Here is a 57,671-nt window from a genome sequence, read left to right as displayed (position 1 = left end):
AATTAACATGTGGAAAACTTTTGTTTCAGGAACATATGTTTATACACAGGCATAAAAAAAGCACCCGGTTAATACCCGGTGCTCTCTTCAATTAGTCTTGAACGGTAAATGGTAGTAATGCCATTACACGTGAACGTTTGATAGCTGTTGCTAAAGCACGTTGGTGTTTTGCACAAGTACCAGTTACACGGCGAGGTAAGATTTTACCTTTTTCAGAAATATAACGTTGTAATAAATCTGTATCTTTAAAATCAATATGATCTACATGGTTAGCGCAGAAGAAACATACTTTTCTACGTCTACGGCCACCACGACGACGATTTTGTGCCATGTTCATTATCCTCCTTTATTCCATTTTTAGAATGGCAGGTCATCATCGGCAATATTAATAGACGATCCATCGTTGGATGATGACTTCTGATCATTGCCAGAAGCAAATGGGTTGTCATTGCCAAATCCGCCTGCACTAAACGGAGAAGAATTATCATTAGAGGCAAAAGGATCTTGATTTGCTTGAGCAGCAAATGGATCTTGGTTTTGGTTGCCTGAACCAAAACTATTGCCCTGGTAAGCATTGTTACCATATGAATTACTATTATTAGATTGTGGACGACTTTCAGTTACTGATTTGGGTTCAAGTAAGCTAAAATTATTAGCTAAAACTTCTGTAACGTAAACACGTTGACCTTGTTGGTTTTCGTAGTTACGCGTCTGAATACTCCCTTCGATTCCGACGAGGGAACCTTTCCGGGTAAATTTAGCAAAATTTTCGGCTGACTTACGCCACATCACACAGGAAATGAAGTCTGTTTCAGTTTCACCCTGTGAATTACGAAAGTTGCGATCACAAGCTACTGTAAAGTTAGCAACAGCGATGCCGCTTTGCGTATAACGTAAATCGACTTCTCGAGTTAATCGGCCAACTAATACGACATTGTTAATCATATGATAATCCCTCTCTCGTAATCTTAGTCTTCATTAAGCTTCAATTTTAGTGATCATGTGACGTAAAATGCCGTCATTGATCTTAGCGAGACGGTCAAATTCGTTGATACCTTCAGCATCTTCAGCTTCACATTCTACGAGATGGTAGATTCCTTCGCGGAAATCTTCAATTTCGTATGCGAAACGACGTTTTTGCCAGTCTTTTGATTCAATGATTGAAGTCCCGTTTGAAGTTAAGATATTGTCAAAGTTTTCAACTAAGGCTGATTTTGACGCATCATCTAAATCTGGACGGATAATGTATAAAACTTCATATTTAGTCATTGGCTTTCGCACCTCCTTTTGGTCTTGTGGCTCTCCTCAGTTAGAAAAGAGCAAGGAGAGTATATTCATACTCACAATACTATATTTTAACAGATAGGGAAAGATGGTGCAAGTCATTAGTCAGTAAATTTTCTGCTTTTGACTTGACCGTCTTTAGTCTTCTAGCTTTTTAGGGGCATTTGGCCAAGTGATAGGCTATAATGAAGATAAGAGCTTTTATTGAAAGGGGTATTTCCATGCAATTCTTTAACTATCTCCATCAGGGCCAGCCAGCACTTGGTGGTCATCTGGATGGTAGGCACTATGCCTTGAGCCAATGGATCTTTGAACATGACAATCTATTGCTTCGTTCAACTGATGACCTTATCCAGGCTGACCAGTCCAAGGACTTAATCGACCGACTCCAGCGCTTAACTAGCCAAGACCTGCCTGTCTTAGGAACAGACATTGATTTTCTTCCTGCGGTCTTAGCGCCAGAAAAGATTCTCTGTGTCGGGCTCAACTACCAAGACCATATTGATGAGGTAGACCGGTCCGATGCTCGTGAAGAACCGACTATTTTTTCTAAGTTTAATAATGCCCTAGCGGCTTGCGGGCAGGGGATTCCTTTCCCAAGCTACGGTAAGCAGCTGGATTATGAGGCTGAATTAGTGGCCATCGTAGGAGAAGAGATTAAAGACATTCAGCCTGAAGACTTTCGACCGGACATGATCTTTGCCTATACAGCAGGCAATGACCTCTCCTTGAGGGACCGGCAGTTTGCGAGCAGCCAGTGGTTGGTTGGGAAGACAGGCGACGCTTTTGCTCCCTTGGGTCCCTATATCACATTATCCGACCAGCTGGATCCTCAAGGGATCAAGATTAGCTGCCAGGTAAATGGCCAAACGGTCCAAGAAGCTTCAACCCAACAGATGATTTTCTCTATTCCTGAAATTGTCAGCTACCTCTCCCGGCACATGACCCTTAAGCCAGGTGACCTTATCTTTACGGGGACTCCGGACGGCGTTATTGCAGGTAAAACGAGTGAGGACCAAGTTTGGTTGCAAGTTGGCGACCAAGTCTGCGTTAGTATCGAGGGAATTGGTCAATTGGAAAATCGGATTATTTAAGCGAGCCTTTCATCTGAACGAGTTTGACGAGCACCGTAAGATAGATGAAGCCGGCAACAATCACTAATAAATAGGCAGGTAAATGAAATAAGTAAACCATAACCAGGATAAAGGCCAGGACGGTGCCGGCAAATAAGAGGCTGACTCCCAATCCTTGAGCGAGTAGGTGGTTATGCTTGGCCTGGTCTTGGTCGAAGCTGTAGAAAGCGATACGGTCCTGCTTCAAGGCCCAAAAGCCCATGCCCAGGCTCAACAAGGCCAGGATTAAAATGATGAGATAAAGCATCCGAAATCCTCCTTTTTATTATTAATTGTATTCTACCGGATTTATTCTAACTGCTGCAAATTAGAAGAGCTAAGTTCTTTTACTCGCTTGCTGGCTTGGCCTGTGCTAAAGTGGAGGGTACGCATTATGGATTATCAGCGATACTTTAATTAGATTGGAGGCACACAATTGTGCAAGTATTTGCTTACCTGAGAGCTTACCGTTGGCGGATCTTACTTGTGATTTTACTGACTTTCGGGAATGCTCTGGGTGAACTTTTTCTACCTAAATTAATGTCTACTGTAGTTGACCAGGGGGTGGCTAACGGGGATACCCAGCTGATTCTAAGGATAGGGGGCGTCATGCTCCTTGTCGTTCTCATTACCGTCCTCTGCCGGGGATCTGCAGCCTATCACTCAGCCAAGGCGGCCATGGGCTTCTCCCGGGATGTCCGCCACCAGATGTACACCAAGGTCAACCATATGACCTTCGATGAAACGGAAGACTTTGGGATTTCTTCCTTGATTACACGGACAACCGATGATGTCAACCAGATCGAACAGATGGCCTTGATGGGGATGCGGCCCTGGGTCCGTGGCCTCTTAATGTTCGTGGGCGGGCTGATTATGGCTTTGACCACCAATCTTCGTTTGTCCTTTGTCATTTTTCTCAGTCTGCCCCTGATCCTTATCGGGACTTACATTGTTTTCCGCGTGGCCCTGCCTTACTTCCCTAAGTTGCAGGCCTATCTGGACCGAATCAACCTGCTTTTTCGCCAACGTTTGACGGGATTGCGGGTTATTCGCGCCTTCTCGCGTAACCATTACGAGGAGGAAATCTTCAGTCAAGCCAATGAGGACTACTACCAAACCGCCCTCAGAGTTAACCGCATTATGATTACCGTCATGCCCTTACTGACCATTATTTTGAATTTTTCCTTAGTGGGTGTGGCTTACTTCGGTTCTCACTTGATTGACCAAGGTGACCTACAGATTGGGGATATGATGGCCTATCTTCAATACATTACCCAGGTTCTCTCTGCTCTCATTATGATTTCCCACCTCTTAACCATGCTGCCGCGGACCTTTACTTCTGCCCAACGGGTTAATGAACTCTTGACCTATCCAACCCGTGAAATCGGCGGCCAGGTCAGTCTAAAAGAGCCGATTCAGCGGATTGAGGCGCGCGATTTGACCTTCTACTATCCAGGGGCTAATCTGCCTGCCTTGAAAGCCATTAATTTCAGTGTTGAGCGCGGTCAAACCCTGGGGATTATTGGAGGGACAGGGTCCGGTAAATCCACCCTGCTCAAGCTCTTACTCCAGTTCTATGACCCAAGTTCAGGACACCTACTGATCAATAACCAAGAGATTGAAGACCTGGAAGCCGCCTCTGTGCGGGACCAAATGAGCTATGTGCCCCAGCAGAATTTCTTCTTTACCAAGTCTATCCGCGACAACTTGTCCTATAGTAATGAGGCGGTTAGCGATGACCAATTGCTTAATAACCTCAGCATTGCCCAGGCCCGTGACTTCCTGCCCGAAGAAAGCCCACTCGACGAAGCTATGATTCGCGGGGGCAATAACTTCTCGGGCGGCCAACGCCAGCGCCTAGCCATTGCCCGGGCCTTGAGTCGTCAAGTTCCTGTCTATATCTTCGACGACTCCTTCTCTGCTCTCGACTATCAAACAGATTATGAGCTCCGCCAGGCCCTGCAGGAAGCCCTCGACCAGGCCATTCTAATTATTGTCGCCCAGCGTGTGGCCACTATCCGCCATGCTGATAAGATCCTAGTCCTTGATAATGGTCAGGTCAAAGGCTTCGGCAGCCATGAGGACCTGCTGATCAATAATCAAATTTACCGTGAAATTGCCCTAAGCCAAGGAGAGGAGGCGGTTGACCATGCCTAAAAAAACACAAAAAACCTTACCCCGGCTCCTTGCCTATCTCGGCCAGTACAAACTCTTCTTGGGCCTCAGTGTTCTAGCGACCTTAGTCATCGCTGCTTGCGATATCATTGCCCCACGCATGATGGGGGACCTCACCAGCCAGCTCTTCTCCGATGTCCAATCTGGCCAGGCCATTAACTTCCAAGCTGTGGGCAGACTCTGTGTGATTTTATTGGGGCTTTACTTGGCCCTCGCTGTCTTTAATTTCATCCAAGGCCAGCTGCTCACTTATATCTCCCAGAACTTTATCCTCAGGCTGAGAGAAGAGGTCTCACATAAGGTCAAACATATCCCTCTAGCCTACTTCGACCAATCCCGTACAGGAGACCTCTTGAGTCGGATGACAAGCGATGTGGAAATCCTAGGCAAAAATATCCAACAAACCATCAGCCAGGTCTTCTATGGGATTATTCTCCTCCTAGGTATTATCGTAATGATGCTCCGAATTTCTGGTATCATGACAGTTATTTTCTTCATCACGATCCCCATGAGCTTCTTTGCCACTCGGTTCATCACCAACCGGTCTCAGAAATATTTCCGGGCCAAAGCAAAAGGTCTGGGCGCCATGGTAGCTTACGTTGAAGAAAGCTTTACCGGTACCGATCTCATCAAGGCCTATAATTATGAAGACCGGTCGGACAAAGAATTCCGTAGCTATAATGACAGACTCTATAATGTCTCCTATCGGGCGAGCTTCATGGCTGGGGTCCTCTTACCCGTGATGACCTTCGTCAGCAATATGGGTTACGTTGCCATTGCCATTGTCGGTGGACTCCTCGTCCTCGGTCAGAAGATCTTAGTCGGGGACGTCCTTGCCTTTATCCAGTATAGTCAAAAGATGACCCGTCCGATCAATACTATGGCTGAAATGGCCAATCTCCTCCAAGAGACCATGGCCTCAGCCGACCGGGTCTTCGAATTCCTGGATGCTCCGGAAGAAATCGACCGCGATGACGCAAGGATTGAAGCCCCTATCGAAAGTATCAGCTTCGACCATGTGGGCTTTGCTTATGAAGCCGGCCATCCCATTATCAAAGACCTCAGTTTAGAAGTCGACCAGGGCCAAACCATTGCTATTGTTGGTCCAACAGGTGCCGGAAAGACTACCTTAATTAACCTCCTCCTGCGCTTCTATGATGTCAGCAAGGGAGCTATCCGGATCAACGGGAAGGACATCCGTCAGGTTCCAAGGGATAACCTGCGCAAACATTTTGGCATGGTCCTCCAAGATACCTGGCTGCTTCAAGCCAGTATCGAAGAGAATATCCGCTATGGTAAGGCTGGAGCAAGCCAGGAAGAAGTTATCCAGGCCGCCAAACAAGCCCACTGCTACCACTTCATTGAGAGCCTCCCTGAAGGCTTCGACACCGTGCTCAACGAAGAAGCCTCCAACATCTCCCAAGGCCAACGCCAGCTCCTCACCATCGCCCGGGCCTTCATCTCGGACCCCGACATCCTCATCCTGGACGAAGCCACCTCCTCCGTCGACACACGGACAGAAGGCCTCATCCAAGAAGCCATGGCCAATCTCATGACTGGGCGCACCAACTTCGTCATCGCCCACCGCCTCTCCACCATCGTCGACGCCGACCGCATCCTCGTCCTCGACCAAGGCGACATCGTCGAACAAGGCAGCCACCAAGAACTCCTCGCCCTCAACGGCACCTACGCCCAACTCTACCAAAGCCAATTCGCTGAGTAAGGAAAGGGTGTGAGCAAAGGCGGTTGGAAAGGGATGACTGGAGGCAAAAGGGATAAGAGCGGCTAGCAGCCGATCGTTCCCTTTTGCTGAAGTCACTCCCTTTCTGCCTTGGCGAACCCGACTAGAAAGGGTGTGAGCAGTTGCGTTCAGGCTGGAATGACTGGAGCCCAAACGGAAAAGAGCGGCTGTAAGCCGATCGTTCCGATTGGGTGAAGTCACTTCAAGCCTGCAACTGCGAACCCGACTGAGGGTGTGAGACTTGGCGGTTAGGCTCGGATGATTGGAGCAAGTCAGAAAAAGAGCGAAGCATTCGCTCTTTTTCTGACTTGTGAAATCACTCCGAGTCTGCCAAGTCGAACCCAACTAAGAAAGGGTGTGAGCAAGAGCGGTTAGACTTGAATGATTGGAGGCTCATCGAAAAAGACTGACGCCAGTCAGACGTTTCGATGAGCTGAAATCACTTCAAGTCTGCTCTTGCGAACCCGACTAAGGAAAGGGTGTGAGAGGATGCGGGAGAAAGTGACCTCTGGAGTAAAGAGCCAGAGAAGACTGAAAGTCTTCGGCGGATCTTTGCGAAGAGGAGCCCTTTCTGCATCCTCGAACCCGACTAAACAGGGTGTGAGTCAAGGCGGTTAGAAGCTTACCACTGGAGCACGAACGAAAAAGAGCAAGCTCTGCTTGCACGTTTCGATCGTGTGAAGTGGAGAAGCTTCTGCCTTGGCGAACCCAACTCGGTCACAAGCCGCCCCATTCAAATACAACTAATAACCAAGCAACAAGCTAGCCAGGCCCCGAACAGCCTGGCTAGCTTGTTTTCATTATCGGAGCTGCTAACAGCTCAGAGCCGTAGATAAAAACACATAAGAATTATTGAAAGCTTAAACCATTCTCAACACCTATAGGTCACCTGGAAAAGTTTTTATCAAAAAGTAAGCGTTTTATTTTTGAAATGAAGGCTTTTATGTTAATTTAGAAGTGTAAAGAAAGTGTTTTCATTAAGCTTTCATTATTCACAGAAAAGGAGAAAAAATTATGTCAGCCGAATACAAAGCACCTTCTGAGGTGAAAGATTTAACCATTTACAACACGATTGAATTAGAGGACTTAGCTAAAGAAGTTATGCCTAAGGGAGGGTTTGACTACCTAGCCGGCGGTTCTGGGGAAGAATTTACCTTAAAACGCAATGTCCAATGCTTTAAATCGCAAGGGATCCTTCCCCGTGTCTTGGCCAATGTAGAGTTTCCAGAGACAGAGACTGAAATTTTTGGTGAAAAATTGAAAGTACCTTTCATCATGGCACCTATTGCTGCCCACGGCCTAGCCCACGAAACCAAGGAAGCTGGGACAGCCAAGGGGATTTCTGAATTTGGCGGAACGATTATGTCCATTTCTGCTTATTCCGGCGCAACCTTCCAAGAGATTGATGAAGGCCTCCAAGGTAACCCGCGCTGGTTCCAAATTTACATGGCTAAAGATGACGAATTAAATATCAATATCCTCAACGAGGCTAAGGCAGATGGCGCCTCCGCTATTATTCTGACAGCTGATGCGACGATCTCTGGTAACCGGGACCGCGATGATAAGAATGAATTTGTCTACCCCTTCGGCATGCCCATTGTTTCCCGCTATCTGACCGGAACTGGGGAGAACATGTCCCTCAACAACATCTATGCCCAATCTAAGCAAAAAATTACCCCACGTGATGTGGAATTTATCAAGAAACATACAGACCTTCCTGTCTTCGTTAAAGGCCTGCAAACGGCTGAAGATGCCAACGTAGCTATCGGTGCAGGGGCTGATGGTGTTTGGGTATCGACGCACGGTGGCCGGCAATTAGACGAGGCACCCGGCTCCTTTGAATGCTTGGCTGAAGTAGCTGACGCAGTCGCTGGCCGTGTTCCCATTGTCTTCGACTCCGGTATCCGCCGTGGCGAACATATCTTCAAGGCCCTGGCCCAAGGTGCCGACCTGGTCGCTCTAGGCCGTCCGGTTCTCTTCGGCTTGGCTCTAGGCGGTTGGAAGGGTGTCCGCTCCGTCTTCGAATACTTCGAAACCGACCTCAAACGGGTTATGCAATTGGCTGGTACCCAAAATATTGACCAAGTCAAGGCAGCCCGCTTGAAACCCTTAGATAACTGGAACTAAGACACATTTACCTGGCTCTCTCTCTTGGGGGAGCCAGTTTTTTTTCATTATTTTGCCTGGATGCCTTAAACTTCAATTTATCTCTCTTATCCCACATGCTATACTAGGGATAAATTAATTTTAAGAAAAAATAAATGAGTGACTACCATGCTTGAAGCTAAGCACCTGACCAAGACTTTCGGCCAGAATGTCGCGGTTGATGATGTCTCCTTCCAGTTGGAGAACGGTAAAATTCTCGGCATGATTGGCCGTAACGGGTCAGGTAAGACCACCATCTTCCGGATGATCTTGGACTTTTTGACCCCTGAAAATGGAGGCAGTGTGACCTGGAATGGCCAGGCCATGAGTACCCAGATTTATAATATTATCGGCTACCTACCGGAGGAGCGGGGGCTCTATGAGAAGATGTCTATCGAAGAGCAGATTGTCTACTTCGCTGAACTACGGGGGATGCAACGGAAAGATGTTCTCGCCCGGATTGATGAGTGGATGGACCGCTTCCAGGTTAAGGGCAAGCGCCAGGACAAGATTAAGACCCTGTCTAAGGGGAACCAGCAGAAGGTCCAACTGATTGCCACCCTCATCCATGAACCTGAATTTGTGATCCTGGACGAGCCCTTCTCTGGCTTAGACCCGGTCAATGCCGACCTGCTCAAGGCAGGGATTCTCTACTTGAGAGACCAAGGCAGCTCGATCATCTTCTCCAGCCATAATATGGACAATGTTGAGCGACTTTGCGATGAATTAATTATGATTCACGACGGCAAGCGCGTGCTCTACGGGCCCATCCACCAAGTCCGTGAAAGCTTCGGCAATACCCGGCTCTACCTGGAGACCGACCAATGGACGACTGAACAATTGGCTGGACTGGAAGGGGTGGACAAGGTTGAAGTCGACCGGCCCGGCGTCTACCAGCTAGAACTTCAAGATGAAAGCTACGGTCCGAAAATCTTCGACCAAGTGACTCAAGGCCACTATATTAAGACTTTCAGCCAACAACCGCCCACACTCGAAGCAATCTTCAAGATGAAAGCAGGTGGCTCCAATGAATAAATTATGGACTGTTGCTAAGAGTGTTTACCGCAAGAATGTTTTTTCCTGGTCCTTTGTCTGGATGGTCGCTTCGCCTCTCATCATGGTTGGTGTCTTTGGCCTGATCGGTTACTTTATCGGTCAAAGTGAAGCGACAAAGTCAGGAGATATCGCTCTAATCCAAGCTTCCCCTGAGATCCAACACATCGTAGAGGAAAATAAAGGCCACAACCAGATCATCCTAGATCTCAACCAGGAGGAGGCCCAGGCTGCCTTACGCGATGATAAGATTGATGGCTACCTTGAAGTTGGCGAAGAGGAGGGGCAAATCAAGGCCAACTTCTTCCACAAAACGACCTCTAGTGATGTGAATTTAGATACGATTGAAAAAGGCCTCCAAGATTTACAAGTCTTACAATTGGCAGAAAGTCTAGGGCTCAGTCAGGATGACCTGGCCAAGCTCCAAAACCAATCTGTCGCAATCAATGTCAATAACTTGAATTTCGGGGAGGACGGCAAGCTCTCCCAAGAAGAGGGGAATTCGGTCAAGTATATCATTCGTTCAGGCATGGCCTATTTTACTTGCTTTATTGTTTTCTTCTTTATCATCTCCTATGTCAATATCATTGCCCAAGAGATTGCGGCAGAGAAGGGCTCGCGGATTATGGAAATTATCCTCTCCAGTATCCCTGCCCGTACCCATTTCTTCGGCAAAATGATTGGAGTGGGGCTCATGATCCTGACCCAAATTGCCTGCTATCTCGTCCTCTACCTCCTAGGGGCAGCTGCCTTCACCACTTCCCTCGTCAGCCTGCCGATTCCAGAAGAGCTCTTAGAAAACCTGCATCTGGGAAGCCTGATCCAAGAAGCTATACCGATCTTTGCCCTGGGCCTGGTTTTTGCCCTCATTGGTATCCTAATCTATACCAGCTTTGCGGGCTTCCTCGGCTCTCTGGTTTCCAAAACGGAAGACGTCCAAAAAACCATCATGCCTGTCGTCTTCCTAGGGGTTGCGGGTTTCTACATCGGCCTTTTCGCCTTTGCTTCCTCAGCCAACAATGCCTTGGTGCGGATTAGCTCACAGATTCCTTTCTTCACTCCCTTCGTGATGCCCTTCCGTGTTGCGGGTGAGAGTGTTTCAAACTTCGAAATTGGCCTTTCTATCGTGCTCAGCCTCATTACGATGGTCGCCATCTTCTACCTATCAGCGGCCTTCTACAAGAGCAATGTCCTCACTTATAGCGACAAGGGCATGGTCGATACCCTGAAACGGTCTTGGACCCTCTGGCGCAGCGAGAAAAAGGCTTAAATAGCCAAACAAAAACTTCCATAAGAAAAAGCCAGCTTGCGAGCTGGCTTTTTTGCTTAGTTTTTTTTCTAGTCTTGGTCGTCTTCCTCGTCCAAGAGTTCATTGGTGAAATCGTGGAGATTCTCTTGGATTTGGTCATCTGACAATCGTGCTTGGGGAAGGTCCTGGTCCTCATAAACCGATTGGTCACTGTCTTCGGTTTCTTCATTAACCTTCTCCGCAATCGCTGCGAAGTCTTCTTGCTTGTCTTGGTCTGAGCTGCTTCCTTCAGTGCTTTCTTCCGACTCTTCTTCGGCTTCGACCTTGGCCATGGTGGAGACCTTGGCCTCATCGTTCAAGCGCATGAGGCGGACACCTTGGGTCACCCGACCCGTTTGGGAAATATCAGCCGCTTGGAAGCGAATAACCACTCCTTCATCCGTCATAAGCATGATATCTTCGCTTAAATCAACGGTGGTCATCCCAACAAGCAATCCATTCCGCTGGCTGGCATTGATGGTCTTGACACCCTTGCCCCCACGCTTACGAATCGCATATTCGCTAGCTGGGGTCCGCTTGCCATAACCATTTTCAGTCACTACTAGGACGTCATCGTCTTCGCCTAAGATGGCCGCACCAATCACATAATCTCCTGGGTCTAGGCGGATCGCTCGGACACCTGTAGCTGTCCGGCTCATGGACCGGGCATCTTGTTCATTGAAGCTGACCGCATAGCCCTTATGAGAAGCTACAATCAGGTTACGCTGGCCATTGGTGAAGAGAACATCGACGAGTTCGTCGCCCTCTTTGAGATTAAGGGCAATCAGACCATTGTTGCGGATATTGAAGTAATCGCGAACGGGGGTCCGTTTAATCACACCCTGGCGCGTAATAAAGGCCAGGTAGCCGTCAGAATCACTTTCATGGTCAATTGGAGTCACATTGATGGCATCACGCACCTTCTCATCCTCTTCCAAGTTCAAGAGGTTGACGATTGGGATTCCCTTGGCTTGCCGGCCATATTCCGGAATCTCATAGCCCTTCATCTGGTAGACCTTGCCCTTGTCCGTAAAGAAGAGAATTATATCATGGGTTGAAGTGGAGAACATGGTTTCAATATAGTCCCCATCATTCATGCTCATCCCTTTGACACCGAGGCCCCCGCGGTTTTGGACGCGGAATTCATCATCGGCTACCCGTTTGATGTAACCATTCCGGGTCAGGGTCACAAGAACATTTTCTTCTTCGATAAGGTCTTCGTCTTCGAGGCTGGTGATTTCACCGACACGAAGTTCAGTCCGGCGTTCATCCCCGTAGCGGGCCTGGATTTCCAGCAATTCTTGGTAAATAATTTCATAACGCTTCTCTTCGCTGGCTAGGATTTCAGTCAAGCGGGCAATTTCAGCCATCAGTTCCGCATGTTCCTTGTCAATCTTTTCCCGTTCTAAGCCGGTTAGGCGGACCAGGCGCATGTCGAGGATGGCTTGGGCTTGCTTATCCGAGAGCTTGTACTGGGTCATGAAGATTTCCTTGGCTTCGTCGCCTGAGCGGGAAGACCGTAAGATATTGACGATTTCATCAATATGGTCCAGGGCCACCTGTAAACCTTCCAGGATATGGGCCCGGGCTTCGGCCTTTTTCTTCTCAAAGATCGACCGGCGCCGGATAATTTCTTCCTGGTGGTCTAAGTAATAGGTGAGGATTTCCTTGAGACTCAGGGTCTTCGGCACACCATTAACGATGGCCAACATATTAAAGTTGAAATTAGCCTGGAGCTGGGTCAGCTTGTAGAGGTTGTTGACGATGACACTAGCGCTGGCATCCTTGCGGCATTCCACCACAATCCGCATACCGTCCCGGCCAGATTCATCCCGTACAGCGGTAATCCCTTCAATCACCTTATCACGGGCCAAATCGGCAATCCGTTCCACTAACTTGGCCTTGTTGACCATATAAGGAATCTCATGAATAACGATCCGCTCACGCCCACTGGACATTTGGTCAATATCGAGCTTGCCGCGGACAATGATGCGACCTTGGCCGGTTTCATAAGCCTTGCGGATACCTGACTTACCGATCACAATTCCTCCTGTTGGGAAGTCTGGACCAGGCAGGGCTTCCATCAATTCAGCAGTCGTCGCTTCAGGATTCTTCATCAGGGTGTGGATGCCTGAGATGACTTCATTGAGGTTATGGGGTGGAATATTGGTGGTCATCCCCACCGCAATCCCCGTTGCCCCATTCACTAAAAGATTAGGGAAGCGGGAGGGAAGAACTTCTGGTTCGCGCTCTTCCCCATCATAGTTGGCGATGAAGTCGACGGTATCCTTGTTAATATCCCGTAGCATCTCGGTCGCGATCTTGCTCATGCGTGCTTCGGTATACCGCATAGCAGCTGCCTGGTCCCCATCGATGGAGCCGAAGTTCCCGTGGCCGTCTACTAGCATATAGCGGTAGGAGAAGTCCTGGGCCATCCTGACCATCGATTCATAGATAGCGGAGTCCCCATGGGGGTGGTACTTACCCATGACGTCTCCGACAATCCGTGCTGATTTCTTATAAGGTTTATCTGGGGTAACCCCCAATTCATTCATACCGTAGAGAATCCGCCGGTGGACGGGTTTCATCCCATCACGAACATCCGGTAGGGCCCGTGCCACGATAACACTCATGGCATAGTCGAGGAAGGATGTCCGCATCTCATGGGAGATTTCTCGACGTTCTAATCTATTGTCTAAAGCCAAAATACTAGCCTCCTATTCTAGCTTGTCTGGTCGTCCGAATGATGATGACTAAAGGTCGATCGTTGCATAAGTCGCGTTCTCTTCGATAAAGTTCCTCCGTGGTGCCACATGGTCGCCCATTAACATGGAGATCATTTGGTCGGCTTCAACCCCATCCTCAACGCTAACTTGGAGCATGCGGCGGCTGCTTGGGTCCATGGTAGTATCCCATAACTGTTCCGCATCCATCTCACCCAGCCCCTTATAACGTTGGACAACTGGTTTAGGACGCTCAGGGAGGCTGGCCATATAAGCCTCTAATTCTGCATCCGATTCAATATACTGGATCTTCTTTCCTTGGCGCACTTGGTAGAGGGGAGGGACCGCAATATACACATAGCCTGCATCTAAGAGCGGGCGCATGTAGCGGTAGATAAGGGTCAATAAGAGGGTCCGGATATGGGCCCCATCGACATCGGCATCCGTCATAATGACGAGCTTGTGGTAGCGGGCCTTGGAGACGTCAAAGTCATTGCCCCAGCCCGTTCCCATGGCCGTAAAGAGAGAACGAATCTCTTCATTGGCTAAGATCCGATCCATAGATGCCTTCTCAACATTCAAGATCTTCCCGCGGATAGGTAAAATGGCTTGGAAGTGGCGGTCCCGGCCATTCTTAGCAGAACCCCCAGCCGAATTCCCTTCGACGATAAAGAGTTCGCATTCTTCTGGGACCCGGCTCGAGCAATCCGCCAATTTACCTGGCAAGTTAGAGATCTCTAGACCCGACTTCTTCCGGGTCATTTCACGGGCCCGCTTGGCAGCCTTCCGTGCCTTGGAAGCGACTAGGCCCTTATCGACAATTTGCCGGCCGATATTGGGGTTCTCTAAGAGGAAGGTCGCAAAGTGTTGGCCAAAGAGACGGTCCGTAATGGTCCGGACCTCTGAATTGCCTAGCTTCATCTTGGTCTGCCCCTCAAATTGAGGATCAGGGTGGCGGACCGAAACAATCAGAGTTAGACCTTCACGGACATCTTCACCCGTCAGATTCTCATCATTATCCTTGAGAATATTGACATTCCGGGCATAATCATTGATCGTCCGCGTGAGGGCTGTCTTAACTCCCGACTCGTGCGTCCCGCCTTCAAAGGTATGGATATTGTTGGCAAAGCTCAAGAAGTTCACATGGAAGTCATCCGTATATTGGAGGGCTACTTCCACTTCAATATCATCCTGCTCGCCTTCTAAATAGATGGGTTCAGGGAAGAGCGGTGTCTTGTTCTGGTTGAGGAAGTCAATATATTCCTTAATCCCACCTTCGAAGTGATAGCTATATTCAACCGTTTCTTCTTCTCTTTGGTCGGAAAGTGAAATCCGCAAGCCCTTGTTCAAGAAGGCTAATTCCCGAGTTCGTTTATTCAAAATCTCTCGATCATAGACGGTTGTTTCTTGGAAGATCTCGTCATCTGCCTTGAAGGTCACGACCGTTCCTTGTTGGTCAGTCTCTCCAGTCACTTCAAGCTCCGTCATAATCTTCCCACGGCTGTATTCTTGGTGGTAGATCTTCCCCTTCTTATAAACATCGACATGGAGCCATTCAGAGAGGGCATTCACGACAGAAGCCCCAACACCGTGCAGACCGCCGGAGACCTTGTAAGAGCCCCCGCCGAATTTCCCCCCGGCATGGAGGACATTGAAGACAGTTTCTACCGCCGGGCGGCCCGTTTTTTCTTGGATATCAACAGGGATACCCCGGCCATCATCCGTGATCCGAATGATATTGTCTGGCAAAATTTCAATTTGGATATGCTTGGCAAAGCCAGCCAGGGCCTCATCGATCGAATTATCGACAATTTCCCAAACCAGGTGGTGGAGGCCGGTTGCACTGGTCGATCCAATATACATCCCAGGTCGTTTACGGACCGCTTCAAGGCCTTCTAGGACTTGAATTTGGCTTGCATCATAGCTCTCCGCTAGGTGGGCTAATTCCTCCTTACTGCGTTCGTCGTGGTTTTCTTGCGCTTGGTCTTCAAACTGTTTCTCATCTGCCATCGCTTTCCATCACTCCTTCTAGTCATCCAATCGTTGGACTTGTCCCTGTGCAATCTTAAACAATGCCGGTTCATCAATCTGTTCTTCCTGGACCCCATCGAGACTGGTTGTCGTCAAAAAGGTCTGAACTTTCCTTTCAATGGTCTTGAGCAAATGGGTCTGCCGGTCATCATCCAGCTCGCTCAAGACATCATCCAATAAGAGAATGGGGTATTCCCCGGTCATTTCCTGCATACACTCAATTTCTGCTAACTTCATGCTCAAAACAGTCGTCCGCTGCTGGCCCTGTGAGCCAAATTTTTGGACATCTTGGCCGTTAATTAAGAATTGGAGGTCATCCCGATGGGGGCCAGCCAAGCTCACCCCACGGTCAAGTTCACGCCCACCTACTTCTTCAAATTTAGCCAAGAGGGCCTCATAGACCTTCTCCTCAGAAAGCTCCTGGGGCAGGTTCACTGCCGTCTGATAGCGCAAGCTGAGCGCCTCTTTCCCTAAGGATATCTTATCGTGGAGGTCGCTGGCCCAAGCCTCTAACTTATCGAGAAAGGCCAGACGCTGGCAAATAATTCGAGCCCCGGCGGCAGCGACTTGCTCCGTCAAGATCTCCAGGTAAAGCTTGTCTTGGGCTTGGTGGGTCAATAATTGCTTCAAATAGGCATTCCGTTGCTTCAACATTTGTTGGTAGTCAACGGAGGTATGGAGGTAAAGGGGGCTCATCTGACTGAGCTCCATATCAATAAATTTACGCCGCAAGTGCGGGGCCCCCTTGACCAAGTCCAAATCTTCTGGGGCAAAGAGGACCACATTCAGGCGGCCAATATAATCACTCAAGCGGCGCTGCTCGAGGTGGTTGACCTTGACCAGCTTGCCCCGTTTGGTGAGCTGGACACTCAAGGGCATCTGGCCAAAACGGTTGCTGATTCGGCCCTCGACCCTTGCCTCCTGGCTCTCCCAGCGCAAGAGCTCACGGTCATGGTTAGTCCGGTGGCTGCGGGCCAGGGAGAGAATATAAATTGCCTCCAGGAGGCTGGTCTTCCCCTGGGCATTATCGCCTATAAAGACATTAATCCCTGGGGAAAAACTGACTTCTGCGGATTCATAATGTCTAAAATTAAACAAGCGGATCTCATCGAGGATCATGGGCATCATCCAAAGCCGTGCCGGAAGCACTGACAAGCTGGAAAATGGCTTCTTCGGCAGGTACTTCAACTACTGAACCTGGATAAATCTTACGTCCCCGACGCTGGTCCTGTTCACCATCAATATAAACTGCAAATTCAGACAGGTACCATTTGGCTTGTCCACCCGTTGCAATAATGCCAGTTTCCTTCAACAACTGGGTCAGGGTCATATAGTCTCCTGTTATCTCAATCGTCTCAGTCATTGCGTCACTTCCTTTCCCTCTTTCCTAGCTTCAGCTAAATAAAAAATCGCAATCCCTGCTCGAACCGTCAGAGATTTGCGATTTAGCCAAATACGAGCCAAAGCGGTCGTCGCAAATTAAAAAATCTATAGCTCATTTAGATCTATACTGTCAATTCATATTATACCCTAAAAAACGCTTTTTTGCAATGAGACCTCCTTATGAGCCCTCTTTTTATTGGGAAGGAAATTCGTCTCCACATCATAAAAAGCTTTCTCAGGACAAAATAAGGCCAGTTTAAGAAAATACTGCTTTTATTTTTGTGAAAGCCGGCCATTCAATCGGTGGAAGCCATTAGCTATGATAAATGCAAGTTATTTCAGGCTCTTTTAAATTTTGATTGACAAAAGATCCACCAGCTGCCTATAATCAAAGCACAGGAAATGAATGTCTTCCTTGGGCCTGGCCCTAAACCGCTATTGATGATTCAAAAGCTGATGACTTCTGCTGTAAAGGGCAGGGGCATCAGCTTTTTTGCTCTTTATTCAATCAAATATTCAAAGGAGTGATACGATGTTATTGATGAGCTTTGCTTATATCTTTATTTTTGGGCTCTTGATTGACCGGCTCTGCAAACACTTCAAGGTGCCGAGTCTGATTGGCTTTCTCTTCTTGGGGATTGTTCTTGGGCCCCATGTCCTCAATCTCTTAGATGGTGGGATCCTTGATTTGTCCGCAGACCTCCGCCAAGTGGCCCTTATTATTATCCTCAGCCGGGCAGGCCTCTCGCTCGACCTCAAAGGACTATTGAAGGTCGGGCGTCCCGCCTTACTGATGTGCTTTTTGCCAGCGACTTTTGAAATTTTGGGCACTGCCCTTTTGGCCCCTAGTATTCTAGGAATATCTCGGATTGATGCCTTGCTTTTGGGGACGGTCCTGGGAGCTGTTTCACCAGCCGTGGTCGTGCCTAAGATGATCAAACTTATGGATGAAGGCTACGGCATGGACAAGCAGATTCCTCAGATTATCCTAGCGGGATCTTCGGCTGACGATATCTATGTCCTGGTCCTCTTCTCTTCCTTCCTAGGCCTAGCCCAAGGCGGCGATTTCCAGGCCAGCCAGCTCTTGAATATCCCTATCTCTATTCTCTTAGGCATCATCGTCGGTGGCTTAGTCGGTGCGGGGCTCAATGCCTTCTTCAAGCACTTCCACTGGCAGACAGCTAGCCAAGTAATCTTCCTCTTGGCCTTCTCTTTCCTCTTTGTTTCCTTGGAAAAACTCTTCCCCCAAGTGCCCTTCTCTGGCATCCTCGCCGTGATGAGCATGGGGATCTTGATCAACCGCTTGGACGGCCAGCGCGCCCAAGACCTCTCCCGCTACTATAATGCCCTGTGGATTCCAGGCGAAATCCTACTCTTTGTCCTAGTGGGGGCTTCGGTCAACCTGCCCTATGCCTTCCAAGCCGGCTGGCTCCCTATCCTGCTGATTGCCCTAGTCCTATGTTTCCGTGCAGTCGGCGTCCTGGTCAGCCTCAGTCGGACCCAGCTTTCCTTACAAGAACGTGCCTTCAGTGTGATTGCCTACCTACCTAAGGCCACCGTTCAAGCCGCCATTGGGGGGATCCCCCTAGCCATGGGCCTCCCTGTTGGCGAAATCATCCTTACCGTCTCCGTCGTTGCCATCCTCCTCACCGCCCCGCTGGGAGCATTCGGCATCGACCTAAGCTATCGCAAGTGGCTCAGCCAGAAATAATCAACAAACTATAGTAAACACAAAGACCTTCCCTCGATCCTGGGGAAGGTCTTTTTAAGTCTTAGTTTTTTATTTGTTTAAATAGTTGGTAGGCCGGATAGCTAATAAGAATTAAGAAAGCAATGAGCAAGCGGTGGGAGTTTTTCGGAAACAGTTGAGCCACTAAGCTAGCCACAAGCAAAACTATTCCCATCTGAACCAAGGCTCTGAGCAGATTACTAGGCCAATGAGCAAAACCATGCTTTTCAGAAGCCCCCTTAAATAAAATCGTCGTATAGCAGGTAAAAAGAGCCAAATTTTCAAAAAATCGCCCTAGATCTGAAAAGACTAGGAAAATATACACCAATAAGGTCAGGCAAATAAGCACATTAACTAGTTTTCTTAGCCTATCTTCTGTCATCACGACCACCTCTCTTGAAATCCAATCATTCTCCTTATATTTATAGTATAAAATAAAAAGACAAAGACATAAAGTTGCAAGTCAGTAAATTGCACCATAAACAAAGCGCCCCTAGACCATCCCTCAGTTCAAAGGCAGGTCAGGCGGCGCTTTATTAATTTTTCAAGGACTAATTTCCTGGCGTCCGGATAGGGGTAATTAATTGGACAAAGTTGAAATTATCCTGGGCATTGGCTGGTAGGAGGATAAATTGGTGGGAAGGAGATTGGAAGCGCAGAGCAATCTCTTGGGCGCCAAAAGTTCTCAGCGCTTGGCGCATATAGTCAGGGTTGAATGAGATGGCCAGGCTTTCCCCATCAGCTGAAGCAATGTTTAATTCTTCTTCCACCTCACCGACTTCAGCGGACTGGCCGGATAAGACGACCTGGTCACTGTCGATAGTCAATTTAACCACATTATTGCGGCCTTCATGGCTCAGGATGAGGGCCCGCTCGATAGCACTCAATAGGTCTGGTGCATCGATCTGGATCCGGGTCTGGTAGTCCTCAGGCAGGAGGCGGTCAGTATCTGGGTACTTCCCTTCTAAGAGTCGGGAATAGAGGTAAATGTTATCTGTCTTAAAGAGAACCTGCTTATCGGCAACCATCATTTCAATGTTATCGCTATCTTCAGCAATCCGGGTCAACTCACTCAGACTACGGCCAGGAATATTCAGGGCAAATTCTTGGTCAGCTAGGCCTTCAGGCACTTCTAAGGGGACGATCCGTTGACTGAGCCGGTGGGAGTCAGTCGAAACAGCCTTGAGATGGTCATCAGCAATCACAAAGTGGATCCCCGTAAAGATGGGACGGATTTCCTGGTTGGATACGGAAATAATGGTATGGTTAACCACTTGGCGGAAGATGTTTGCAGGTAGGGTAAAGCTAGTATCCGAATCAATTTCTGGGAGCTTAGGGTATTCACTGCCTGCTGTCCCATTGAGGGTGAAAGCAGCTTGGCCTGCTGTAATATCGGTCTGTAGGTTGTCTTTAACCTCTAGGTGCATGATTTCATTAGGTAACTTCTTAACGATTTCACCAAAGAAACGTGAGGGCAGGACAATGGAACCTGCTTTTTCAACTTGAAGTTGGTTGTCTTCATTATTTGCGTCAATAAAAGCTTCGATTGAGATAGTGGAATCACTCCCGGTAAGGAGGATACCGTTATCAGTCGCTAGAATTTTGACACCTGTTAGGACAGGAATCGTCGTTCGCGAACTGATTGCACGTTGGACATTGCTGAGATTTTCAACGAAGACAGCACGGTTCACTGAGAATTTCATTTGAGCACTCCTTTATTTATATATATTAATATAAAGATAATAATAGTAGTAGGGCCTGTTAAATCTGTGGATAAGTGAGCAAAAGCGAAAAGGTTCTTGCTTTTCCACATGTGGATAGTCTGTTTATAAGCTGGGGACTTTAGCTATAATTATCCACAAGGCCTTTTTTATTAGTTTAACATAATGAGCTTGTGGATACATTGATTAGCTATTCTTGAGTAATTTCTCGATATTTTCGACGTCGCGTTTGACATCGGTGGATTCATCAATTTCGCCAAGAATTTTCTCATGGGCATGGAGAACCGTCGTATGGTCCTTGCCGCCGAATTCTTGACCAATCTTAGGCAGGGAAGCCTCGGTGATTTCCCGGGAGAGGTACATGGCGATCTGGCGGGGGACCACAATTTCTCGTTTACGTTTCTTCCCTTTTAAGTCTTCAACGGTCAGGTCAAAGTACTGGGCCACTGTCTCTTGGATTTCAGCGATAGAAGGCAGGGCCTGGGCTGAAGTATCCTTATAGTTACGGAGGGCCTTGGCTGCCATGCTAGGGGTAATCTCTTCTTGGTGCATGACGGCGTAGGCTTGGACACTGGTTAGGGCCCCTTCCAGCTCACGGATGTTGGTATCAATTTGACCGGCGATATAGGTGAGGGTGTTGTCCTCGATATCAATCTGGTTGACCTGGGCCTTGTTGCGCAGGATAGCGATCCGGGTTTCCAGGTCCGGTGGGGTGATGTCTGTTGATAAGCCCTGCTTGAAGCGGGAAACCAAGCGATCTTCTAATTCTGGAATCTGACTGGCATCCCGGTCAGAGGTCAGTACAATGTGTTTGTTCTTATTATAGAGGGCGTTGAAGGTATGGAAGAACTCTTCCTGGGTGGACTGCTTGTTGCCAATGAATTGGATATCATCCACTAAGAGAATGTCCACGGTCCGGTATTCTTCATGGAATTCAGAGGTTGAATTGGTCCGGATGGCTTCGATGAAGTCATTCGTAAAGGTCTCACTGGTGACGTACTTGACCCGGGCTTCGGGGTTGGTCCGCAAGACTTCATGGCCAATTGCCTGCATCAAGTGGGTCTTACCGAGCCCCACGCCCCCGAAGAAGAAGAGGGGGTTATAGTCCCGGCCTGGTCCCTCAGCAACTGCCAGGGCTGCCGCATGCGCCATCTTATTGCCCTCACCCACAATAAAGTTATCGAAGGTGTACTTGGGATTCAGCATTGTGCTGCGGTCGTGATAGCGGTTAGGCTTGGCTTCTTCCTGCGGGCTGCGGCCATTGAGAGTGAAATTAGTCGCCGGTTGGCTGGCCAGGTGGACGACGACATCGATGTCATAGCCGAGGTAGTTAAAGGCCACCTGGCGGATTTGAACCAGGTAGTGGTTTTCAATATGCTTCTTGTGCAGCTCAGAGCCCGCCACAAGATAGAGGGTGTTATTCTCTAGACGCTCCGGACGCAACTCTGAAAACCAGGTTTCGTGACTGGCTTTTGAGAGTTCTTCTTTAAAATAATTATCGATATACTCCCAAAGTTTCATCATTTCTTCCATGCATATGTCTCCTTAATAAACAAATTTGTATATCGTATCGTTCGTGGATAACTTCTCATTCGAGCAAGGAAAGCATCATGTCAGTAAAAAAATGAAGTTATCCCCAAATTAATGGTATAAAAAGGATAACATGAAAAAAATTCTTTTTCCACAGATAATTAGCTTGTGCATAGAATTTATCCCAAAGTGTGATTAAACTTATCCACAAACTGTGGACAGTAGGGAAAGAAAATGGGGATAAACTGGACTTGTGGATAGTTTTAGGGAGAAAAAGTACGGCTATTCAACAAATGATATGACTTATGCACAACTGTGGATAACAATTAACATTCTGTTGATATGTCCACAAGCCTGTGAAGAAGCCTGGGAAAACTTAGTCACAGGGGGCCTTGTCCACCTCCTTGTTCAAAAGAAATCCACAATTGTGAAGAAAAAAATAGAAATTAATCTAAAAAAGTGCTTGAGTCAGGCGCTTGTATTATGGTAAAATAACCCTTGTGTTGACATTCAACTTTTCCTAGTTAGTGGAGAGTTGAGATTAAATGATAAAAACATTCAACTATCATAGGAGGTGTAGTCATGAAGAGAACCTACCAACCAAATAAACGTTCACGCCAAAAGAAACATGGTTTCCGTAAACGTATGAGTACTAAAAACGGACGTCGCGTATTAGCAGCTCGCCGTCGTAAAGGAAGAAAAGTTATTTCTGCTTAAGACCACAAAAGCTGTGGTCTTATTTTTTTTAGGGGGGATTTGAATGCGTAAGGCCTATCGAGTAAAATCTGAGGCAGACTTTGGTCGGGTCTTCCACCAAGGGAAAAGTACTGCAAACCGTCAGTTTGTTGTTTATACTATAGATAAGGAACAAGCACATTTTCGCCTAGGCATCTCTGTTGGTAAGAAAATCGGCAATGCAGTGACCCGCAACTATGTCAAACGCCGGATCCGCCAGTCGGTTTATGAACTGCGGGATAGTATCCGCCCCAATCAAGATTTTATTGTAATTGCCCGTAAACCCACGGCCCAGATGTCCATGGCTGAAATTAAGAAGAGTCTGGAACACGTCTTCAACTTAGCTGGCATCTTCAAGTCCTAGGGCAAGAGTCGGGCTGGACGAAAATACTTTGGAGGAGTCAATTGAAATCAAAATTTTGGACCAAAAAAAAGCTAAGCCTTAGCTTAGTCTTAATGGCCTTGCCCCTCTTCTTGGGGGCATGTGCTACAGCACGCGAACCTATTACAGCAGAATCTACGGGCTTTTGGGACCGTTATATTGTCTATAGTTTCTCACGCTTAATTATCTGGCTATCAGACCTCTTTGGGGGAAATTATGGTCTAGGAATTATTGTCTTTACCTTAATTATTCGCCTTATTTTAGTTCCTCTCTACCATTATCAGATTAAGAGTACGGAAAAGATGCAGGTGGTTCAGCCTGAAATGCAGGCCTTGCGTGAAAAATATGCGTCAAAGGATCCAGCAACCCAACAAAAACTAGAAGAGGAAATGGCCAAGCTCAATGAGAAGTATGACTATAACCCACTCTCAGGCTGCCTTCCTATGCTGATCCAACTGCCTATCTTGATGGGGCTCTACCAGGCCATCAGCCGGACAGAAGTGCTCAGTAATGGTCACTTCTTATGGATGGAATTAGGTCAGCCAGATCCTTACTTCATCTTACCTGTGCTCGCTGCAGCTTTGACCTGGTACAATACCCGCTTGATGTCCATCGGTAATCCACAGAATAATCAGAGTATGGCGGCCATGCAGTGGTTGATGCCCGCTATGATCCTCTTTATGGGGGCTACCCTGCCAAGTGCGATCGCTCTCTACTGGGTGGCATCCAACGCCTTCACGATTGGTCAGACCCTTATCTTGAATAATCCTTATAAGAAGCGGGAAGCGCGCTTAGAGCAAGAGAAGGCTGAACGTGACTTAGAGAAACGCCTAGAGAAGGCTAAACGCCATCCCCGGACGACTAAGAAGAAACGCTAAGCCATACAAAGAGCGAATGAGTGAAAGGAGATTTAAGCAAGCATGCAAGCCAAAATATTTCAGGCTGCCTCGGTTGAAGCCGCCATCAAGGCTGGCTTAAAAGAACTAGGAGTCGCCCAAGAAGAAGTTGAAGTGGAAGTGATACAGGAAGCACGCAAGGGTTTCCTCGGTATCGGGGCCCGCGATGCGATTGTTAAATTATTTGTCAAGGCAGCGAATCACTCAGAAGAAAGTCAAAGAGAAGCTGTCGAAGATGCGGAAGATCCCGTTCATAAGTCAGTCGCTGATCCTGCGAATGAAGCTAGCGATGAGAGAATCTTTGGAGCGGACGACCGTCAGGGGCAGGGCCAGCAGAGCCAGGACCCAGCCAGCGATTCTGTTGAAGAGGTCCAAACCATTGCGCCTGAAGAGGAGTCCGTCCTAGCTAAGGATCCTAGCCAGGAAGATAGTCGCTCATTAGCAGATCCTGTCCAAGATTCTGTCGCTGAAGAAGCCCTTCCGAGTGAAGCAGACCAAGCTTCTCCTTCTGAAGCCGAAAGCGACTTAGATAGTCAAGAAGATAAGCAAGCTGCACATTCAGACCAGGCAGAACAGACGGAGACGGCGACTGAGGACCAAGACGATAAGCAGTTCTATGATGTCGACTTCCCCGCCCGCTATATCATTGATGTCTGCGAAGCATACGGTGTAGAGGTAACAGTGGACGTGGAAGACCACGACCGGGAAATTATCTACCACATCAATACTGACAAGCCAGGCCTCGTTATCGGCAAGCACGGTAAGATCTTGAATTCACTCGAAGCCCTAGCTAAGGTGCTCGTCCACCGCCATGTCCGCAACCGGGTCAATGTTGTGGTCAATGTTGGAGATTATCGGGAACGCCGCTTGAAGACTTTGGAACGCCTGGCAGAACGCACAGCGGATGAAGTAACCGTTAAACAATCCTCGGTCCAACTCTCCCCACTGCCTGCCAATGAACGCAAAATTGTCCACCAAGCCCTCTCCAAATACGACCACATCGAAACCCGGTCAGAGGGCCGAGAACCCCACCGCTACCTCATAGTCGACTACCGGCACTAACAGGGTGTGAGGGCGCGCGTTTAGCTTCCTTTCACTGGAGCAAGTCACCAGAGCAGTCTGAAGGACTGCGGCGGGGACTTGTGAAGTGATAAGGAAGCTGCGCAACCGAACCCGACTAACAGGGTGTGAGCAAGAGCGCTTAGACTTGAATGATTGGAGGCTCATCGAATAAGACTGACGACAGTCAGACGTTTCGATGAGCTGAAATCACTTCAAGTCTGCTCTTGCGAACCCGACTAACAGGGTGTGAGACTTGGCGGTTAGAAGCTTACCACTGGAGCACGAACGAAAAAGGGCAAGCCATGCTTGCACGTTTCGTTCGTGTGAAGTGGAGAAGCTTCTGCCAAGTCGAACCCGACTAAGAAAGGGTGTGAGGGGATGCGGGAGAAAGGGACCTCTGGAGCAAAAGGACAAAGAGGGCTGAAAGCCTTCGGCGGACTTTTGTGAAGAGGAGCCCTTTCTGCATCCTCGAACCCGACTAACAGGGTGTGAGGGCGGCTAAAAACTAATCATAAAGCAAACAAAAAAGATGAAGGAGGCCCTTGAGCTTCCTTCATCTTTTTTGCTTTTAGTCCACCAGGTAGGCGACCAAGTCTTCGAAGCGGTCGAAGACTTGGTCGGCGCCTGCTTCTAACAACTTTTGACGGATTTGTTCTTTTAATTGGTCTTGTTCATTGGCGGACAGGGCCTCGAATTCTTCCTGGCTCAGGGCCATTTCAGAAGAGCCTTCGATCACAGCACAGGATAGGACCCCGGCATGTTGGCCTTCCTTAATATCGGTTAGGGTGTCACCAATTTTGATGACTTGGTCGACACTCTCGATCTCAAAGTGAGCCATATTGGCGAAGATCATATAGGGGTAGGGGCGACCGAGCTGGCCAACTGCTTCCGAAGTCACGGAGTAGTCTGGCGCATAGCCTTGGTCTGCTGCAGCTGGTTCAACCAGTTCCATCATTTCAGCTGTATAGCCTGTTGTCGCTCCGATATGAAGGCCTGCTTGACGTAATTTTTCAATGCCTTCGACAACCCCAGGCTTAGGTTCGGCATATTCGGGGGCCTTTAGGGTTTCTAAGATGGCAGCGTTAAAGTTGGCGTAGATAGTTTCAACATCAGACTCTGTTGAAGCTTTCCCATAAGCTTCTGTCCAGGCTTCTTGGATGCGGGGCATGTCGAGCATGGTGCGGATATGGTCTTTCTTCCCCATGCCCATGGGTTGGCGCAATTCCTCATCATTGACTGGGATATCCGCCTTATCGAAGGCTAATTTTAGGGCTTGGATCGGGGCGAAACAGCCATAGTCAACGGTCGTTCCTGCCCAATCGCAGATTAATAATTTAATGTCTGTCATTGTGTTTCTCCTCCATATAAGCTTTAAAAATATCTAGTAGGCGTGCAATATCTTCAGGGTAAATCTCACCGATATTGCCGATGCGGAAGGTATCCACATCAGTGAGTTTACCTGGATAGATAACATAACCGCGTTCCTTGATGTAGTGGTACATGTCTTGGAAGTCCCAAGACTGACCTTCTGGATAAAGGAAAGTCGTGATGATCGGTCCTTGGTATTCTCTGGGGACGTAGGCCTTGAAACCAAGGGACTCCATGCCTTCTTGGAGGAGTTCTTGGTTCTTCTGATAGCGGGCGTGTTGGGCTGCTACACCCCCGCGTTCCTCGAATTCCTTGAGGGCTTCATGGAAGGCCATGACCACATGGGTAGGGGAGGTATAGCGCCATTTCCCATCTCTAGCCATCTCTTGGTATTGGTCGAAGAGGTCCAAGGAAAGCGTAGAAGAATTCCCCTTACTGGCTTCAATGAGGTCTTTACGGACAAGCACTATAGCAAAGCCGGGGACCCCTTGGATGCACTTATTGGCACTGGTGATCAGGGCATCGATAGGCCCCATGTCAATCGGCACGCCGCCAAAACTGGACATCGCATCGACAAAGAAGAAGCAGTCATGGGCTTTAGCGACTTGGGCAATGTCCGCAATCGGGTTGAGGATGCCTGAAGTGGTCTCTGAATGCACCATCATGACATGGCTGATGTCTGGGTTCTTATCGAGCAAGCAGGCGACCACTTGGGGATCATGGACCTCATCGTAGGCGACCTTGTAAGCTTCATAGTCCAGCTTTTGGTAGTCGGCCATTTGCAGCATCCGTTCCCCATATTTGCCATTGGATAGGATCAGGAACTTGGTGTCTGGGCGACTGAAGGTCGACAGGCAGGCTTCGACAGCATAAGACCCACTGCCCTGGAGGAGGATCGTGGTATAGCGGTCGGGATCCACTTGGGCCAAGTGGAGCAGCTTGTGGCGGATATCCTGGGTAACCGCCTTATAGTCCTCGTCCCAGGTACAGTAATCGAAGTCCATGGCTTGGCGGACACGGTCCGTTACCGTAAGCGGACCAGGAGTGAGTAGTTTATATTGGGTCAAAGTAAACACTTCTTTCTAAACAGGGTTATTTTTGGGCCATTTCCTTAGCCTTATTGGAGATTTCTTGGTGCTTGGCGAGTAATTCGGCTGTTAAAGGTTCACCGAATTGCTTAGGATGGGCAGACTGCTTGCTGGAATCTGTTTCTTCCCCTTCATAGAGAGCAACGGGATAGAATTCTTGAACCTTAGGACGGCCTTTCTTGATAATGGTTTCGCTCATTTTTTGTGCCAATTCGGCTTTTTCACTATCGTCTTTGTCGATAACAGCGACCGATTCGGTTAGGGAGAAGTTACCTTCTGCTGGATCAATGAGAGAAATTGGAGCCCCTTCATTCTGCTTAACCGCAACTTGGTGGCGTAGACCAAAGCCGAATGGAACTTCCCCACTGACTACCTTGTTCAAAGGCCCTGAACCAGAAGATTCGATATGGTTGCTGGCATTCTTATAGATACCGGCAAGGATTTCTTGGGCTTCTTCTTCACCGTATTCTGCAATCAAAGCTTGGACCATCAACCAGGCCGTTGAGGAAGAGTCAATATCAACGACAGCGACCTTGCCTTCATATTTAGGGTCGGCCAAGTCTTTAATGGATTGAGGGAGGTCTAAGTTCTCTGATTTCGCCATTTCATCATTGACAATAATGGCGCCTTCTTGGACGGTTAGGGGAGCGGCATAGTCTGGGAAATCTTGCTGGGTGTTCACATCCCAATTCAAATCTTGGAACATTTGATGTTGGTTCTGGGCGGATTCGAGGTAGAAGGTGGACATGGTCACCATGTCTGCTTCGATATCCTTGCCTTCAGCTAAGAGCTTGCCTCCGAGTTCAGAGGTACCGAATGTTTGGATTTCGTATTGGCCTTCATAGCCGTCTTCGTTTAGGCTACTTTCAATAGCGGCAATGGCTTCGTCATCAGCGTTTGAATAGAGGATGACCTTGTCGGACGCCGACGAGCAGCCAGTGAGTGTCAGGCCAATCAAGCCGAGGAAAGTTGTTAAGCCGAGTAAAGATTTTTTGAGTGGTTTCATTTTAGTGAGCCTCCATTTTCTTTTGATTGCGTTGACTGAGATAGTTAAAGAGCGCACGTACGATTAAATTCGTGAGGAAGAGCATAATCGATAAGATAAAGACCTCGTTGAATTTGTTGTAGTACTGTAATTCTTGGATCTTGGTGGTCATGAGGATAGTCCGTGTTGAATAGAGGAAGACCACAGCAGAGATGGTGACCATGGAATTGGTGAAGTAATAACTCATCACTTCAAGGATTGCCGTCACAGCATTGGGTGTGAGGATCCGCCAAACCGTTTGAAAGAAGTTATCTCCCATGAGGGCCGCCGTAGTTTCCCAGGACTTGGAGAGCTTATCGAGACTGCTCTTCAGGGTAAGATAGGGCGTTGAGAAGTAGTGGATAATATTGGCGATAATGATAATCGTGAAGGTGGACTTGAGTGGGGTCCCATTGATCACCAGGAGGAAGGCCAGACCCAGCACCATCCCTGGAATGGTATTGGAGATGGTTGCCATGAGGTCGATGGCTTTCTTGACGACAGGAGTCTGCTTGCTGCGGGTAGTTAGGATTGCAGCGAAGTAAGCCAGTGCCGTTCCGATGATAGCCACCAAGAGACTGATGAAGACCGAGTTAGTGAAGGCCTTGGTAATGGTTGAGTCCCTGAAGGCTGACACCAGGTGCTTGCTGGTCCAGGACAGGTTGTAAGGCCAGGACTCGGTAAAGGGAACGATAAAGATTGGGATAAAGATCATCAGGATAAAGGCCAGAACCAGGATGGCGAGGATTGCGAAACAAATATCGCGTCCTTTGTTCTCCTTAGCCCTAAAATCTGAGAAATTATCATATTCAATGGATTGTTTGTCCAGGTAGTGGAGGATAGCCATGGAAATAATAGATGGTAGAAGCATCATCAGGGAAATCACAGCCCCATTATTGAAGTTGGGAATGGTCCCAAGCATCTGATTGTAGAGTGAGGTAGCGATGACTTCATAATTTCCCCCGATATAAGATGGAATCCCATAATCGGTAAAGGCCATAAAGAAGGCTTGGATGACAGCGGCCCCCAGTGAAGGCAAGAGGGGAACCAGGGTGGTGGTCCAGAGCCGCTTGAAATACCCATCCCCCATCAAGCGCGAAACCAGGGTGAAGCGCTTGTCGATAAAGGACATGCCGTTATTAATCATCAGGAAGGTAACGGGCAAGGTATAGATGGTATAGCCGAGCAGCAAGCCCTTGAAGCCATAGAAATCCGGGGCTTCGATATTTAAGAGCCGGGTAAAGAGGCCCTGGTTACCGATGGAATAGATAATAGTGAAGCCATAGGTAATGGTTGGCAGAAGCATGGGAATCATAATCAGCAGGCTGAGCGCTCGCTTCAGACCGGGGCTCATATTAGTAAAGTTCACCGCAAAAGCCATGAGGAAGGCGATAAAAACAGAGAGGATGGCCGAACTGAGGGCAATAACCAAACTGTTCTTAAAAATTTGCCCGATATTTCCTGTTTGGAAGACATTCTGGAAGTGCTGGAGGGTGAACTGGCCATCTTCAAGGAAGGCCACCCCAAAGGAATTGATTAAAGGATAGAGCAGGGCTAATAGAAAGAAAGCGATAATGGTCCAGCTGAGAATTGTTGTTGTCTTTGACTCTCTCATCCTAGACGCTCTCCTTTACCGACTCTTCCTGGAAGAGTCCGACAATATTATCCCGTTTGATCCTTAATTGGTTGAGGATAAATTGGTCGACAAATTCGCTCGCCGGTTGGGCGACAATCTGATGACTGGTTGAATATTGTTCCACATGACCTTGGTTTAAGATGATGACCTTATCCGATAGGGTCAGCGCTTCTTCGGGGTCATGGGTAACCATGATCGTGGTTAATTGGTATTTCTTGGCGATGGTGTGGATCCGCTCCTTAATCTGTTCTTTGATGACGCCATCTAAGGCAGAGAGGGGTTCATCGAGGAGGAGGATCTTGGGCTTCATCACCAGGGTACGCGCCAGGGCAACCCGCTGCTTCTGTCCGCCGGATAATTGCCGGATGGATTTCTTCAAGTGTTTTTCTAAGTTGAGTAATTGGATGAGGTCTTGGACCTCTTCTGGGCTCGAAATATCAGGATTATTCTTCAAGCCGTAAGTAATGTTGTCGTAGACATTAAGGTTGGGGAAGAGGGCATAGTCTTGGAAGACAATATTGAAGCCCCGCTTCTCCATAGAAGTGTTGGTAATATCTTGGCCTTGGTAGCGAATCTGACCAGAGCTGACAGGGATGATGCCGAGGATTAAATTCAAGAGGGTGGTCTTGCCACAGCCGGACGGGCCGAGAATGGAAACAATATCACTATCCTCAATAGTGAGGTTGATATCATGCAAGACTTGGGTATCACCATAGCTCTTGGTGACATTGATTAACTCAAGCAAGTTAAGGACTCCTTTCAATTTCAGGTAGACATAATTTAACAATGGTTTACATTAGTTCGAACTGATTCAAGTATACACAGCTAATGTAAACTTGATGTAAAAATGCCGTTAATTATCAGTAAATGATAGCCAGGTCTTGTGAAGAAATCATTTCAGAAACGACAATTTATGTTAAGATTTGTAAAGAAGAAAGTAAAAAGAAAGGAGAGCTTGACATGCTTCAAGCCGAACGTCACCAAAAAATTCTGGAACTCTTGGCCAGCCAGCAAGTGGTTAAAACTTCTGAATTGAGTGATTATTTTAACTTGTCCCGGCAAACCATCCATAATGATATTGACGTGATGGAAAGCAAGGGGCTCTTGCAGAAGGTCCATGGCGGGGCGGTAGCCAACAAGGTAGCCGTTGAACCAGAAGCCCACCAGCGCAAGCAACAATTCCCCCAGGAGAAAGATGCCATTGCCCGTCAGGCGGTCCACTTGGTTAAGGAAGGGGAGACCCTCTTTATCGACATGGGGACCACAACGGCTGCTATGGTACCCTATCTCCTCGCCTTCAACCAATTGACGATTATTACCAATAATGTCCAGGTGGCTATAGAATTGCGGGAGAAGGCTGCCTTTACCGTGATCTTGCTAGGAGGGAATTTAAGGGCCAAGGAAATGTCGACGTCAGGTCCTGACACCGTCCAGGCCTTGAAGAAATATTATGCCGACCGGTGCTTCCTCGGGGCCAGTGGGGTCTCAGCCAAGCAAGCTTTTACGGATTACCACCTCGACGAGAACCAGGTCCGCCGGCAGATGATTGCCAATGCTGGGCACCGCTATGTTCTCTGCGACCATTCCAAATTAAACCAGCATACCCTGGAACAATTCGCTTCCTTATCAGACATTGAGACCTTGATTGTGGATGCTTGCCCAGACGAGGACCTAAGAGCAGACCTCGTTGACCAGGGCCTTGAATTGATTGAAACGGAAGCTAAGACCAGGGCCTAGGCCAGATATGGTCCTGGCTTTGCAAGCTTCCCTTGCCATGCTATAATGCGGTAAAAGCGTTCGAAAGAGATGGAGGTTCGTGATGACAGTTAAATTACTTGCGATTGATATGGATGAAACCCTCTTGCGCGGCGACAAAAGCTATGATGCCGAAGCCTTCTTAGACATGGTGAAGGACTTGCGCCAGCGCGGGGTAGTGGTTTGTATCGCTAGTGGCAATAGCCTCTCCAAGCTGGAATACTACTTGTCGGGTCCCCTGCAAGACCTGGTTTATTTGGCTGGCGAGAATGGCAATATCATTGAAAAAGAAGGCGAGCGGATTGAAGAGAAGGTCATTGCCTTAGATGACTTACTTGCCTTGGACCAAGAAGTCCACGCCAATCCTAACTATAGCTCCTTAGTGAGCGCTGGGGATAGCTTCTATTCCACCCGCCTAATCGCTGAGAATGAAGCCAATATTCGGATTTATTGCCCAGATATCACCCTCCTAGACTCCTATGCGGAACTAGAAGACTTGGGCCACCATCCGGTAAAATTAGCGGTCAATTCTTTTGAAGGGCTGGCGGCTAATAAGGATTTCGTGACCCAGATGAATGCGACCTTCCCCCGGATTACAGGCGTCACTTCTGCCACCATGTGGATGGACTTCATCAATGCAGAGGGGGGCAAGGGGTCCGCTGTGCGTTACTTGCAGGACAAGTACCAGATCCGGCCTGAAGAGACCATGGCCTTTGGGGACAGCTTGAACGATGCCTCCATGATGGGTGAAGTTGCTTATTCCGTGGCCATGTCCAATGCCGATCCTGATCTCAAGTCCCTCTGCCGCTATGAAATTGGCAGCAATGAAGAGGGCGCGGTCTTGCAAGTGATCGACCGCTATCTGAAGGCAGGAAACTTGGACTTTATGGCAGACTTTGTGCGGTCAGGGGATTAAAGAAAAAACAAATCAAGTAGTTTACAAAGTCAAAAAGAATCGGTATAATATGGTCGACTTTATATTTACCATTAAGCAACGACAGTCAAAGTGTCCGTCTGCTTCCTTGTTATTAGGGGGCAGACTAGGCACTTTTTTTGTTAGATAAAGGTAGTTTAGTAAATGTGTTTGTGAGCATCCGTTCCACTTTGATTTGGCTCGTTAAAGAGCCATGGCACCGGCTCGAGCCAAGGTCTCTCGCCTAACGAGCTTCAAAATAAGAGTGCGACAACAGTCGGTAGCTCTGAATCACTGGAGCAAAGGATGGAAGAACCTTATGAAGGTTCGGCCAGCCTTTGTGAAGTGGAGTCAGAGCTGACTTTTGGAGCAGGTTTCGGCTCGTACGGTTGACACCTACGATCCGTAATTCACATCGTTTGCTTGTTCATGGCTAACGACCAAATCAAAGCTCCACTCCTGCTCATAGAATTACCGCTAAATATTACTATGCTTAATCATTAAGTGATGTTAAAGAAACTAGAAGCATTGAAAAGTACTAGCTTAGCTAGCGCTAGTTAAATTCTAAGTATGATAAAGAAAGGGAGCGTGGGTTTATGTTTACGGAAGCTTTTGATACGATTGCCGCGATTTCGACGGCGCCAGGCGAAGGGGCTATTGGGATTGTCCGCTTGTCGGGGACTGATGCGGTTGAGATTGCGGATAAGATTTACCGGATGGGGAAGAAACACCTGGCTGACCAAGACAGCCATACCATCCACTATGGCCATATTGTGGACCCTAAGACAGATGAAGAGATTGATGAAGTCATGGTGAGCGTGATGCGGTCGCCCCGGACCTTCACCCGGGAAGATATTGTTGAAATTAACTGCCATGGGGGGATGTTAGCGACCCAGCGGATTCTGGAATTGGCCCTGCGTGAGGGCTGTGTCATGGCAGAGCCCGGTGAATTCACCAAGCGGGCCTTCCTGAATGGGCGGATTGACTTAACCCAGGCGGAAGCTGTTATGGATGTGATCCGGGCCAAGACAGACCGGTCCATGCAACAAGCCGTTAACCACTTGGACGGGCACTTGTCCTCTATTATTAAGGACCTACGCCAGGATATCCTGAACACCCTGGCCCAGGTCGAAGTGAATATTGACTACCCAGAATATGATGATGTCGAAGAGATGACCCTGTCTCTCCTGGCTGAGAAGACGGCCCAGGTCAAGGCAGGCATCCAGTCCTTGCTTGCGACTTCTAAGCAGGGCAAGATCTTGCGGGATGGTCTGAACACAGCTATTATTGGCCGGCCTAATGTTGGCAAGTCTAGTCTCCTCAATACCTTGCTCAGGGAGGATAAGGCGATCGTGACGGATATTGAAGGGACCACCCGCGATACCATTGAGGAATATGTTAATGTTCGCGGTGTGCCGCTTAAATTGATCGATACAGCAGGTATCCGGGAAACCGACGACCAGGTAGAAAAAATTGGCGTGGAACGGTCTCGGAAAGCCTTGGAGCAAGCTGATTTGGTCCTCCTCCTCCTCAACCAGAGCGAGCCTTTGACCGACATGGACCGGGACTTACTGGAACTGACCGCCGATAGCCAGCGGATTGTGATCTTTAATAAGACCGACCTGCCAACAAAGCTCGACCGGGCTGAATTAGACAGATACTTAGCTGATGATCCAGTGATTGAAACCTCCATGGTGGAACGGAGCGGGCTCGACCTCCTAGAAGAAGATATTGCAGAGCTCTTCTTTAGCGGGCAAACAGGCGAACGGGATGCGACTTACGTCACCAATTCCCGTCATATCGACCTCCTGCAGAAGGCTAGCCAGGCCTTGGATGAGGTGGAGGCTGGTATTGAAGCCGGCATGCCTGTTGACCTGATCCAGATTGACTTCACCCGGGCTTGGGATTTGCTCGGTGAGATTACCGGAGAGAGCGCGCCAGATGAACTGATTACCCAACTCTTTACCCAATTCTGCTTGGGCAAGTAAGGACAGAGAAAGGATGAAATGATGGTAGAACAATTTGCAGCTGGAGACTATGATGTTGTCGTTGTTGGAGCTGGTCATGCGGGCTGTGAGGCAGCCTTAGCGACCGCTCGGATGGGGCAAAAGACCCTTCTAATTACGATTTCGATTGATATGGTGGCCTTTATGCCCTGTAACCCTTCGATCGGTGGACCGGCCAAGGGGGTAGTAGTCCGTGAGATCGATGCCCTAGGCGGTGAGATGGGGGTCAATATCGATAAGACCTACATCCAAATGCGGATGCTCAATATTGGTAAGGGGCCTGCTGTCCGCGCCCTCCGTGCCCAAGCGGACAAGGAAGCCTATGCCCGGACCATGCGCCAAAGCATTGAAAACCAAGAAAACTTGGACCTGCGCCAAGGCATCGTCAGCGACTTAATTGTTGAAGACGGCCAGTGCCGGGGTGTCATCACGGAGACAGGGGCTGTTTTCCGCAGCCAGGCTGTGATCTTAACAGTCGGGACAGCAGCTCGCGGTGAAATCATTATCGGCGAGCTCAAATATTCTTCTGGCCCGAATAACTCCCAAGCTGCTACCGAACTGACCAAGAATTTGGCCGAAAAATACGGCTTCGATATTGTCCGCTTTAAGACCGGAACCCCACCCCGGGTAGCTAAGGATAGCGTGGACTATGACCAAACCAGTATCCAACCTGGGGACGAAGCCCCCCACCACTTTAGCTTCCTCTCTAATGACGAAGATTATCTCCCTGCGGATGAGCAGATTCCTTGCTGGTTGACCTATACCAATGAAGGCACCCATGAGATTATCCGTGAGAATTTGGACCGGGCCCCTATGTTTACAGGGATTGTGGATGGTGTCGGTGCTCGTTACTGCCCATCGATTGAAGATAAGATTGTGCGCTTTGCCGACAAGGACAAGCACCAGCTCTTCCTGGAACCTGAAGGCCGTTATACCAATGAAATCTATGTCCAAGGCCTGTCGACCTCCATGCCAGAAGAAGTCCAAGAAGCCATGATCCACTCCATCAAGGGCTTGGAAAATGCCCGCATCATGCGCGACGGCTATGCCATTGAATATGATGTGGTCCGCCCCAACCAATTGAAGGCCACCTTCGAGACTAAGCACATTGACAACCTCTATACCGCTGGACAGACCAATGGGACTTCAGGCTACGAAGAAGCAGCCGGCCAAGGCCTCTATGCGGGAATCAACGCGGCCTTGAAGATCCAGGGCAAGGACCCCTTCATTATTGGCCGGGATGAAGGCTATATCGGCGTGATGGTCGATGACCTGGTGACCAAGGGAACGACGGAACCCTACCGTCTCCTCACCTCCCGGGCTGAATACCGTCTCCTCCTCCGCCATGACAATGCCGACCTCCGCCTGACCGAATATGGGCGCCAGCTCGGCCTAGTGACGGACGAGCGCTACCAACGCTATCTCTTCGAGCAGAATGCAGTCATGTCTGAACTCAACCGCCTGCAAACCACCCGACTCAAGCCTAGTGCTGAGCTCCAAGCCTATCTCGAAGACAAGGGCTCTTCTCGCTTGAAGGACGGGATCCTGGCTGCTGACCTGCTCAAACGCCCCGAACTCAAGATTGGCGACATTCTGAAGTTCGCCCCATCTGAGACCGACTACCCCCACGAAGTTTGGGACCAAGTCGAAATCCAGGTCAAATACGCTGGCTACATCGAAAAAGCCCAACGCAATGTCGACAAACTCCACCGCATGGAATCCAAGGTCATCCCTGAAGATATCGACTGGGAAGCCATCGAAGGCATCGCCACCGAAGCCCGCCAGCGCCTAGCCGAAATCGGCCCCCGCACCCTGGCCCAAGCTAGCCGCGTCTCCGGCGTCAACCCCGCCGATATCTCCATCCTCGCTGTGTACCTGCAATCAGGAAAGGTTAAAAGGGTGTGAGACTTGGCGCTTAGGCTTGGATGATTGGAGCAAGTCAGAATAAGAGCGAAGCATTCGCTCGTTTCTGACTTGTGAAATCACGCCAAGCCTGCCAAGTCGAACCCGACTAAGAAGGGCGTGAGGGAGCGCGGGAGAAGTGGACCTCTGGAGCAAAAATCCAGAGAAGACTGAAAGTCTTCGGCGGAGCTTTGTGAAGAGGAGGCACTTCTGCGCAACTGAACCCAACTAGGAGGTTGTGAGAGTTGGGATTTCGCTTTGATCAACTATCAAATAGAAGTTAGGATTGTGTATTGCAGCTGTTAACACACAATCGTGGGTTTCAAGTGAGGGTTGACATGATTAACGACAAATGAAGATTCGCATACAAATAAGGAAAACCAAGCGTGCAAGGATGAAGACCTTGAACGCTTGGTTTTCTTTTATCTTTTCTCATGAATCTTTTAGGCGACCAAGCTTGACTTTTCGATCAAAGATTGCCAAAATGATCGAATACATGATATTGGTGAAGCTTTTAGAGTGGAGGTAGAATATGACGAGAAGTTTACGGGGAAATGACCACGCCATGCCCTGGCCGGTGATTCTCCTGATGAGTGTGATTACATTATTAGCGATTATTTCGGAATTGTTGCCAGCTGGCCTATTGCGGGAGATGGGGGAGAGCCTGTCAGCGGATTATTCCATGGTGGGGCAGTTCGTAGGAGCCTATGCCCTGACGGCAGCTTTGGGGGCGATTCCGGTGACCCGGCTGGTGACTAAGGTGAACCGCCGCCCTCTCTTGATTGCGGTGGTCCTAGGCTTCGGTTTAGGTAACCTCTTGACGGCCATCTCACCCTATTTCTGGTTGGTCATGGGAGCCCGCTTGATCGGCGGGGTCTGTGCGGGTCTGATGTGGTCCATGTTGGCGGCCTATACCCTGCAGATGGTACCCGCGGCCCATGCTGGTCGGGCGGTGACCCTGGTCTTCTCGGGTTCTACCATTGGCCTGAGCCTGGGTGTGCCCCTGATGACTTATATTGGCCAAGCCATGCACTGGCGCTTAGCCTTCGGACTGGTAGCTCTAGGCTTCTTCATTGTTGCCGCTTTTGGCTATAAGCTCCTGCCTTCAGTGCCTGGCCAATCCAGTGCCCACTTGATCAGCCCCAAGGATATGGTGAAGAACCGCAACGTGATGATGGTGGTTGTCCTCACCTTCCTCTTTGTCTGTGCCCATTACACCAGTTATGTCTACATTCAGATGATTGCGGAAAGACTAGGCATGGGCCTTCAAGCCATGCAGATTGTCTTTGGGCTCGGCGCCATCTGTGCAGTGGTGGCAGTGGCCCGGCTGATCGACGACCACCTCAAGTCCATCATGCTGACGGTCTTTATCATCGGGATCATCGCCATGGCTATCTTCGTCTGGGGGGCTTCTTCCCTCTGGCTGGGCTTCATCGGTATGTTCCTCTGGGGGCTCAGCTTCGGTCCGATTTCGACCCTGATGCAGACAGCCACCACCCGGCAAACTTCGGAAGGGCAAGACATTGCCATCTCCCTTCAGACTACGAGTTTTGACCTGTCGATTATGATTGCTAGTGGGGTGGGGGCCTTCCTCTTGAAGTCATTTGGTCTCTCAGCGACCCTGCTCTTTGCGATCTTTATGTTCGTGATGGGACTGGCCTTAGTTGTGACCCATCCTAAGAATTTTGAATAAGTGTTACATCCTCCTAGGCACGAGTCTGGGAGGATTTTTTTGTGGGGGGAAGTATGCTATACTGACAGTGACAATAGACGAGAAGGAGTCGATCGGAATGAAACGTGTGGTATTCCATGCCCATGAAATGAAGGCATGGCCAACCTTATTTACTTACCTAGAAAAAGCCTATGAAGTGACCCCTGATTTCAAAGCAGTAGTGGTCGCTAACGGGGCAGCGGTTCGGATTGCTGAGCGTGAGGAACTACTGGACCAGGCCAAGCCTTGGTTGGACCGGGGTGTGCGCTTCGAACTCTCCAAGCCTAGCTTAGAGCGGGAAGGCATTGATGAAGACCAGGTGACCCAAGTCGGCCTGGCAGTTACCCCTGATGGTGTCGCTGCCTTAATCGACTACCAACATGACCGCTATGCTTATATTAGAGTCTAGGAGGCGCCATGAATCCGGAAGAATTTCAACAAAAACTCCAAGAAGCAGGCATCTCCCTGACCGACCAACAGATGGCTCAATTCGCGCGTTACTATGAGCTCCTAGTCGAGTGGAATGAGAAGATGAACCTGACCGCTATTACCGACCGGGACGAGGTCTACCTCAAGCACTTCTACGATTCCCTGACCCTGGCCTTCCATGTGGACCTCAGCCAGCTCCTAAGCCTGGTAGATGTTGGGGCAGGCGCGGGCTTCCCGAGTATCCCGCTCAAGATCGCCTTTCCAGATCTTCAAGTAACGATCGTGGACAGTCTCAAAAAACGGATTGGCTTCCTGGATACGGTAATCGACGAACTCGGCCTAGACCAGGTCCAAGCCATCCACGACCGGGCAGAAACATTTGGCCAGAACAAGGCCCACCGCGCCCACTATGACCTAGCTACTGCCCGGGCTGTTGCCCGCCTCTCCGTCCTCGCTGAATTCTGCCTGCCCCTGGTCAAAAAAGACGGCCTCTTCGTTGCCATGAAAGGGGCCCAAGCAGAAGACGAATTGGCAGATGCCAAGAAGGCCATCGCTACCCTAGGCGGCAAATTCCTCGAAGACGCTGCCTTCGAACTCCCAGAAGACGCCGGCGAACGCCACATCATCCGCATCGCCAAGAAAAAAGAAAGCCCCAACAAATACCCCAGAAAACCCGGCACCCCAGCCAAAAAACCAATTCAGTAAATAAAGGGTGTGAGCAAGAGCGTTTAGCTTTGGATGCTTGGAGTAAGTCGGAATAAGGGCAAGCCCTGCTTGCACGTTTCCGACTTGCGAAAGCACTCCAAAGCTGCTCTTGCGAACCCGACTAAGAAAGGGTGTGAAGGCTGGCGGGAGAAATAGACCTCTGGAGCAAAGAGCCAGAGAAGGCTGGAGGCCTTCGACGGATTTTGGTGAAGAGGAGCTATTTCTGCTAGCCTGAACCCGACTAAACAGGGTGTGAGCAAAGGCGCTCAGCAAGGGATGACTGGAGGCAAAAGGGATAAGAGCGGCTGCAAGCCGGTCGTTCCCTTTTGCGAAGTGACAAGGAGGCTGTGCAACTTTCAAATAGAAACGGAGTTTGAGAGTAGCTGGGGCCAACTTTCAAATAGAGCTGATGGTTAGAAGTTGCACCACCCTACTCACTAATAAATGCCTACCAAGACAATTTAATTCAAAACAAATAAGGAAGCAGCAGGTTTTTCAACCATCTATTGCTTCTTTTTTGCTTATCTCTGTTTTAGTGTCAGTGACTAATGATTTAAAAAAATTTATTACAATTGCTTTGAGCAGGAGTGGAGCTTTGAATTTGATCGTTAGCCATGAACAAGCAAGCGATGTGAATTACGGATAGTCGGCGTAAGCCGTTGCTAGCCGTTTGAAGCTCGCTAGGCGAGAGACCTTGGCTCGAGCCGGTGCCATGGCTCTTCAACGATCAAATTCAATAGCGGAACGTATGCTCGCTAATACAATACACCAAAGCTTCCTTATTTTTTCAAATTCAATCCTAGTACATATAAAAGCAGGATCAGAAACTGGAGGACAAAAGGAGTCGTCACGGAGAATATTTTTTCGATGAGGGCTAGGATTGGGAAGATACAGTAGCTATGCACAATGGTCAGTAACAGCGACCGTAAAATTTCTCGCGACATAAGCATTCTTCCTAAAAAGTAATGCAATTCTTTCGTTAAAGCAGACTAAGGCTTTAAAGTCCTTTACCCCAATCAAAATGCTTCTAAGACTTATTGCTTCGATTTGGAAATAAAACATGATAGACTGGTTACTGAATGTAAGTAAAGACGGAAAAGCAAAATAAAGGAGTAAATAATCAATGACAAGACAAGTAACCGAATCAGCAAGCCAAGTGACAACCAAGGCGGTAGCTATTAATGCGATTGACCCCAAGGCCTTGGCAGATTTCTACCAAGAAGTGATCGGCCTCAGCCTAATTGAGGTCAAGACGGATGTCTATTATCTAGGCACGCCGGATGGCCAAGTCCTCCTCGAGATCTATCCGACTGATGAGCGCAAGAAGGACTATACCGGCCTCTACCATATGGCCTTCCTCCTGCCCAGCCGCAAGGACTTAGCCAATAACTTCAAGCACCTCCTCCAGGTCAAGGCGCCCCTGGAAGGTGCTTCCGACCACGGTTACAGCGAGGCCCTCTACCTCCAAGACCCTGAGGACAATGGGATTGAAATCTATGCCGACAAGGACCAGTCAGAGTGGGATATTAACGAATCTGGAGCTATCGCCGGGATTGTTGAAGCCATGGCGGCTGAAGAAGTCCTCGCCCTAGCTGATCCAGGCGACTACCAGGGCATGCCAGAGGGAACCATCATGGGCCATATCCACCTCCACGTCCATGACATTGAAGAGACCATGAATTTCTACTATGACGTCATGGGGCTCGGCGTTAAATTCCTCATGGGCAAGTCAGCCCTCTTCATGGCGACCGGTGACTACCACCATCATTTAGGCGCTAACGTTTGGCTAAAGGATATCGATCCCCAAGCAGACTACACCAGCCAGGGCCTCCGCGAAAGTATCTGGCAAGGCAGCCAGGAAGACCTGGACTGGGTTGAAGACCAGCTTCAAGCTAGAGCCATCGACTACGCCAAAGACGGGTCTAGCCTGATTTTCCACGATCCTGCCCAAACCCAAATTCGTTTAGTCTTAGCTTAATTTTAGACGACATATGAAGTAAATGTCAGGGCTCACTCTTGGACTTAATTTTTGAACAACTTTACAGCAAATAAAGAGGCCAGGACCTTTGTCCTAGCCTCTATTTTTATACTTATATTCTCTAGTCTTCCTTCTTCCGCCCTTCCCACCAGTAGTAGAGGACGATGAGGAAGGCGATATTTCCGGGTATATAACGGAGGCCTTCTAGGAAGGCTGGCGACCAAATATATCTTAGGGTGACCCGTAAGATAATATTAATCACTAAGCACCAAAAGACAATTTTTAAACTGGAATGTGGCATGTTGATTCCTCCTCGCTTACTGGCTCACAAACCAAATTGAAGGAGGTAGATCAGGTGCAGTATAATTAGGCTGAACGTTCATTACAACACCATTGCCTGAACTAGCAGCTTGCTTTAGGTTGGATAACGTTGGTGCTGAAATACCTTGATAAGCTGTTTCAAAAATTGACAATCCAAGACTACTTAAGAAACTAGATACAGATCCTCCACTTTCGAGGGTTTGAATCATATTTTGAGCTTCAGCGTTGCTAAGGTAGAATTGTTGAGCACCACCAAAAGCTTGTCTAAAAGCTACTTGCGAAGAAGAAGCGCTTCGTGCTGTAGTCGAGGGATGAAGAGTGACTTCTACAGATAATGTGTCTAAATTTACGGTGCCACCGTAGGTAAAAATCAAGTCATTCATTTGAGATACTTCAATTTCAATTCCTTCAATGGTTTGAGAAGAATAACCTAGTTCTAAAGCTTTGTCATAATCTAAGTTAAATCCATTTTGTGGCTGGTAGTTAATAATACTTTTATAATCAATTTGAGAAGTAGACTGTATAGAAGTAACTTCTGTAGAGGCATGTGCAGTAGAGTTAACATAAGCGGAATACGGGAAGAAAGCGGCAGCGGATAAAGCTAGAGTCGAAAAGAATCTCAGTTTATTTATAGGTGTGCTCCTTTCATAATACGCAAGTTATGTTTACGCTTACATTTTAACATGGAGATTTATCTCTGTAAAATGATAGGCTCAGTATATGATTGATTTTTATAGATTTATATTTAAATTTAAACTATACCATCTTATTAATCTGGTTAACTGTCAGCGGGTACCTATATCAAATTTATTTTAAAAGTCACTCGACTAGGTATAAACTATTTCACTTGGACGGTCATTTTTAACTTTTTAGTCTTCCTTCTTCCGCCCTTCCCACCAGTAGTAGAGGACGATGAGGAAGGCGATACGTCTAGGTATATAGCGGATAGCTTCTAAAAAAGCAGGAGCCCAGTAGTATTCTAAGATGACACGTAAGAGAGTATCTATCACTAGGCACCAGAAAACAATCTTTAGGTTGGAGCGTGGCATGTCGATTCCTCCTTATTTAGGGCTTAAGTCAACAAAAGCTAAGCAACAAGTCAAATACAAAATATGTTTACGCTTACATTATAACATGGCTTGTTTTCCTTATAAAATATCCAGTCTAGGCCCTGTGATTGCTCGCTAAATATAAAATTACGAGCACAGCGCCCTTTTTTTTGATACAATGAAGGAGACAGAATAGAATATATGCGAAGAATGTCGGACTCAATCTGGGATTCGGAAGAAATGCGAGGGGGAAGGAGCGCATTTCCTTCCTTTTTTCTTGCTTGAGTGCTGACAGAGCGATCAGCGACTAAGGAGGTAATTGGAATATGGGAAAGGTAATTGCGGTTGCCAATCAGAAAGGTGGCGTTGGTAAGACCACCACGACAGTGAACCTGGCGGCCTGCCTGGCTTATCATGATAAGAAGGTCCTCTTGATCGATAGCGATGCCCAAGGGAATGCCAGTAGTGGCTTGGGGATTAATAAGGCAGAGGTGGAAGAAGATATCTATGACGTTCTCATCAACGGCAGAGACTTAGCCGATGTGACCCTGCCTTCTTCCCGGGAGAATGTGGACGTGGTGCCAGCAACCTTGCAATTGGCAGGGGCTGAGGTGGAACTCACCAATCTCTCTCACCGTGAGCAGCGGATGAAGGCGGCCATTGCGCCAGTCCGCGACCAGTATGACTATATCTTCATTGACTGCCCACCTTCTTTAGGGCATTTGACCTTGAATGCCTTCACCGCTGCGGATTCCGTCCTCATTCCTGTTCAGAGTGAGTACTATGCCTTGGAGGGCCTGAGCCAGTTACTCAATACCATCCAATTGGTACAGAAACACTTTAACCCCCACTTGAAGCTGGAGGGGGTTCTAATGACCATGTACGACGCCCGGACCAATCTCAGCAATGAAGTGGTCCAAGAGGTGCGCAAGTACTTCGGCGACAAGGTCTATGACACCCTGATTCCGCGCAATGTCCGCTTATCTGAAGCCCCTTCCTATGGCCTAGCCATCATCGACTATGACAAGCGATCGCGGGGGGCGGAAGTCTATCTTGAATTAGCAAAGGAAGTGCTGGCAAATGACGACTAAGAACCGTGGTTTAGGTAAAGGGATTGGCGCTTTCTTCTCAGATGAAAGCAATCCTTTTGAAAAAGATTATATCGGAAGCGATAGCCAGGGACCTGCCCAGGCGCCGCTTGACCCTGATCATGAGCAGGTGGTAGAGGTTGCCCTTGATGAGATCCGCCCCAACCCTTACCAGCCGCGGCTCAATTTCTCTGAGAAGGCCCTGCAGGAGTTGGCGGATTCCATTGCGGAGCAGGGGCTCCTCCAGCCCATTATCCTCCGCAAGTCAGCCATCAAGGGCTATGAGATCATTGCAGGGGAACGCCGTTACCGGGCGACCAAGCTGAATGGGGCAGCGACCATTCCCGCCATTGTGCGCGAGATGACCGATGCCCAAATGATCGAAACAGCGATCATTGAGAACCTGCAGCGTGAAGACCTGACCCCCTTGGAAGAGGCCCAGGCCTATCAGAATTTAATTGATAGCCTGTCCTTGACCCAGGCTGAAGCAGCCAAGCGTTTGGGCAAGAGCCGGTCCTATATTGCCAACTACCTCCGCCTCTTGGACTTGACACCTGAAGTTAAGCACCTGGTCCAAGAAGGGGACTTGTCTATGGGTCAGGCCCGGACGCTTTTGGCCCTAAAGAATCCTAAAGACCAGACGCGATTGGCTAAGAAGGTCGTGAATGAGGGGATGACGGTCCGGCAATTGGAGAAGATGGTCCAAACATTGAATGAACCAGTGGAGGCCCAAGCCAGTCAGAAGGTTCAAGCCCCACAGAAACCGACCTATATCCGCGAGAGTGAAGACCTCTTGATGGATAAGTTTGGAACCAATGTTCAGATCCAGAGCAAGGGCGACCACGGCAAGATTGAGATTGAATACTTGTCCGAGGAAGACCTGACGCGGATCTTAGACTTATTGAATATTCGCCTAGATGATTAAGGAGGGGATAGGATGGTAGACAAGAATTATGGCCTCCATGATGTGGTCGAGATGAAGAAGCCCCACCCTTGCAAGACCAATGCCTGGGAGATCATCCGTATGGGGATGGATATCCGGATGAAATGCCAGGGGTGCGGCCAGTCCGTGATGATGCCACGGCGCGAATTCGAAAAGAAAATGAAAAAAGTTATTGAAAAAGCAGAAAATGAATAGGAAAGTGAGTGAACAATAAGCAATGGCTTTAACAGCAGGAATTGTCGGCTTGCCAAATGTGGGTAAGTCAACCTTATTTAACGCAATTACCAAGTCGCAAGTGGAAGCAGCAAACTACCCCTTCGCGACGATTGACCCCAATGTGGGCGTGGTGGAAGTCCCTGACGACCGGCTCTGGAAGATTACTGAAGTGGTCGAACCTAAGAAGACGGTCCCTACGACCTTTGAATTTACCGATATTGCAGGGATTGTGAAGGGGGCCTCTAAGGGGGAAGGTTTAGGGAATAAATTCCTGGCCAATATCCGTGAAGTGGATGCTATCTGCCATGTGGTTCGGTGTTTCGATGATGAGAACATTACCCATGTCAGCGGCGGTATCAACCCCCAAGACGATATTGAAACCATCAACCTGGAATTAGTCCTAGCTGACCTCGAAAGCGTCAGCAAACGCTACGAAAAAGCGGCTAAAATGGCTAAATCCAAGCAGCATGAAGCCGTTGTAGAAGCCAATGTCTTGGGCCGGATCAAGGAGGCCTTAGAAGCTGGCACACCTGCCCGGGCCTTGGACTTCAATGAAGAAGAAATGGGCTTTGTTAAGCAACTCTTCCTCCTCACCATGAAGCCGGTCCTCTATGTCGCTAACGTCGAGGAAGAAGATGCAGCCTCTGGCGATAACGAACACGTCCAAGCGGTTCGCGAAATTGCGGATGCAGAAGGGGCCCAAGTGGTGGTTGTCTGTGCTAAGTTAGAAGAAGACCTGGCGACTATGGAAGAGGATGACCGGGCCATGTTCCTGGAAGACTTAGGCATGAGCCAATCAGGCCTAGATGTTCTGATCCAACGCTCTTACACCCTGCTTGGCCTAGCCACTTACTTTACAGCTGGTGAACAAGAAGTCCGCGCCTGGACCTTCAAGAAGGGCATGAAAGCTCCTCAAGCGGCTGGTATCATCCACTCTGACTTCGAGCGTGGCTTCATCCGGGCAGAAACCGTCCACTATGATGACTTAATGACTTACGGCAGCATGCAAGCCTGCAAGGAACACGGCAAGTACCGGTCGGAAGGCAAGGACTATGTGGTCCAAGATGGCGACATCATGCTCTTCCGCTTCAATGTTTAGGAGGAAATTGTCATGACAGAAGATCAATCCGTCAAAGACCAAGCAGTCAGCCTGGCTGACCTTGAAGAAGAAAACCAAACGCTCTATCCTAAACTGACCAAGCGCAACCAGGACTTCATCTTCCAATTCAATAAGGAAATGAAGGCTCAGGGGGCAGAGGAAGCCGCCATCCGCCATGAAAACACCATGATCAAGGAAATGCTGGACAAGCAAGGCCAGGGGATCACGGCCAACCATCTCTATGGCACTCCTATCCAATATGTCCAGCAAGTCCTCTATGGGCCAAGCCAGGTCGAAGCCGAGCCTGCGACCTTCCAGCAACTCTGGTTGGACAGTGCCCTCTTCATCGGCGGCATGTTCGCTGCCCTAGCTGGTATCGGTGCCATCAGCAGCAACCAAGAGGCCAACAGCCAATCCTTTGGCCTAGTGACCTTGATCATTAACTTCGTCCTCGGTGGCCTCGCGATGGCGATTCTGACTTACTACCAACAAAACATGGACCGGGACGCCAAGCACCCCATCCTCCGCTATATCGGCGTTGGGGCGGCTGTTGTCATTGCCTGGATCGGCGTGGTCAGCCTGAGCACAATTCTTATCCCCGCCAGCATCAACATCGTCCTCCCCGCCTTCCTCTACTTCGCCATCGCCGTCATCGCTTTCGTCGGCAGATGGTGGTACAAGAAAACTTATAACATCCAGACCAACACATTGTTCTAACAGGGTGTGAGGGAGCGCGGTCAGCTTCCTTTCACTGGAGCAAGTCACCAGAGCAGTCGACTAGACTGCGGCGGAGACTTGTGAAGTGACAAGGAAGTTGCGCGACCGAACCCGACTATACAAGGTGTGAGGCTTGGCGGTTAGACTCGGATGATTGGAGCAAGTCAGAATAAGAGCGAAGTAGTCGCTCGTTTCTGACTTGTGAAATCACTCCGAGTCTGCCAAGTCGAACCCGACTAGGGCTATGAGCAGACCAGCTAAACAGACAAATAATCCTTCACTAAGCTAGCCTTCTTTTGCTAGCTTAGTTTTGTTAATCGGAAACTTTCGATTGGTCATCGTAAGCATACTAGACTTGATAGGGTCGTTTTTTTGATAATATAAAAATATGAAGCGAGATTCAAAATAATTGAGGTGATTTTAGAAATGACTCAGCCCGTGATTTACCGAAAAGATGTCTTTGTTATTTCTATCCTGATTCCAATTCTTGTCCTAGTCCTGTTTAAGGTATCTGGCATATCGCTTCGAAGTTGGTTGACGCTAGCCTGCCCCATTTATCTCCTGCATGGCTTCTATCTTCTAAAATTTATCCACTACCATAGAAAGTATAGCCATGACTAGGAAAGGCTCAGTAGCCAATGCGTCAACAAGTTAGTTAGCGTCAAGTCTGCAAACTTTGGATTAATCGTTCAAGTTTGTAGGCTTTTTACTTTCTTTAAGTGAGGGCTTTTTATAGTCCTTGGCCTTGCTTCTTGTTACAATGAACTTAACTTAACTGAGGAGGTTATTTCTATATGAATACGGCAGATATTAATCCAAAGGGAATCGGCACAGAGCTCGGTATAAAATTGGGCTGCGATGATGCGCCGATTAAATCGATTGAATTTATTAATTACCGCTGTCCTTTTGCCCGGAAGTTCTTCCAAAACAATTCTTACTTATTAGACGAGTGGGTGGCAGCAGGCAAGTTGCAGCGGATTATCAAATCCTACGACCGCGACAAGCATGAGTTGTCCAAGGCCAATGTCCTCCACCAATATATTGATTATGACCGACCAGAAGAATCCTATCAGTTGATCCATTATTTCTATGCCAACCAGGATGTTTGGGGAGAATTGGACCACGATGGCGTTAAAGATTGGGTGGAGAATGTGGTTGGACTCGAGCGGCAGAATAATGAAGAAGTCGCCCAGGCGATCCGCCAAGAAGGGGAAGACAACGGGGTGCGCTTCGTTCCTACTGTCTTCCTGGCAGGCCACATCTTAGATGAACACGAAGACCACTTCACCATCCGCAAGTGGCTGGCAGAGGCGCTAGAAGACCAAGACTTAGCCAATGACTTTGACCCGGATGCTCTGAGCGAGGATATTGGTTTTGTAGTCGGCTCAGACCAGGCAGAAAAGACCATCTATCAATTTATTGACCTCTATGAAGCAGAATCAGCAGCCTACGTCAAGGAAGCTTTCCCGATTCTGCGCCAAGCGCTTGCTTCGGGCCAAGTGCGCCTAGTGACCAAGCTCTTTAGCTTGCGGCATGGGGGCAGCTACAAGGGCGAAGTGATGCAGCGCTTTGTGGACTATCAAAGCCCAGAGAAAGCTTTATACCAAGTGGAAGAGATCCTCGCCCGGCGTCCCGAATGGGTGGCTTCCGACTTTGAAGGGGTCTTTAGATTCGCAGAAGAAGAACTGGGCTACCGCTATCAAGGCAACCAAGCAGCCCTCAAAGCCGCTTACAAAGAAGGCAAGGCAGTGGGCGTTGAAGCCAGTCCAGCCGTCTTTATCGATGGTCAAGGCTTCCAAGCTGACCAAGCCCTCTCAGTCCTTCAAAATAAGCTATAAGACGAACAATAAAATAATTTTTAAATAAAAAGTTCGCTATTAACCGCGAAAGATTAAAATAATTGTTGACAATTTCGGAAGTTCGGGCTATCCTATTGAATAATCTAAAAAGGAAAAGGAGCGGATTAACACCATGTCGAACTGGGAAAATAAATTTGTCAAAGAAGGAATTACCTTCGATGATGTCTTACTCGTGCCTGCTGCAAGTGATGTCCTACCTGATGAAGCGGATTTAGCCATCCAGCTATCTGACCATTTGAAATTGAATGTCCCCATCCTATCAGCTTCTATGGATACGGTAACGGAAGCAGATATGGCCATTGCTATGGCACGGTCTGGCGGCCTAGGGATTATCCATAAGAACATGACTATTGACCGCCAGGCTGAAGAAGTTCGCAAGGTGAAGCGCTCTGAGAGTGGTGTCATCACGAACCCCTTCTACCTCTTCCCAGACAACAAGGTGCAAGAAGCTGAAGACTTGATGGCACGCTACCGGATCAGTGGGGTTCCCATCGTCAAGGATGAAAGCTCGCGTGAATTACTGGGGATCATCACCAACCGCGATATTCGCTTTGTCCGCGACCTATCCGAACCGATTCATGAATATATGACCACGGAAGAAATGGTCACCGCGCCTTCTAATACTAGCCTAGAAGAAGCCGAAGCCCTCCTACAAAAATACCGCATTGAAAAACTCCCTTTGATTGATGACCAAGGTCGCTTGACGGGTCTAATTACCTTCAAAGATATCCAAAACGTGACCGACTATCCGAATGCAGCGAAAGATGCCAAGGGGCGTTTAGTCTGTGGGGCAGCTGTTGGTGTCACTTCAGATACCTTCGAACGGGCCAAGGCCCTCATAGAAGCAGGCGTGGACGCTATTGTGATTGATACTGCCCACGGTCACTCCACGGGTGTTCTCCGCAAGGTCAAGGAAATCCGCGACCAGTTCTCAGATGTCACTTTGATTGCTGGGAATGTGGCCACTGCAGAAGGCACCCGGGCCCTTTTTGAAACAGGGGTCGATATTGTCAAAGTCGGCATTGGGCCGGGTTCAATCTGTACCACCCGGGTAGTCGCTGGGGTAGGAGTTCCCCAATTAACCGCCATCTATGATGCTGCTGAAGTCGCTAATGAATTTGGCAAGACCATCATCGCCGATGGGGGGATTAAGTACTCAGGGGATATTGTTAAAGCCCTGGCTGCTGGGGGCCACGCTGTGATGCTGGGGTCCATGTTGGCAGGGACAGACGAATCCCCAGGTGAGATTGAGATCTACCAAGGCCGCCGCTTCAAGACCTACCGCGGCATGGGCAGTCTGGGTGCCATGAAGAAGGGCTCAGCTGACCGTTACTTCCAAGGTGAAGTGAACGAAGCCAACAAGCTCGTCCCAGAAGGTATCGAAGGCCGGGTCAGCTATAAGGGCTCAGTGGTCGATATCATCTTCCAAATGGTCGGCGGCATCCGGTCCGGTATGGGCTATTGCGGGGCACACAATATTGAAGACCTCCGCCAAAATGCCCAGTTTGTTCGCATGTCAGCGGCAGGTCTGATCGAATCCCACCCACACGATATCCAAATCACCAAGGAAGCCCCCAACTATTCACGTGGATAAGAGCAAGGACAAGCGTCTAGCCCAGGCTAGGCGTTTTTCTTATAGTCAGGCTGAGCGGATTACTCGCCTTTGCCAGGCTGACATGTTAGGATGAAAGAGAAGTTGAACGTGTATTGAATTGAAGGAGGTTCCATAATTTATGGCAAAAATTGCAGCAATTATCACAGACCTATTCGAAGATTCAGAGTTTACATCACCTAAGGAAGCCCTCGAGGCTGCGGGACACGAAGTCGTGACCGTGGGACTCGAAGCTGGCCAAACCGTTAAAGGTAAAAGTGAAGGCACAGAAGTAGAAGTCGCAGTTGGGATTGACGCAGCGAAAGGCGAAGACTATGATGCCTTGCTCATTCCTGGGGGATATTCACCTGACAAATTACGGGGCGACGAGCGCGTATTAGATTTTGTTCGTCACTTTGCATTCAAGCGCAAGCCTATTTTCTCCATTTGCCACGCCCCTCAATTGCTGGTCAATGCTGACGTATTGAAGGGAAAATCCATTACAGCCGTTAAACAAGTTGCTGTCGATGTGAAAAATGCGGGCGCTAACTTCTTTGATGAAGAAGTTGTCATTGATCCATCCGGTATTGTTTCAAGCCGGACCCCAGCAGACTTGGATGCCTTCAACAAAGCCATTGTCGATGCCTTAAAATAGACCCCTTAGATGAATAGAAAAGAGAGCAGGGCAGCCTGCTCTTTTTCTTTGGGCTGTGTTTGGAAGGATGCTGCGGAGGGAGCAAGCCACAGTCCAAGACTTCGATTGGGATTTGGGTGATTTGTATTCAGAGCTGACGAATACAAAATGACGCTTGCGATTTGCGCTCAGAGCTTCCGAGAGCAATTATCCGAGCCTAAACGCTCTTGCTCACACCCTAGTTGGGTTCGGTCGCGCAGCTTCCTTGTCACTTCACAAGTCTCCGCCGCAGTCTGATCGACTGCTCTGGTGACTTGCTCCAGTGAAAGGAAGCTAACCGCGCGCCCTCACACCCTTTGTAGTCGGGTTCGACTTGGCAGGCTTGGGGTGATTTCACAAGTCTGAAACGAGCGACTACTTCGCTCTTATTCTGACTTGCTCCAATCATCCAAGCCTAAGCGCCAAGTCTCACACCCTTTGATTTAATGCTTTCTTAAGGAGATTTGTGGGTTTTCTTTAAACAATCATAGGGATGTTTTGCTAAAATATAGGGGAGTATGTCTTTAGAAATAGTGTGTAAATAAATTTTGTGTAAGGGAGTGGCGAGATGAAGTTATTGATTGTAGATGATGATAAGGATATTGTTGAGTTACTGACGATTTATTCTAAGAATGAGGGCTACCAGGTGGTCCAAGCTTTTGATGGGGATGATGCCCTCAAGCAGATGGTGGATAATCCGGATATTGACTTGATGATCTTGGATATTATGATGCCAGGTAAGGATGGTTTGACCCTCTTGAAGGAATTGCGGGGGCGGAATGTTGAGATTCCAATCCTCTTGTTATCGGCTAAGTCGAGCGATATGGACAAGATTTCAGGTTTAACGACTGGGGCAGATGACTATGTGACCAAACCCTTCAACGCCCTAGAAGTGATGGCCCGGGTGAAGTCCCTCTTGCGGCGGGCGAATTTGTCCGATGAGAATAATACGGACACGATTGAGATTGGCCCTCTGACCATCCATAAGAATTCTCATGAGGTGAAGACGATTGATGGCAAAGAGATCCAGCTGACAGCTTTAGAATTCGGTATTCTCTATCTCTTGGCCAGTCATCCGAATGAAGTCTTCAGTGCAGACGAAATTTTTGAACGAGTTTGGCAGCAGGATTCGGTTGTTTCTGCCAAGACGGTGATGGTCCATGTCAGCCACTTACGCGATAAGATTGGTAAGGCAACCAATGGCGACAAGGTGATTTCAACGGTTTGGGGGGTAGGCTACCGGATTGTCGATCCGACAGCTGACCAAGCCTAGTGCCTAAAGATGAAGGGAGGCAAGCTCATGTATCATTCCAAACGAAGTAAATACCGCGTCTTTCTCGAAGTTTGCTTTGAGGCGGTGGTTTGGACAGCCATTCTTTTGCTAGGCTATTTTGGCATTATGTTCGTGTTGATCTTTGCCTACGATTATTACTATGTCCAGATTATGCAGCAAAATCCCTTCTCGATTATCCTCCAACCCTATTTCCAGCAGAATTTCTTCTTAGGCTTTACCCTCTGCTATGTGGTGATTGGCCTGGGCGCGGTGGCTTGGCGGATTTACCGCCGCTATCGGACGGTCCAATTGGGTTATATCTTAGATGAGTTGCATTTTATCTCTAAGGGAAACTATGACCACCGGATCTCGAGCAAGCACCTGGATTCGATGAAGCCGGTGGTTTCCTCGATTAACCGCCTGGTGGATAGTACGGTGGAAGCCATGGAAGAGGAGCGCCGGATTGAACAATCGAAAGATGAATTGATTGTTAACATGTCCCATGATATTCGGACCCCGCTGACTTCAGTGATTGGTTACCTGGGTCTCTTGGAGAGTGGCCACTATAACGATGAGCAAGAGATGAAGCACTACGCCCATATTGCTTATACCAAGTCTCTTCAATTGCAGCGGATGGTGAATGACCTGTTTGAATATACGAAGATTAGCCAGGTCAATATTAAGCTCAATGTGATGCCCATTAATGTGGTGCGGATGCTCCAGCAGATGTTAGTGGAATTTGAGATGGAGGCAGAACAGGCTGGCCGGGAGCTTCGTTTGGATGCGCCCGAAGACCAAGAAATTATTGTGGATGTGGATCCAGAGCAATTGGCGCGGGTCTTCTCTAACTTACTAACCAATGCCTTCAAGTATGGTGGCGAGGGCGACTATGTCCGTGTGGCGATTAGCCAGGATGCGGAAGAAACCCGCTTCGTCGTTGAAAATGATGGCAACGAGATTCCCCAAGATGCCTTGGACCGTCTTTTCCAACGTTTCTACCGGGTAGACAGTTCCCGGTCGCAAGAGCAATCTGGTAGCGGCCTAGGCCTGGCTATTGCAGAAGGGGTGGCCTTCCATCATCATGGCAAGATTTGGGCTGAATCAGATAGTCATAGCACACGTTTTATTTTTACAATTCCGAATCATTACCAGGAAGAGAGGTTGAATGGATGACTCTTGGAAAGAAGCTGAAAGTGTTTAAAGTGGGGCTCGTTTTGACTTTGTTATGGACGGTTATTAGTCCGACTTTGGTCCTTGCAGAGGACCAGGGAACGGGCCTGGGTGACTTTTCTAGCCAGTTAGCGAGTCAATTGAACTTAGAAGTTGACCAAGCTGCCGCTATGGACCCAGCGACAGGTCAGGCCCTCTTCCGCTACCAAGATGATGAGCTCCATGGCATTGCCTCCCTGACCAAATTGCTCAGCTTATATGTGGTCTATGATGCCATCAAGGCTGGTAAATTAGACTTCGATACCAAGATACCTGTGTCTGAGGGGGTGGCTGAACTCTCTAGGCAGCCTAACTTATCCAATGTCCCCTTGGATACTTCGGAGGATTTTTATACAGCGGGTGACTTGATCGATGCGACCCTGATTTATTCGGCGAATTCAGCCATTGTTGCCTTGGCCCAATATGTGGCAGGAGATGAAGCGACATTTGTCGATCAGATGGGAGACAAGCTCGAATCTCTCGGTATTACAGATTATAAGCTCTATACCGCTTCGGGTTTGGATGGGAAGTATCAGACGACCCATGGCGACCAATACACGAGCCAGGATGAGAACCAGATGCGGGGGATCGACCTCTTGCGGATGACCCAGCACTTGTTGAAGGACTATCCCGATATCCTGACCCGGTCAGCAGTCCCTGTCAAAGATTTCCAAGTCAATCCAGAGACGAGCTTCCGGATGGTTAACTTCAATGAATTTCTCCCTGGCCTCGCCCATGGTCGCGAGGATGTCTTGGGCCTTAAGACCGGAACCGAAGACTTGGCTGGGGCTTGTATCTTGATTGTTAGCCGGATTAACGACCGGCCCGTCCTCCTTGTGACCCTGGGGGCGCGTGATAATGAGGCCCGCTACCGGGAAACCAATAAGTTACTCAATGGTCTGCAGGACAACCTGGCATGGACCCTAATCCACCAGAAGGGCGAAGTCTTTGCGTCTAGGGACCAGGTCGCTGTCTACCAAGGCCGGCAAGACCAAGTGGACCTGCTTTACCAAGACAATTCAGCCGCCTTCCTCCCCAAAGGCCTAGACTGGGCTCAAGAGAAGGTTGAAGCCTATGCGGAGAATTGGCAGTATACCCCCCAAGGCAGCCTGCAGGTGAAGGCCCCACTCGATCCTGATCAAGCCGTGAACCAAGTGACCATTGACCTGCCCTTCCTCGAAGATGCCGAGGGACAGGCGATGACACTGACCAATGCCATTGTGCCGAGTGAGGAAGTGGAGAGCCTGAGTCCCATTGTCCGAGTAACCCGGCGGATGTCTCAGCTCATTGAGACGCTGGTTGACCAGGTGGAGCACTGGCTCCATAGCCAAGCCGCAAAAGCAAATTGACATTTGTTAAGAGAAAGATTATAATAGCCTTAATAGATTAAAATTAAAAAAGTAAGATTGTGACTAGTAAGTGATGGCTAAGTTTAAGAGAGTCCGTGTTTGCTGCGAACGGGTACTTGGTATCATTGAATCCACACAATCACTGAGTGCGAGCCCAGGTCTGGGTGAAGCATTTCCGGACAGACCGTTAACTGGAGAGTGCAGCAGGCATATGTTGATATGCTGAAGCAGGGTGGTACCGCGCGATAATGCAGATTTTAGCAGCTATTTCGTCCCTTTCTGAATCAGGAAGGGCTCGAAATAGCTTTTTTTATTAGATCATTGACTTTAATAGAGGAGGAAGACCCATGATTGATATGCGTCAATTAAGAAATAATTTTGAAGAAACAGCCCAATTGCTGGAAACGCGCGGGGTGAGCCGGGAAGAGCTAGACCAAGTGATGGCTCTCGATGAAGAACGCCGTAAGCTTCTGGTGCAGGTTGAAGAAGAGAAGAAAGTCCGCAACCAAACCTCAGAAGAGATCGCTCAATTGAAGCGGAACAAGGAAGATGCCGACGACAAGATTAAGGCCATGCAAGACCTTGGCAAAGAAATTGCGGAATTAGACCAAAAAGTGAAACAAGTAGAGGAGAAACGCCATGATCTTCTGGCCCGTATCCCTAACTTACCCGCTGAAGGTGTTCCGGTCGGAGAAGACGAAGACGACAATGAAGAGATTCACCGCAAAGGCGACTTACCTGAATTCGACTTCACTCCTAAGGCCCACTATGAAATTGGCGAAGACTTAGGTATTCTGGACTTCGCAGCTGGTGGTAAAGTGGCAGGCTCACGCTTCCTCTACTACCGCGGGATGGGCGCTAAGTTGGAACGGGCCCTCTACAACTTCATGCTGGACCAACATGCCAAAGAAGGTTATATTGAAACCATTACTCCTTATCTCGCTAATGACAAGGCCATGTATGGGACAGGACAATTCCCTAAATTTACTGAAGATGTCTTCCAGATCGAACATGATGACCGTGACCTGACCTTGATTCCTACGGCTGAAGTGACCTTGACTAACTACTATGCAGGAGATATTATCCCAGGCGAAGAATTACCGATTAAGTTTACGGCCATGTCGCCTTGCTTCCGTTCAGAAGCAGGCTCAGCAGGTCGGGATACCCGGGGTTTGATTCGCCTCCACCAATTCCACAAGGTTGAAATGGTTAAATTTGCTAAACCAGACCAATCCTTTGATGAATTAGAAAGCATGACCCAGAATGCTGAAAATATCTTAGACATGCTGAAATTACCTTACCGCCGCATCGTTCTCTGTACAGGGGACATGGGCTTCGGAGCGTCTAAGACTTATGACATTGAAGTTTGGATCCCTGCCCAAGATACCTACCGTGAAATTTCATCATGTTCTAACTGTGTGGACTTCCAGGCACGCCGGGCTAAGATTCGTTACCGGGATGAGAATGGTAAGCCACAACTTGCTCATACCTTGAATGGTTCTGGTTTAGCTGTTGGCCGAACGGTAGCAGCTGTCCTAGAAAATTACCAAAATGCGGATGGCTCTGTGACCATCCCAGAAGTACTCGTTCCTTATATGGGTGGTGTCACTAAGATCACTAAAGAGAACGCTCTGGGCTAGAAATTCAGTCAGTCTTAAATAAGAGGAGGTTGGAGCATTGGGCTCGAGCCTCTTTTTTAGCTGAGGCCTAGAACTAGGTCGAATAGTCAAAAGCTGTTACAATAGAAGTAAGCATACAATTCAAAGGAAGGTGACACGGTATGGCAGAGAAGAAAGCAATTTTTGCAGGGGGATGTTTTTGGTGTATGGTTCAGCCCTTCGACCAATATCCCGGTATCCATTCAGTAGTATCCGGTTATACGGGTGGGCATGTAGCCAATCCTACTTATGAAGAGGTCTGCCGCGGCAATACAGGGCACACGGAAGCCGTTGAAATCACTTATGACCCTGAACAAATTTCCTATGAGGACCTCCTAAAGATTTACTGGCAGCAAACCGATCCCACAGATGCTATGGGACAATTCGTTGACCGGGGAGACTCTTACCGGCCGGTGATTTTTTACGCCGATGAAGAACAGAAGCAGGCAGCCCTGGACTCCAAGGCCGCGCTCGAAGCAAGTGGGCGTTTTGATGATCCAATTGTGACTCAGATTGAAGCTGCCCAGACCTTTTACCCTGCTGAAGACTACCACCAAGATTTCTATCGGAAGAATCCTGACCACTACAAACGTTACCGCCGAGGATCAGGACGCCAAGATTTTATCGATAAGAATTGGTAGGACAAAGAGCAGAAGCTGCTAGCGAGTAACTAGGAACTCTGACTGGGCCTTGACTGGCCTAGCCAGAGTTTAATTTTTATTAGAGAAAGGGCGCAAATAAAGCCGGTTATATTTTTCTAGGGAAAATTAATAAAAAAGACTTTACAAAAGTTCTGAAAGCTGATATTATATTCCTTGTCCTCAAAAAGACCTTGAAAAAATAAATATTTTGAAAAAAGTCTTGACGAAGACCCGTTGAGTACGGTATACTATAAAAGTTGTTTCTAATGGGAAGCAACGAAAAAAAGAATTTGAAAAAGTTCTTGACATTTCGTTCTCGATGAGATATCATTAAATAGTTGTCTCAAAAGAGGCGAGATAGACCTTTGAAAACTGAACAAAGAAGACGAACCAATTGTGTAGGGCATCAACTTCGAGTTGATGAACCAACAATTCAAACAATAAATAGTTGAGCAAACAACTATAAAAAGTCAGCAATAA

Annotated in this window: 51 protein-coding genes and 1 riboswitch; of the genes, 32 read left to right on the top strand and 19 right to left on the bottom strand. The window is 48.5% G+C overall.

Annotated features, from left to right (window positions below):
• Positions 1–91: 91 nt before the first annotated feature.
• Genes rpsR through rpsF form a run of 3 tightly spaced genes read right to left on the bottom strand, consistent with a single transcriptional unit; the run spans position 92 to position 1,269 of the window.
• Positions 92–331 carry a 30S ribosomal protein S18 gene (gene rpsR, locus F6I03_RS04620; RefSeq protein WP_083272419.1) on the bottom strand — a complete coding sequence of 80 codons (240 nt, stop codon included), beginning with the start codon at positions 329–331 and terminating at the stop codon, positions 92–94.
• 26 nt (positions 332–357) lie between these two features.
• On the bottom strand, positions 358–945 hold the full coding sequence (gene ssb / locus F6I03_RS04615; RefSeq protein WP_070430822.1) for a single-stranded DNA-binding protein: 588 nt from the start codon (positions 943–945) through the stop codon (positions 358–360).
• Positions 946–978: 33 nt separating this feature from the next.
• Positions 979–1,269: a 30S ribosomal protein S6 gene (gene rpsF / locus F6I03_RS04610; protein WP_070430821.1), complete on the bottom strand. Its 291-nt coding sequence runs from the start codon at positions 1,267–1,269 to the stop codon at positions 979–981.
• Positions 1,270–1,505: 236 nt separating this feature from the next.
• Here rpsF and F6I03_RS04605 point away from each other — a divergent pair, with 236 nt between their 5' ends.
• On the top strand, positions 1,506–2,378 hold the full coding sequence (locus tag F6I03_RS04605) for a fumarylacetoacetate hydrolase family protein (RefSeq protein WP_070430820.1): 873 nt from the start codon (positions 1,506–1,508) through the stop codon (positions 2,376–2,378).
• Here the strand turns inward: F6I03_RS04605 and F6I03_RS04600 are convergent.
• Entirely contained in the window at positions 2,371–2,664 is a 294-nt protein-coding gene (locus tag F6I03_RS04600; protein WP_070430819.1) for a hypothetical protein, read from the bottom strand. The genes F6I03_RS04605 and F6I03_RS04600 overlap by 8 nt on opposite strands.
• Before the next feature lie 170 nt (positions 2,665–2,834).
• Here F6I03_RS04600 and F6I03_RS04595 point away from each other — a divergent pair, with 170 nt between their 5' ends.
• The 5 genes from F6I03_RS04595 to F6I03_RS04575 all read left to right on the top strand — a co-directional run bounded on the left by F6I03_RS04595 (position 2,835) and on the right by F6I03_RS04575 (position 10,780).
• On the top strand, positions 2,835–4,553 hold the full coding sequence (locus F6I03_RS04595) for an ABC transporter ATP-binding protein (protein ID WP_070430818.1): 1,719 nt from the start codon (positions 2,835–2,837) through the stop codon (positions 4,551–4,553).
• Positions 4,546–6,294 (top strand): ABC transporter ATP-binding protein, encoded by a 1,749-nt coding sequence (locus tag F6I03_RS04590; RefSeq protein WP_070430817.1) that lies wholly within the window; start codon positions 4,546–4,548, stop codon positions 6,292–6,294. The genes F6I03_RS04595 and F6I03_RS04590 overlap by 8 nt, the downstream gene beginning before the upstream one ends.
• A 1,032-nt stretch (positions 6,295–7,326) precedes the next feature.
• The gene (locus F6I03_RS04585) at positions 7,327–8,439 is read left to right on the top strand and encodes a lactate oxidase (protein WP_070431521.1); all 1,113 of its coding nucleotides are present in this window, start codon (positions 7,327–7,329) and stop codon (positions 8,437–8,439) included.
• A gap of 147 nt (positions 8,440–8,586) precedes the next feature.
• On the top strand, positions 8,587–9,492 hold the full coding sequence (locus tag F6I03_RS04580; protein WP_070626165.1) for an ABC transporter ATP-binding protein: 906 nt from the start codon (positions 8,587–8,589) through the stop codon (positions 9,490–9,492).
• Positions 9,485–10,780, top strand: a complete 1,296-nt coding sequence (locus tag F6I03_RS04575; protein WP_070431520.1) for an ABC transporter permease — start codon at positions 9,485–9,487, stop codon at positions 10,778–10,780. Before F6I03_RS04580 ends, F6I03_RS04575 begins: the two co-directional genes overlap by 8 nt.
• Before the next feature lie 68 nt (positions 10,781–10,848).
• Here the strand turns inward: F6I03_RS04575 and gyrA are convergent, their stop codons facing one another.
• The 4 genes from gyrA to yaaA form a co-directional block, all read right to left on the bottom strand.
• On the bottom strand, positions 10,849–13,458 hold the full coding sequence (gene gyrA, locus F6I03_RS04570; RefSeq protein WP_070431523.1) for a DNA gyrase subunit A: 2,610 nt from the start codon (positions 13,456–13,458) through the stop codon (positions 10,849–10,851).
• 93 nt (positions 13,459–13,551) lie between these two features.
• Positions 13,552–15,531, bottom strand: coding sequence for a DNA topoisomerase (ATP-hydrolyzing) subunit B (gene gyrB, locus F6I03_RS04565; RefSeq protein WP_070431519.1), 1,980 nt, complete (start codon positions 15,529–15,531; stop codon positions 13,552–13,554).
• A gap of 18 nt (positions 15,532–15,549) precedes the next feature.
• Entirely contained in the window at positions 15,550–16,671 is a 1,122-nt protein-coding gene (gene recF, locus F6I03_RS04560) for a DNA replication/repair protein RecF (protein ID WP_150983075.1), read from the bottom strand.
• Positions 16,658–16,915, bottom strand: coding sequence for a S4 domain-containing protein YaaA (gene yaaA / locus F6I03_RS04555; protein ID WP_070431517.1), 258 nt, complete (start codon positions 16,913–16,915; stop codon positions 16,658–16,660). The genes recF and yaaA overlap by 14 nt, the downstream gene beginning before the upstream one ends.
• A gap of 409 nt (positions 16,916–17,324) precedes the next feature.
• Positions 17,325–17,408: riboswitch (Fluoride riboswitch) on the top strand.
• A gap of 59 nt (positions 17,409–17,467) precedes the next feature.
• Between yaaA and F6I03_RS04550 the strand changes: the two genes are divergently transcribed.
• Positions 17,468–18,646: a cation:proton antiporter gene (locus tag F6I03_RS04550; RefSeq protein ID WP_070431516.1), complete on the top strand. Its 1,179-nt coding sequence runs from the start codon at positions 17,468–17,470 to the stop codon at positions 18,644–18,646.
• A gap of 61 nt (positions 18,647–18,707) precedes the next feature.
• Here the strand turns inward: F6I03_RS04550 and F6I03_RS04545 are convergent, their stop codons facing one another.
• The 3 genes from F6I03_RS04545 to dnaA form a co-directional block, all read right to left on the bottom strand.
• Positions 18,708–19,046: a hypothetical protein gene (locus F6I03_RS04545; RefSeq protein WP_070431515.1), complete on the bottom strand. Its 339-nt coding sequence runs from the start codon at positions 19,044–19,046 to the stop codon at positions 18,708–18,710.
• A 169-nt stretch (positions 19,047–19,215) separates the two neighbouring features.
• Positions 19,216–20,367 (bottom strand): DNA polymerase III subunit beta, encoded by a 1,152-nt coding sequence (dnaN, locus tag F6I03_RS04540; RefSeq protein WP_070431514.1) that lies wholly within the window; start codon positions 20,365–20,367, stop codon positions 19,216–19,218.
• A 204-nt stretch (positions 20,368–20,571) separates the two neighbouring features.
• A complete protein-coding gene (gene dnaA / locus F6I03_RS04535; protein ID WP_070431513.1) occupies positions 20,572–21,918 on the bottom strand; it encodes a chromosomal replication initiator protein DnaA in 1,347 nt (448 codons plus the stop codon).
• A 579-nt stretch (positions 21,919–22,497) separates the two neighbouring features.
• Here dnaA and rpmH point away from each other — a divergent pair.
• Genes rpmH through jag form a run of 4 tightly spaced genes read left to right on the top strand, consistent with a single transcriptional unit; the run spans position 22,498 to position 24,990 of the window.
• Positions 22,498–22,632, top strand: coding sequence for a 50S ribosomal protein L34 (rpmH, locus tag F6I03_RS04530; RefSeq protein ID WP_083272416.1), 135 nt, complete (start codon positions 22,498–22,500; stop codon positions 22,630–22,632).
• 43 nt (positions 22,633–22,675) lie between these two features.
• Complete coding sequence (gene rnpA / locus F6I03_RS04525; RefSeq protein ID WP_070431511.1) at positions 22,676–23,014, top strand: ribonuclease P protein component; 339 nt, start codon at positions 22,676–22,678, stop codon at positions 23,012–23,014.
• Between the two features lie 41 nt (positions 23,015–23,055).
• On the top strand, positions 23,056–23,910 hold the full coding sequence (gene yidC, locus F6I03_RS04520; protein ID WP_224788492.1) for a membrane protein insertase YidC: 855 nt from the start codon (positions 23,056–23,058) through the stop codon (positions 23,908–23,910).
• Positions 23,911–23,952: 42 nt separating this feature from the next.
• Positions 23,953–24,990 (top strand): RNA-binding cell elongation regulator Jag/EloR, encoded by a 1,038-nt coding sequence (jag, locus tag F6I03_RS04515; protein WP_150983074.1) that lies wholly within the window; start codon positions 23,953–23,955, stop codon positions 24,988–24,990.
• Positions 24,991–25,558: 568 nt separating this feature from the next.
• Here jag and phnX read toward each other — a convergent pair.
• From phnX to F6I03_RS04495, 5 genes are read right to left on the bottom strand one after another with little or no spacing between them, the layout of a single operon-like run.
• The gene (gene phnX / locus F6I03_RS09745) at positions 25,559–26,338 is read right to left on the bottom strand and encodes a phosphonoacetaldehyde hydrolase (RefSeq protein ID WP_070430656.1); all 780 of its coding nucleotides are present in this window, start codon (positions 26,336–26,338) and stop codon (positions 25,559–25,561) included.
• The gene (locus F6I03_RS09740) at positions 26,325–27,425 is read right to left on the bottom strand and encodes a 2-aminoethylphosphonate--pyruvate transaminase (protein WP_070430657.1); all 1,101 of its coding nucleotides are present in this window, start codon (positions 27,423–27,425) and stop codon (positions 26,325–26,327) included. The genes phnX and F6I03_RS09740 overlap by 14 nt, the downstream gene beginning before the upstream one ends.
• A 25-nt stretch (positions 27,426–27,450) precedes the next feature.
• Complete coding sequence (locus F6I03_RS04505) at positions 27,451–28,452, bottom strand: ABC transporter substrate-binding protein (protein WP_070626120.1); 1,002 nt, start codon at positions 28,450–28,452, stop codon at positions 27,451–27,453.
• A gap of 1 nt (position 28,453) precedes the next feature.
• The gene (locus tag F6I03_RS04500) at positions 28,454–30,085 is read right to left on the bottom strand and encodes an ABC transporter permease subunit (RefSeq protein ID WP_070626118.1); all 1,632 of its coding nucleotides are present in this window, start codon (positions 30,083–30,085) and stop codon (positions 28,454–28,456) included.
• A 1-nt stretch (position 30,086) separates the two neighbouring features.
• Positions 30,087–30,851 carry an ABC transporter ATP-binding protein gene (locus F6I03_RS04495; RefSeq protein WP_070430659.1) on the bottom strand — a complete coding sequence of 255 codons (765 nt, stop codon included), beginning with the start codon at positions 30,849–30,851 and terminating at the stop codon, positions 30,087–30,089.
• Between the two features lie 215 nt (positions 30,852–31,066).
• On the opposite strand from F6I03_RS04495, the gene F6I03_RS04490 reads away from it, so the two are divergent.
• The 8 genes from F6I03_RS04490 to F6I03_RS04455 all read left to right on the top strand — a co-directional run bounded on the left by F6I03_RS04490 (position 31,067) and on the right by F6I03_RS04455 (position 41,505).
• Positions 31,067–31,843 carry a DeoR/GlpR family DNA-binding transcription regulator gene (locus F6I03_RS04490; RefSeq protein ID WP_070430660.1) on the top strand — a complete coding sequence of 259 codons (777 nt, stop codon included), beginning with the start codon at positions 31,067–31,069 and terminating at the stop codon, positions 31,841–31,843.
• Between the two features lie 82 nt (positions 31,844–31,925).
• Positions 31,926–32,777 (top strand): HAD family hydrolase, encoded by an 852-nt coding sequence (locus F6I03_RS04485; RefSeq protein WP_070430661.1) that lies wholly within the window; start codon positions 31,926–31,928, stop codon positions 32,775–32,777.
• A 593-nt stretch (positions 32,778–33,370) separates the two neighbouring features.
• Positions 33,371–34,762 (top strand): tRNA uridine-5-carboxymethylaminomethyl(34) synthesis GTPase MnmE, encoded by a 1,392-nt coding sequence (mnmE, locus tag F6I03_RS04480; protein ID WP_070430662.1) that lies wholly within the window; start codon positions 33,371–33,373, stop codon positions 34,760–34,762.
• Between the two features lie 21 nt (positions 34,763–34,783).
• Positions 34,784–36,685, top strand: a complete 1,902-nt coding sequence (mnmG, locus tag F6I03_RS04475; protein WP_070430678.1) for a tRNA uridine-5-carboxymethylaminomethyl(34) synthesis enzyme MnmG — start codon at positions 34,784–34,786, stop codon at positions 36,683–36,685.
• Positions 36,686–37,214: 529 nt separating this feature from the next.
• Positions 37,215–38,375, top strand: coding sequence for an MFS transporter (locus tag F6I03_RS04470; protein WP_070430663.1), 1,161 nt, complete (start codon positions 37,215–37,217; stop codon positions 38,373–38,375).
• A 97-nt stretch (positions 38,376–38,472) separates the two neighbouring features.
• Positions 38,473–38,802 (top strand): DsrE family protein, encoded by a 330-nt coding sequence (locus F6I03_RS04465; protein WP_070430664.1) that lies wholly within the window; start codon positions 38,473–38,475, stop codon positions 38,800–38,802.
• 8 nt (positions 38,803–38,810) lie between these two features.
• Complete coding sequence (gene rsmG / locus F6I03_RS04460; RefSeq protein WP_070430665.1) at positions 38,811–39,527, top strand: 16S rRNA (guanine(527)-N(7))-methyltransferase RsmG; 717 nt, start codon at positions 38,811–38,813, stop codon at positions 39,525–39,527.
• Positions 39,528–40,650: 1,123 nt separating this feature from the next.
• Positions 40,651–41,505 carry a VOC family protein gene (locus tag F6I03_RS04455; protein ID WP_070626116.1) on the top strand — a complete coding sequence of 285 codons (855 nt, stop codon included), beginning with the start codon at positions 40,651–40,653 and terminating at the stop codon, positions 41,503–41,505.
• A gap of 121 nt (positions 41,506–41,626) precedes the next feature.
• On the opposite strand, the gene F6I03_RS04450 is transcribed toward F6I03_RS04455, so the two are convergent.
• From F6I03_RS04450 to F6I03_RS04440, 3 genes are all read right to left on the bottom strand, one after another.
• Positions 41,627–41,806 (bottom strand): hypothetical protein, encoded by a 180-nt coding sequence (locus F6I03_RS04450; RefSeq protein ID WP_070430667.1) that lies wholly within the window; start codon positions 41,804–41,806, stop codon positions 41,627–41,629.
• 16 nt (positions 41,807–41,822) lie between these two features.
• A complete protein-coding gene (locus F6I03_RS04445; RefSeq protein WP_070430668.1) occupies positions 41,823–42,209 on the bottom strand; it encodes a hypothetical protein in 387 nt (128 codons plus the stop codon).
• 486 nt (positions 42,210–42,695) lie between these two features.
• Complete coding sequence (locus tag F6I03_RS04440; protein WP_070430669.1) at positions 42,696–42,875, bottom strand: hypothetical protein; 180 nt, start codon at positions 42,873–42,875, stop codon at positions 42,696–42,698.
• 326 nt (positions 42,876–43,201) lie between these two features.
• Between F6I03_RS04440 and F6I03_RS04435 the strand changes: the two genes are divergently transcribed.
• The 13 genes from F6I03_RS04435 to msrA all read left to right on the top strand — a co-directional run bounded on the left by F6I03_RS04435 (position 43,202) and on the right by msrA (position 57,191).
• Positions 43,202–43,966 (top strand): ParA family protein, encoded by a 765-nt coding sequence (locus F6I03_RS04435; protein ID WP_070430670.1) that lies wholly within the window; start codon positions 43,202–43,204, stop codon positions 43,964–43,966.
• Complete coding sequence (locus F6I03_RS04430; RefSeq protein ID WP_070430671.1) at positions 43,956–44,888, top strand: ParB/RepB/Spo0J family partition protein; 933 nt, start codon at positions 43,956–43,958, stop codon at positions 44,886–44,888. Before F6I03_RS04435 ends, F6I03_RS04430 begins: the two co-directional genes overlap by 11 nt.
• A 12-nt stretch (positions 44,889–44,900) precedes the next feature.
• A complete protein-coding gene (locus F6I03_RS04425; RefSeq protein WP_070430672.1) occupies positions 44,901–45,101 on the top strand; it encodes a DUF951 domain-containing protein in 201 nt (66 codons plus the stop codon).
• A 22-nt stretch (positions 45,102–45,123) separates the two neighbouring features.
• A complete protein-coding gene (gene ychF / locus F6I03_RS04420) occupies positions 45,124–46,221 on the top strand; it encodes a redox-regulated ATPase YchF (protein ID WP_070430673.1) in 1,098 nt (365 codons plus the stop codon).
• 12 nt (positions 46,222–46,233) lie between these two features.
• Positions 46,234–46,938 carry a DUF1129 domain-containing protein gene (locus F6I03_RS04415; RefSeq protein WP_070430674.1) on the top strand — a complete coding sequence of 235 codons (705 nt, stop codon included), beginning with the start codon at positions 46,234–46,236 and terminating at the stop codon, positions 46,936–46,938.
• Between the two features lie 794 nt (positions 46,939–47,732).
• Positions 47,733–48,776 carry a thioredoxin domain-containing protein gene (locus F6I03_RS04410; RefSeq protein WP_070430675.1) on the top strand — a complete coding sequence of 348 codons (1,044 nt, stop codon included), beginning with the start codon at positions 47,733–47,735 and terminating at the stop codon, positions 48,774–48,776.
• Positions 48,777–48,909: 133 nt separating this feature from the next.
• The gene (gene guaB / locus F6I03_RS04405) at positions 48,910–50,391 is read left to right on the top strand and encodes an IMP dehydrogenase (protein ID WP_070430676.1); all 1,482 of its coding nucleotides are present in this window, start codon (positions 48,910–48,912) and stop codon (positions 50,389–50,391) included.
• A gap of 139 nt (positions 50,392–50,530) precedes the next feature.
• On the top strand, positions 50,531–51,043 hold the full coding sequence (locus F6I03_RS04400) for a type 1 glutamine amidotransferase domain-containing protein (RefSeq protein ID WP_070430677.1): 513 nt from the start codon (positions 50,531–50,533) through the stop codon (positions 51,041–51,043).
• 586 nt (positions 51,044–51,629) lie between these two features.
• Complete coding sequence (locus F6I03_RS04395; RefSeq protein WP_067973754.1) at positions 51,630–52,334, top strand: response regulator transcription factor; 705 nt, start codon at positions 51,630–51,632, stop codon at positions 52,332–52,334.
• Between the two features lie 27 nt (positions 52,335–52,361).
• Positions 52,362–53,507, top strand: a complete 1,146-nt coding sequence (locus tag F6I03_RS04390) for a sensor histidine kinase (protein ID WP_070431509.1) — start codon at positions 52,362–52,364, stop codon at positions 53,505–53,507.
• Positions 53,508–53,548: 41 nt separating this feature from the next.
• Positions 53,549–54,892, top strand: a complete 1,344-nt coding sequence (locus F6I03_RS04385; protein ID WP_168160485.1) for a serine hydrolase — start codon at positions 53,549–53,551, stop codon at positions 54,890–54,892.
• Positions 54,893–55,239: 347 nt separating this feature from the next.
• Positions 55,240–56,532, top strand: a complete 1,293-nt coding sequence (gene serS / locus F6I03_RS04380) for a serine--tRNA ligase (RefSeq protein ID WP_070431507.1) — start codon at positions 55,240–55,242, stop codon at positions 56,530–56,532.
• 140 nt (positions 56,533–56,672) lie between these two features.
• On the top strand, positions 56,673–57,191 hold the full coding sequence (gene msrA, locus F6I03_RS04375; RefSeq protein WP_070431506.1) for a peptide-methionine (S)-S-oxide reductase MsrA: 519 nt from the start codon (positions 56,673–56,675) through the stop codon (positions 57,189–57,191).
• Positions 57,192–57,671 lie beyond the last annotated feature (480 nt).

The organism is Aerococcus sanguinicola (assembly GCF_008726925.1).
In the GTDB taxonomy this organism is placed as follows: Bacteria; Bacillota; Bacilli; order Lactobacillales; family Aerococcaceae; genus Aerococcus.
Note: the sequence above shows the minus strand (reverse complement) of the source record. Positions and strands in the feature narration are given on the sequence as shown.

Bases quoted from the DNA above. Each gene is read 5' to 3' on its own strand.
- rpsR (WP_083272419.1), bottom strand. From the start codon at position 331: ATGGCACAAAATCGTCGTCGTGGTGGCCGTAGACGTAGAAAAGTATGT.
- ssb (WP_070430822.1), bottom strand. From the start codon at position 945: ATGATTAACAATGTCGTATTAGTTGGCCGATTAACTCGAGAAGTCGAT.
- rpsF (WP_070430821.1), bottom strand. From the start codon at position 1,269: ATGACTAAATATGAAGTTTTATACATTATCCGTCCAGATTTAGATGAT.
- F6I03_RS04605 (WP_070430820.1), top strand. From the start codon at position 1,506: ATGCAATTCTTTAACTATCTCCATCAGGGCCAGCCAGCACTTGGTGGT.
- F6I03_RS04600 (WP_070430819.1), bottom strand. From the start codon at position 2,664: ATGCTTTATCTCATCATTTTAATCCTGGCCTTGTTGAGCCTGGGCATG.
- F6I03_RS04590 (WP_070430817.1), top strand. From the start codon at position 4,546: ATGCCTAAAAAAACACAAAAAACCTTACCCCGGCTCCTTGCCTATCTC.
- F6I03_RS04585 (WP_070431521.1), top strand. From the start codon at position 7,327: ATGTCAGCCGAATACAAAGCACCTTCTGAGGTGAAAGATTTAACCATT.
- F6I03_RS04580 (WP_070626165.1), top strand. From the start codon at position 8,587: ATGCTTGAAGCTAAGCACCTGACCAAGACTTTCGGCCAGAATGTCGCG.
- F6I03_RS04575 (WP_070431520.1), top strand. From the start codon at position 9,485: ATGAATAAATTATGGACTGTTGCTAAGAGTGTTTACCGCAAGAATGTT.
- gyrA (WP_070431523.1), bottom strand. From the start codon at position 13,458: ATGCGGACATCCTTCCTCGACTATGCCATGAGTGTTATCGTGGCACGG.
- gyrB (WP_070431519.1), bottom strand. From the start codon at position 15,531: ATGGCAGATGAGAAACAGTTTGAAGACCAAGCGCAAGAAAACCACGAC.
- recF (WP_150983075.1), bottom strand. From the start codon at position 16,671: ATGATCCTCGATGAGATCCGCTTGTTTAATTTTAGACATTATGAATCC.
- yaaA (WP_070431517.1), bottom strand. From the start codon at position 16,915: ATGACTGAGACGATTGAGATAACAGGAGACTATATGACCCTGACCCAG.
- F6I03_RS04550 (WP_070431516.1), top strand. From the start codon at position 17,468: ATGTTATTGATGAGCTTTGCTTATATCTTTATTTTTGGGCTCTTGATT.
- F6I03_RS04545 (WP_070431515.1), bottom strand. From the start codon at position 19,046: ATGACAGAAGATAGGCTAAGAAAACTAGTTAATGTGCTTATTTGCCTG.
- dnaN (WP_070431514.1), bottom strand. From the start codon at position 20,367: ATGAAATTCTCAGTGAACCGTGCTGTCTTCGTTGAAAATCTCAGCAAT.
- dnaA (WP_070431513.1), bottom strand. From the start codon at position 21,918: ATGGAAGAAATGATGAAACTTTGGGAGTATATCGATAATTATTTTAAA.
- rpmH (WP_083272416.1), top strand. From the start codon at position 22,498: ATGAAGAGAACCTACCAACCAAATAAACGTTCACGCCAAAAGAAACAT.
- rnpA (WP_070431511.1), top strand. From the start codon at position 22,676: ATGCGTAAGGCCTATCGAGTAAAATCTGAGGCAGACTTTGGTCGGGTC.
- jag (WP_150983074.1), top strand. From the start codon at position 23,953: ATGCAAGCCAAAATATTTCAGGCTGCCTCGGTTGAAGCCGCCATCAAG.
- phnX (WP_070430656.1), bottom strand. From the start codon at position 26,338: ATGACAGACATTAAATTATTAATCTGCGATTGGGCAGGAACGACCGTT.
- F6I03_RS04505 (WP_070626120.1), bottom strand. From the start codon at position 28,452: ATGAAACCACTCAAAAAATCTTTACTCGGCTTAACAACTTTCCTCGGC.
- F6I03_RS04500 (WP_070626118.1), bottom strand. From the start codon at position 30,085: ATGAGAGAGTCAAAGACAACAACAATTCTCAGCTGGACCATTATCGCT.
- F6I03_RS04490 (WP_070430660.1), top strand. From the start codon at position 31,067: ATGCTTCAAGCCGAACGTCACCAAAAAATTCTGGAACTCTTGGCCAGC.
- F6I03_RS04485 (WP_070430661.1), top strand. From the start codon at position 31,926: ATGACAGTTAAATTACTTGCGATTGATATGGATGAAACCCTCTTGCGC.
- mnmE (WP_070430662.1), top strand. From the start codon at position 33,371: ATGTTTACGGAAGCTTTTGATACGATTGCCGCGATTTCGACGGCGCCA.
- mnmG (WP_070430678.1), top strand. From the start codon at position 34,784: ATGGTAGAACAATTTGCAGCTGGAGACTATGATGTTGTCGTTGTTGGA.
- F6I03_RS04470 (WP_070430663.1), top strand. From the start codon at position 37,215: ATGACGAGAAGTTTACGGGGAAATGACCACGCCATGCCCTGGCCGGTG.
- F6I03_RS04465 (WP_070430664.1), top strand. From the start codon at position 38,473: ATGAAACGTGTGGTATTCCATGCCCATGAAATGAAGGCATGGCCAACC.
- rsmG (WP_070430665.1), top strand. From the start codon at position 38,811: ATGAATCCGGAAGAATTTCAACAAAAACTCCAAGAAGCAGGCATCTCC.
- F6I03_RS04455 (WP_070626116.1), top strand. From the start codon at position 40,651: ATGACAAGACAAGTAACCGAATCAGCAAGCCAAGTGACAACCAAGGCG.
- F6I03_RS04450 (WP_070430667.1), bottom strand. From the start codon at position 41,806: ATGCCACATTCCAGTTTAAAAATTGTCTTTTGGTGCTTAGTGATTAAT.
- F6I03_RS04445 (WP_070430668.1), bottom strand. From the start codon at position 42,209: ATGAATGACTTGATTTTTACCTACGGTGGCACCGTAAATTTAGACACA.
- F6I03_RS04440 (WP_070430669.1), bottom strand. From the start codon at position 42,875: ATGCCACGCTCCAACCTAAAGATTGTTTTCTGGTGCCTAGTGATAGAT.
- F6I03_RS04435 (WP_070430670.1), top strand. From the start codon at position 43,202: ATGGGAAAGGTAATTGCGGTTGCCAATCAGAAAGGTGGCGTTGGTAAG.
- F6I03_RS04430 (WP_070430671.1), top strand. From the start codon at position 43,956: ATGACGACTAAGAACCGTGGTTTAGGTAAAGGGATTGGCGCTTTCTTC.
- F6I03_RS04425 (WP_070430672.1), top strand. From the start codon at position 44,901: ATGGTAGACAAGAATTATGGCCTCCATGATGTGGTCGAGATGAAGAAG.
- ychF (WP_070430673.1), top strand. From the start codon at position 45,124: ATGGCTTTAACAGCAGGAATTGTCGGCTTGCCAAATGTGGGTAAGTCA.
- F6I03_RS04415 (WP_070430674.1), top strand. From the start codon at position 46,234: ATGACAGAAGATCAATCCGTCAAAGACCAAGCAGTCAGCCTGGCTGAC.
- F6I03_RS04410 (WP_070430675.1), top strand. From the start codon at position 47,733: ATGAATACGGCAGATATTAATCCAAAGGGAATCGGCACAGAGCTCGGT.
- guaB (WP_070430676.1), top strand. From the start codon at position 48,910: ATGTCGAACTGGGAAAATAAATTTGTCAAAGAAGGAATTACCTTCGAT.
- F6I03_RS04400 (WP_070430677.1), top strand. From the start codon at position 50,531: ATGGCAAAAATTGCAGCAATTATCACAGACCTATTCGAAGATTCAGAG.
- F6I03_RS04395 (WP_067973754.1), top strand. From the start codon at position 51,630: ATGAAGTTATTGATTGTAGATGATGATAAGGATATTGTTGAGTTACTG.
- F6I03_RS04390 (WP_070431509.1), top strand. From the start codon at position 52,362: ATGTATCATTCCAAACGAAGTAAATACCGCGTCTTTCTCGAAGTTTGC.
- serS (WP_070431507.1), top strand. From the start codon at position 55,240: ATGATTGATATGCGTCAATTAAGAAATAATTTTGAAGAAACAGCCCAA.
- msrA (WP_070431506.1), top strand. From the start codon at position 56,673: ATGGCAGAGAAGAAAGCAATTTTTGCAGGGGGATGTTTTTGGTGTATG.